The organism is Streptomyces sp. CNH287, from assembly GCF_000424825.1.
On the sequence record NZ_AUKQ01000025.1, the window covers coordinates 1 to 57671 of the forward strand.

At 72.7% G+C, this 57671-nt stretch carries 43 protein-coding genes (1 of these 43 running past the window's edge); 15 read left to right on the forward strand and 28 right to left on the reverse strand.

Annotated elements, in window-relative coordinates; genetic code table 11:
• Positions 1 to 136: 136 nt before the first annotated feature.
• The 3 genes from H299_RS0121965 to H299_RS35540 all read right to left on the reverse strand — a co-directional run bounded on the left by H299_RS0121965 (position 137) and on the right by H299_RS35540 (position 5003).
• Entirely contained in the window at positions 137 to 2104 is a 1968-nt protein-coding gene (locus tag H299_RS0121965; protein WP_027750160.1) for an ATP-dependent DNA helicase, read from the reverse strand.
• Positions 2105 to 2116: 12 nt separating this feature from the next.
• Positions 2117 to 2896, reverse strand: coding sequence for a GNAT family N-acetyltransferase (locus H299_RS35535; RefSeq protein WP_078512933.1), 780 nt, complete (start codon positions 2894 to 2896; stop codon positions 2117 to 2119).
• Between the two features lie 79 nt (positions 2897 to 2975).
• A complete protein-coding gene (locus tag H299_RS35540) occupies positions 2976 to 5003 on the reverse strand; it encodes an IucA/IucC family protein (protein WP_037760021.1) in 2028 nt (675 codons plus the stop codon).
• 274 nt (positions 5004 to 5277) lie between these two features.
• Here H299_RS35540 and H299_RS0121980 point away from each other — a divergent pair, with 274 nt between their 5' ends.
• Positions 5278 to 6459, forward strand: a complete 1182-nt coding sequence (locus tag H299_RS0121980; RefSeq protein ID WP_051262721.1) for a hypothetical protein — start codon at positions 5278 to 5280, stop codon at positions 6457 to 6459.
• 22 nt (positions 6460 to 6481) lie between these two features.
• On the forward strand, positions 6482 to 7720 hold the full coding sequence (locus tag H299_RS0121985; RefSeq protein ID WP_027750162.1) for a hypothetical protein: 1239 nt from the start codon (positions 6482 to 6484) through the stop codon (positions 7718 to 7720).
• 99 nt (positions 7721 to 7819) lie between these two features.
• On the opposite strand, the gene hflX is transcribed toward H299_RS0121985, so the two are convergent.
• From hflX to miaA, 5 genes are all read right to left on the reverse strand, one after another.
• Positions 7820 to 9319 carry a GTPase HflX gene (gene hflX, locus H299_RS0121990; RefSeq protein WP_027750163.1) on the reverse strand — a complete coding sequence of 500 codons (1500 nt, stop codon included), beginning with the start codon at positions 9317 to 9319 and terminating at the stop codon, positions 7820 to 7822.
• 193 nt (positions 9320 to 9512) lie between these two features.
• Positions 9513 to 11639 (reverse strand): HD domain-containing protein, encoded by a 2127-nt coding sequence (locus H299_RS0121995; protein WP_027750164.1) that lies wholly within the window; start codon positions 11637 to 11639, stop codon positions 9513 to 9515.
• 153 nt (positions 11640 to 11792) lie between these two features.
• Entirely contained in the window at positions 11793 to 12698 is a 906-nt protein-coding gene (gene dapF, locus H299_RS0122000) for a diaminopimelate epimerase (protein ID WP_027750165.1), read from the reverse strand.
• 72 nt (positions 12699 to 12770) lie between these two features.
• The gene (locus H299_RS0122005; RefSeq protein ID WP_027750166.1) at positions 12771 to 13229 is read right to left on the reverse strand and encodes a hypothetical protein; all 459 of its coding nucleotides are present in this window, start codon (positions 13227 to 13229) and stop codon (positions 12771 to 12773) included.
• A gap of 107 nt (positions 13230 to 13336) precedes the next feature.
• Positions 13337 to 14263, reverse strand: a complete 927-nt coding sequence (miaA, locus tag H299_RS0122010; protein WP_486587371.1) for a tRNA (adenosine(37)-N6)-dimethylallyltransferase MiaA — start codon at positions 14261 to 14263, stop codon at positions 13337 to 13339.
• Between the two features lie 296 nt (positions 14264 to 14559).
• Between miaA and H299_RS0122015 the strand changes: the two genes are divergently transcribed.
• Positions 14560 to 14772, forward strand: coding sequence for an antitoxin (locus tag H299_RS0122015; RefSeq protein WP_027750168.1), 213 nt, complete (start codon positions 14560 to 14562; stop codon positions 14770 to 14772).
• 84 nt (positions 14773 to 14856) lie between these two features.
• Here H299_RS0122015 and H299_RS0122020 read toward each other — a convergent pair whose 3' ends face one another.
• From H299_RS0122020 to miaB, 3 genes are read right to left on the reverse strand one after another with little or no spacing between them, the layout of a single operon-like run.
• Positions 14857 to 15576, reverse strand: a complete 720-nt coding sequence (locus H299_RS0122020) for a class III extradiol dioxygenase subunit B-like domain-containing protein (RefSeq protein ID WP_027750169.1) — start codon at positions 15574 to 15576, stop codon at positions 14857 to 14859.
• Between the two features lie 59 nt (positions 15577 to 15635).
• A complete protein-coding gene (locus H299_RS35545) occupies positions 15636 to 15914 on the reverse strand; it encodes a hypothetical protein (protein WP_051262722.1) in 279 nt (92 codons plus the stop codon).
• A 33-nt stretch (positions 15915 to 15947) separates the two neighbouring features.
• Positions 15948 to 17432: a tRNA (N6-isopentenyl adenosine(37)-C2)-methylthiotransferase MiaB gene (gene miaB / locus H299_RS0122030; protein WP_027750170.1), complete on the reverse strand. Its 1485-nt coding sequence runs from the start codon at positions 17430 to 17432 to the stop codon at positions 15948 to 15950.
• Positions 17433 to 17510: 78 nt separating this feature from the next.
• Between miaB and H299_RS0122035 the strand changes: the two genes are divergently transcribed.
• The 4 genes from H299_RS0122035 (at position 17511) to H299_RS37695 (ending at position 22636) form a co-directional block, all read left to right on the forward strand.
• A complete protein-coding gene (locus H299_RS0122035; protein WP_027750171.1) occupies positions 17511 to 18521 on the forward strand; it encodes a TAXI family TRAP transporter solute-binding subunit in 1011 nt (336 codons plus the stop codon).
• Between the two features lie 121 nt (positions 18522 to 18642).
• Positions 18643 to 21843: a glycoside hydrolase family 38 N-terminal domain-containing protein gene (locus tag H299_RS35550; RefSeq protein ID WP_051262723.1), complete on the forward strand. Its 3201-nt coding sequence runs from the start codon at positions 18643 to 18645 to the stop codon at positions 21841 to 21843.
• A 251-nt stretch (positions 21844 to 22094) separates the two neighbouring features.
• Complete coding sequence (locus H299_RS37690; RefSeq protein ID WP_027750173.1) at positions 22095 to 22295, forward strand: NAD(P)-dependent oxidoreductase; 201 nt, start codon at positions 22095 to 22097, stop codon at positions 22293 to 22295.
• A gap of 137 nt (positions 22296 to 22432) precedes the next feature.
• A complete protein-coding gene (locus H299_RS37695; protein WP_027750174.1) occupies positions 22433 to 22636 on the forward strand; it encodes a hypothetical protein in 204 nt (67 codons plus the stop codon).
• Between the two features lie 277 nt (positions 22637 to 22913).
• Here H299_RS37695 and H299_RS0122060 read toward each other — a convergent pair whose 3' ends face one another.
• Both H299_RS0122060 and H299_RS0122065 read right to left on the reverse strand, forming a co-directional pair.
• Positions 22914 to 24335 (reverse strand): sensor histidine kinase, encoded by a 1422-nt coding sequence (locus H299_RS0122060; protein WP_027750175.1) that lies wholly within the window; start codon positions 24333 to 24335, stop codon positions 22914 to 22916.
• Positions 24336 to 24356: 21 nt separating this feature from the next.
• Complete coding sequence (locus H299_RS0122065) at positions 24357 to 25070, reverse strand: response regulator transcription factor (protein WP_027750176.1); 714 nt, start codon at positions 25068 to 25070, stop codon at positions 24357 to 24359.
• A 294-nt stretch (positions 25071 to 25364) separates the two neighbouring features.
• Between H299_RS0122065 and H299_RS0122070 the strand changes: the two genes are divergently transcribed.
• The 5 genes from H299_RS0122070 to H299_RS0122090 all read left to right on the forward strand — a co-directional run bounded on the left by H299_RS0122070 (position 25365) and on the right by H299_RS0122090 (position 30431).
• On the forward strand, positions 25365 to 26150 hold the full coding sequence (locus tag H299_RS0122070; protein ID WP_027750177.1) for an amino acid ABC transporter ATP-binding protein: 786 nt from the start codon (positions 25365 to 25367) through the stop codon (positions 26148 to 26150).
• Between the two features lie 49 nt (positions 26151 to 26199).
• Positions 26200 to 27027 carry a glutamate ABC transporter substrate-binding protein gene (locus H299_RS0122075; RefSeq protein WP_027750178.1) on the forward strand — a complete coding sequence of 276 codons (828 nt, stop codon included), beginning with the start codon at positions 26200 to 26202 and terminating at the stop codon, positions 27025 to 27027.
• A 91-nt stretch (positions 27028 to 27118) separates the two neighbouring features.
• The gene (locus H299_RS0122080) at positions 27119 to 27787 is read left to right on the forward strand and encodes an amino acid ABC transporter permease (RefSeq protein ID WP_027750179.1); all 669 of its coding nucleotides are present in this window, start codon (positions 27119 to 27121) and stop codon (positions 27785 to 27787) included.
• The gene (locus tag H299_RS0122085; RefSeq protein ID WP_027750180.1) at positions 27784 to 28680 is read left to right on the forward strand and encodes an amino acid ABC transporter permease; all 897 of its coding nucleotides are present in this window, start codon (positions 27784 to 27786) and stop codon (positions 28678 to 28680) included. The genes H299_RS0122080 and H299_RS0122085 overlap by 4 nt, the downstream gene beginning before the upstream one ends.
• 149 nt (positions 28681 to 28829) lie before the next feature.
• Positions 28830 to 30431, forward strand: a complete 1602-nt coding sequence (locus H299_RS0122090) for an FAD-dependent monooxygenase (protein WP_027750181.1) — start codon at positions 28830 to 28832, stop codon at positions 30429 to 30431.
• Positions 30432 to 30664: 233 nt separating this feature from the next.
• Here the strand turns inward: H299_RS0122090 and recX are convergent, their stop codons facing one another.
• From recX to H299_RS35570, 7 genes are all read right to left on the reverse strand, one after another.
• Positions 30665 to 31300 (reverse strand): recombination regulator RecX, encoded by a 636-nt coding sequence (recX, locus tag H299_RS0122095; RefSeq protein WP_027750182.1) that lies wholly within the window; start codon positions 31298 to 31300, stop codon positions 30665 to 30667.
• Between the two features lie 3 nt (positions 31301 to 31303).
• Positions 31304 to 32485, reverse strand: a complete 1182-nt coding sequence (recA, locus tag H299_RS0122100; protein ID WP_027750183.1) for a recombinase RecA — start codon at positions 32483 to 32485, stop codon at positions 31304 to 31306.
• 176 nt (positions 32486 to 32661) lie between these two features.
• Entirely contained in the window at positions 32662 to 33753 is a 1092-nt protein-coding gene (locus tag H299_RS35560; protein ID WP_051262724.1) for an AI-2E family transporter, read from the reverse strand.
• Between the two features lie 178 nt (positions 33754 to 33931).
• Positions 33932 to 34126 (reverse strand): DUF3046 domain-containing protein, encoded by a 195-nt coding sequence (locus H299_RS0122110; protein ID WP_027750184.1) that lies wholly within the window; start codon positions 34124 to 34126, stop codon positions 33932 to 33934.
• 32 nt (positions 34127 to 34158) lie between these two features.
• Positions 34159 to 34470, reverse strand: coding sequence for an AzlD domain-containing protein (locus H299_RS0122115; RefSeq protein WP_027750185.1), 312 nt, complete (start codon positions 34468 to 34470; stop codon positions 34159 to 34161).
• The gene (locus H299_RS35565) at positions 34467 to 35288 is read right to left on the reverse strand and encodes an AzlC family ABC transporter permease (protein ID WP_051262726.1); all 822 of its coding nucleotides are present in this window, start codon (positions 35286 to 35288) and stop codon (positions 34467 to 34469) included. The genes H299_RS0122115 and H299_RS35565 overlap by 4 nt, the downstream gene beginning before the upstream one ends.
• A 138-nt stretch (positions 35289 to 35426) precedes the next feature.
• A complete protein-coding gene (locus H299_RS35570) occupies positions 35427 to 36302 on the reverse strand; it encodes an AraC family transcriptional regulator (RefSeq protein WP_051262725.1) in 876 nt (291 codons plus the stop codon).
• A gap of 45 nt (positions 36303 to 36347) precedes the next feature.
• Here H299_RS35570 and H299_RS0122130 point away from each other — a divergent pair, with 45 nt between their 5' ends.
• Both H299_RS0122130 and H299_RS0122135 read left to right on the forward strand, forming a co-directional pair.
• The gene (locus H299_RS0122130; protein WP_027750186.1) at positions 36348 to 41072 is read left to right on the forward strand and encodes an Lhr family helicase; all 4725 of its coding nucleotides are present in this window, start codon (positions 36348 to 36350) and stop codon (positions 41070 to 41072) included.
• Between the two features lie 51 nt (positions 41073 to 41123).
• A complete protein-coding gene (locus tag H299_RS0122135; RefSeq protein WP_027750187.1) occupies positions 41124 to 41915 on the forward strand; it encodes a DNA-formamidopyrimidine glycosylase family protein in 792 nt (263 codons plus the stop codon).
• Positions 41916 to 42040: 125 nt separating this feature from the next.
• Here H299_RS0122135 and H299_RS0122140 read toward each other — a convergent pair whose 3' ends face one another.
• The 8 genes from H299_RS0122140 to H299_RS0122175 all read right to left on the reverse strand — a co-directional run bounded on the left by H299_RS0122140 (position 42041) and on the right by H299_RS0122175 (position 56031).
• Entirely contained in the window at positions 42041 to 42433 is a 393-nt protein-coding gene (locus tag H299_RS0122140) for a helix-turn-helix domain-containing protein (protein WP_027750188.1), read from the reverse strand.
• A gap of 159 nt (positions 42434 to 42592) precedes the next feature.
• On the reverse strand, positions 42593 to 43102 hold the full coding sequence (locus H299_RS0122145; protein ID WP_027750189.1) for a CinA family protein: 510 nt from the start codon (positions 43100 to 43102) through the stop codon (positions 42593 to 42595).
• Between the two features lie 71 nt (positions 43103 to 43173).
• The gene (gene pgsA, locus H299_RS0122150) at positions 43174 to 43812 is read right to left on the reverse strand and encodes a CDP-diacylglycerol--glycerol-3-phosphate 3-phosphatidyltransferase (RefSeq protein ID WP_027750190.1); all 639 of its coding nucleotides are present in this window, start codon (positions 43810 to 43812) and stop codon (positions 43174 to 43176) included.
• Complete coding sequence (gene rimO, locus H299_RS0122155; protein ID WP_027750191.1) at positions 43809 to 45380, reverse strand: 30S ribosomal protein S12 methylthiotransferase RimO; 1572 nt, start codon at positions 45378 to 45380, stop codon at positions 43809 to 43811. The genes pgsA and rimO overlap by 4 nt, the downstream gene beginning before the upstream one ends.
• 54 nt (positions 45381 to 45434) lie before the next feature.
• Positions 45435 to 46241: a helix-turn-helix domain-containing protein gene (locus H299_RS0122160; protein WP_027750192.1), complete on the reverse strand. Its 807-nt coding sequence runs from the start codon at positions 46239 to 46241 to the stop codon at positions 45435 to 45437.
• A 189-nt stretch (positions 46242 to 46430) separates the two neighbouring features.
• The gene (locus H299_RS0122165; RefSeq protein WP_027750193.1) at positions 46431 to 49205 is read right to left on the reverse strand and encodes a DNA translocase FtsK; all 2775 of its coding nucleotides are present in this window, start codon (positions 49203 to 49205) and stop codon (positions 46431 to 46433) included.
• 181 nt (positions 49206 to 49386) lie between these two features.
• On the reverse strand, positions 49387 to 50070 hold the full coding sequence (locus H299_RS0122170) for a response regulator (RefSeq protein WP_027750194.1): 684 nt from the start codon (positions 50068 to 50070) through the stop codon (positions 49387 to 49389).
• A 252-nt stretch (positions 50071 to 50322) separates the two neighbouring features.
• The gene (locus H299_RS0122175) at positions 50323 to 56031 is read right to left on the reverse strand and encodes a HAMP domain-containing protein (protein ID WP_037760028.1); all 5709 of its coding nucleotides are present in this window, start codon (positions 56029 to 56031) and stop codon (positions 50323 to 50325) included.
• A 380-nt stretch (positions 56032 to 56411) separates the two neighbouring features.
• Between H299_RS0122175 and H299_RS0122180 the strand changes: the two genes are divergently transcribed.
• On the forward strand, positions 56412 to 57671 hold the start of the coding sequence (locus tag H299_RS0122180) for a SpoIIE family protein phosphatase (RefSeq protein ID WP_027750196.1). The gene runs 1362 nt beyond the window's last position; 1260 of the gene's 2622 nt are visible here — the first part of the coding sequence; its start codon is at positions 56412 to 56414; the stop codon falls past the right edge of the window.

The window sequence follows — 57671 nt, forward strand, 5'->3', positions numbered from 1 at the left end:
CCACGCAAAACGCTCGGCTGGAAAACCCCAGCCGAGCGCCTGCGTGATCTACTGACGACCACGTAGACCGTCAGGTGTTGCGAGGACCCTAAGAACCCGCCGCCGCGGCTCCGGGGCACCACCATGCCTCGCGCCCTCACTCCTCCAGGCGGGCCTTCGCGTCGATGGCGGCCAGCGAACGCCGCACCTGGTTGCGGTCGGTCGTGTACCAGAAGTCGGGCATCGAAGCGCGCAGGAACCCGCCGTAGCGCGCCCGCTCCAGTCGCGGGTCGAGCACGGCGACCACCCCCCGGTCCCCCGAGGCGCGCACGAGGCGGCCGGAGCCCTGGGCCATGAGCAGCGCCGCGTGCGTCGCGGCCACCGCCATGAAGCCGTTCCCTCCCCCCTCCTCGACGGCCTTCTGCCGGGCGCTCATGAGCGGATCGTCCGGCCGGGGGAAGGGAATCCGGTCCATCACCACCAGCTGGCAGCTCGCGCCGGGCACGTCCACCCCCTGCCACAGCGAGAGCGTCCCGAACAGACAGGTGGCCGGGTCCGCGGCGAACCGGCCGATCAGCTCCCCGAGGGTCTCCTCCCCCTGCAACAGGATCGGCATCTCCAGCCGCCCCCGCAGCTCCTCGGCCGCCGCCTGGGCCGCCCGCATGGAGGAGAACAGCCCGAGCGTACGGCCGCCCGCCGCCTCCATCAGCTCGGCCAGCTCATCCATCATGTCGGCGCGCGAAGCGTCCCGTCCCGGGGGTGCGAGGTGCTTGGCCACGTAGAGGATGCCCTGCTTCTGGTACTCGAAGGGGGAACCGGCGTCCAGCCCCTTCCAGCTCGGCAGTTCGTCCTCCTCCCGGCCCTCCGGCGCGAGCCCCAGCGAGGCCCCCACGCCGTTGAAGTCGCCGCCGAGCTTGAGCGTCGCCGAGGTGAGGATCACCGAGCGCTCGGTGAACAGCTTCTCCCTCAGCAGCCCGGAGACGGACAGCGGCGCCACCCGCAGCGAGGCGCCGAACCGGTCGTGCCGCTCGCACCAGATCACGTCGTACTCCGAGGCCTCGACCAGGCGTTCGGCGACATCGTGCACGCTGGTGATGCTGGCCAGGGCCTGCTTGCGGACGGCGTCCTCGTCCTGCACGGACTTGTCCCGGGTGTTGCCGAGCGCGGTCACGCAGCCGCGGGCCGCGTCGCGCAGTGCCATCAGCGCGTACCCCAGGTCCTCCGGCACCGTCTCCAGGCGGCCGGGCAGCGCCAGCTCCATCAGCCCCTCGAAACCCTCCGAGGCCGTCTGGAGCTGATCGGCCGTCTTCTCGTCGATCAGCTTCGCCACCCGGCGCACGGCGCGGCTCACCCCTGCGGGGGTCAGCTCGCCGGTGGCGACGCCGGTGACCCGGGAGACCAGCTCATGGGCTTCGTCCACGATCAGCACTTCGTGCCCCGGCAGCACCGGGGCACCCTCGATGGCGTCGATCGCGAGGAGGGCGTGGTTGGTGACGATCACGTCGGCCAGCTTCGCGCGCTCGCGGGCTGCCTCCGCGAAGCACTCCGGGCCGTAGGCGCACCGGCTGGCGCCGAGGCACTCGCGGGCGGAGACGGACACCTGGGCCCAGGCGCGGTCGGAGACACCCGGCCGCAGGTCGTCCCGGTCGCCCGTCTCCGTCTCGTCCGACCAGTCGCGCAGGCGCAGCAGGTCCTTGCCCAGCTTGCTGGTCGGGGCCGCCGCCTCGAACGGATCGAAGAGGCCGTCCTCTTCGTCCTGCGGCACGCCCTCGTGCAGCCGGTGCAGGCACAGGTAGTTCGACCGCCCCTTGAGCATGGCGAACTCGGGGCGGCGCCGCAGCTGCGGCTGGAGCGCCTCGACCGTACGCGGCAGGTCCCGCTCGACCAGCTGGCGCTGGAGCGCGAGCGTGGCGGTGGCGACCACCACCCGCTCGCCGTGCGCCAGCGCGGGCACCAGGTAGCCCAGCGATTTTCCGGTGCCGGTGCCCGCCTGGATCAGCCGGTGCGTGCCGTCGTCTACGGCCTCGGCGACGGCTTCCGCCATCGCCACCTGACCAGGGCGTTCCGTACCTCCGATCGCGGTGACGGCGGCGTGCAGGAGGTCGGTGAGGGCGGGCTCGCTCATAGCTCCGACACCCTACGCGGCCGGACTGACATCGGCCGCGCCGAGAGGTCCCGGCGCCCGGTCCCAGGGGCCCGTCCGGTGCGCGTCGCCGTGCGCATCGCCCAGGGGTGCGCCCCGTCGGTCGCGCTCGCGGATCATGAGCGCCGCACGCTTGTCCGGCAGGTCCACCTCCGCGGCCAGCCGGAAGCCCGCCGCCCCGAACGCCGCGACCGACCGCATGTTGCGCAGGTCCGGCTCGGCCAGCACCCGCGGGCAGCGGGGGCGGTGTGCCAGGACCAGATCGCCGACCGCCCGCAGCAGCGTGCTGCCGAGCCCGCGCCCGCGGTCGGCGGCGGCGCCGACCAGCAGGTGGACACCGGTGTCGTGGGGCCGAGCGGGGTAGTGGCGGGCGAGCGGGTCGAGGTCCGCGCGGTAGATCTCCCAGTAGCTCATCGGGACGCCGTCCAGGACGCCGAGGCAGGGGACGCTGCGGCCGTCCCCGTCCAGCTGCGCACGCAGGTGGCGCGCGGTCCGCTCCGGTGGTCCGGAGAGTTCCCAGAAGGTGTCCACCGCCGGGTCGTTCATCCAGCGGGTGAGCAGCGGCAGATCGCGGTCCACGCGCACCGGGACGAGCCGGAGCACGCCGGCCGGGGTGGCGCGGGCGGGCCAGGTGGCCGGGCTGTCCAGCGGGTCCGGGTCGGCCCCCGGCGCCGTACGGGGCGCGGCAGGCGTCGGACCGGGGGCGGCCGTACCGCGGGGACGAGCGGGGCCGGACGGCGCCGGGCCGGCCGGTGAAGGGGGATACAACTGCATGTCGGCGCCTCCTGCCGGGGCGTTCGGCCGGTGGGTCCGGCGCTGTCGCCGTCCGGCCGGGAACGCGCGCTGCCGGGTCTCAGACCCGGACCGGGTTCGTCACGGTCACGTACACGGACTGGGTGTCCACCGGCCCCACCAGCTCGTCCATTCCGTGCAGCCGGGTGAGGAGGTTCGCCTTGCACCGCAGTGTCGGCGACTCCAGCAGCAGCGCGGGCAGCGGCGAGACGGGCCCGCCGTCCGCGGTGCGCGCGGCGTCGTCCAGGAAGCCGCGGAGCACGGCCAGCAGCAGCCGCTCGTCCGCGAGCCCCTGGGAACCGAACGCACCGATGAGGCCGAGCACGTTGTTGATGCCCAGGTAGTAGGCGAACCGCTCGTCGGTCACCTCGTCCGCCACGTAGGAGTCGCTGGCGACCCCGGCCCCCGGCAGCCACCGGTCGATCTGCGCGCGGCGGGACTCCCGGAAGTAGTAGCCCTGGTTGTCCCGGTAGCGTCCGCCCGACGGCCAGCCGTCCGCGTCGAGCAGGACCAGGGTGTTCTGCTGGTGCGCCTCCAGCGCGATGCCCGCGTGCGCGTCCAGCCAGAGCATCGGGGCCACCACCGCCTCCAGGTAGCGGCGGAACCACTCGGCGGACACCGAACCCGTCGAGACCCCGCCGCGCAGCGCGAGCCGCCGCACGACCTCGCCCAGCCGCGACCGCAGCTCGCGCCGGGGCGCGCCCGGCCAGGGGCGCGGCGAGGAGAGCGACGCCACGCACACCGCGTCGTGACGGGGGCCGAAGGGGTTGTGCCGGATGACGGTGTCCAGCCCGGGCACCACCGCGCCGTCCAGGTCCACCCCGAGCCAGGCCGGGTCGCGCACGATGTCGAAGCCCGGGCAGGCGGACTGCCAGCGCGCGCCGAGGCCGCCGCGCAGCAGCCGGTGCACCTCGACGCCCCGGAGCAGTTCCTTGCGGAGATTCTCCCGCCGCGAGTTGGTGATCCGCAGCCCCAGCGACAGCTTGAGCATCGCGGGCGCGCCGGGCCGGTGCACCGTACGCACCGACGAGGTCGGGTGCCAGGGGTCGCCGCACGGGCCGAGGTCGTGCAGCAGCCCGGCGTCCAGCAGCTGGGCGACGCTCGGCTCGTACCGCAGCTCACGCGCCTGCCAGGGGTGCAGGGGCAGCAGCGCGCAGCCGGCGGGAAGGCGTTCGGTGACGGCCGGGCCGGCCAGCCGGGCGGCGAGCGCGACCGCGGGCACGGGGCCACCTCGGGCGGCTCCGGACGGCGCCGTCTCGTACCAGGCGGAGTCGGTGGCCAGCACGGACAGGTCGACCGCCAGCCAGTGGAGCGCGAAGGACCCCCGCAGTTCGGGCGAGAAGAACCGGGCCTCGCCGTCCGAGAGCCCCTCCCGGCTCTTGGGGGTGGGGTGGACGGGGTGCCCGAGCAGCAGCGCCTGCTCCGCGTCCAGGAACGGGGCACTCCCGGGCGGAACCTCCGGTGCGGCCCGGCGCTCGGCCAGGAAGGCGGCGGTGCGCCGGACCGAGTCGGCGACGCGCCCGACGAGCGCCGTGCTCTCCGCCGTCGCGCGGGCGCCGCCCGCGCGGTGTGCCGCCTCGCGGCCCAGCAGGGCGGCCAGTGTCACCGCGTCCAGCGGCGCGGCGTCCACCGGCGCCCCGTCCAGCAGCGGGGGGCCGAAGCGGTGCCATCCGGTGGCCGACCAGTGGCGCAGCGGGACGCACAGGGTCGTGCCGGTGGCGGTGAGCGGGATGCGCAGCACGTCGTCGTCCGGTGGGGGAAGGTCGCTCTCGCGGACCCAGCAGCGCAGCAGGTTCTCCACCGCCGCGGCGTCGGCGACGGCGGCGCTGTCGGCCGCCTCCAGCGGGTCGGGCCGGGCCGCGAACGAGGTCGCCCCGTCGGCTTCCCGGTGGCCGCCCGAATCCGGCGGTCCGCCGGTGTCCAGGCCGGCACGGCCGGGCTCGAGGAGGCGGGCCCCCGCGCCCTCCTGCGTCGGGCCGTCGCGCCTCGGCTGGCGCGGGACCCTGGGCTCCTCGCGCCGTACGGGGCGTCTGCGTACCGGGAGCCGTCCGTCGGACGAGGTGCCCTCGGCTCCGGAGCGCGCGTTCACGACTGCTGCCTCCTGTGGTGTCGACTCGGCGCGCCGACCGGCGGGCCGCTCCCCTCTGCCTGTTCCCCGTACGGACCAACGACCGGGACAGCGGCTGATCACGGTTTTCCCCAAGATCGTCAGCCTCGGGGAGCCGGTCCGGGCGATTCGGGGAACCAGGGACCCTGCCTCGCCCGTCCCCCCACTCACCGGGCATAGTGGGGGCCGCCCCGCCCCGGCGAGGTGCATGACAAGAGCCAAAGCAAGCTGATCCATCTCAGGGGGAGTTCATTCCATGTCATCCATAGGCAGTTCTGTGCGCCGCCACCGGCGGGCGCTGGCAGCCGCCGCGGCGGTGGCCGCGTTGGCGGTGACGGCGACCGCGTGCGGGCCGGAGGACGAGGGCGCCGACGCCAAGCCCGGCAGCGAGGCCTCGCAGAAGCCCGCGGACGACCTCAAGAAAGACCTGGGGCTGCCGGACAAACTGCCCAAGGACCTTCCCGACTCCCTCAAGGACCTGGAGAAGTGGAGGGACGGGGGTTGGAAGAACTGGGACCGGGAGGACTGGCTCCGCGAGGCGCAGGACTTCATCAACCCGATCATCGACGACTACTGGGACCAGGACCGGATGGGCGACGCGGAGGAGAACGAACGCGACGTCGACGACTCCGACATCGACCAGGGCGTCACCGACCCCACCCCGCAGCCGGTCGAGGCCGCCGCCGTCGCGACGCCGTACGCCGACAAGGCTCCGCCGGTGGGCAAGATCTTCATGGAGACCCCGAAGGGCTCCATGGTCTGCTCCGGCACGGTCATCAAGGACCCGAAGAACCCGGGCAAGTCGAACCTCGTCGCCACCGCCGGGCACTGCGTCCACGCGGGCAAGGAGGGCGGCTGGTTCCGCAACGTCGTCTTCGTGCCACACTTCAACAGCAAGGGCCTGCCCGCCGCCGAGCTGGAGTCGGCGCCGAAGCAGGACGTCGCCCCGCACGGCCTGTGGTGGGCGAAGCACGCCCGCACCACCGACCACTGGATCGACAGCGGCGCCACCCAGGGCGGCAGCGGCGCTCCGCAGGACTTCGCGGTCCTGAAGGTGCAGCCGGAGGACAAGGGCGCCACGTCGCTCGAGGAAACCGTCGGCGAGTCCGTGAAGCCTGACTTCCAGACGCCCGGCGTGAAGAACATCCCGACGCTGGCCGCCCACGGCTACCCGGCCGCGCCGCCGTTCACCGGCGAGAAGATGTTCACGTGCAAGGACAAGCCGGGCCGGCTCTCCCTGGACACCTCGCAGCCGACGATGTACCGCATCGGCTGCACCATGACCGGCGGTTCCTCCGGCGGCGGCTGGCTCAGCGCGGACGGCAAGGAACTGCTGTCGGTCACCTCGGTCGGCCCCGTCACCGCGACCTGGCTCGCCGGGCCGGCGCTGGGCAAGGAAGCCAAGAGCGTCTACGACGCCGTCAGCGACCTGAGCTGACCCCGAGGAGAGCGCCGAAGACATGTCACCGAGCACACCGAGAACACCCCTGTCACCCCGCGCGAGGCGGCGGCGCCGTCCGGCGGCGGTCGCCACGGCCGTCACCGCGGCACTCGCGCTGGCCCTGACCGCCTGCGGCGGCTCCTCCGACTCCGCCGACGACAAGGACTCCTCCTCGAAGGCGAAACCCGAGGCGTCGAAGGACCAGGGCGCTCCGGACAAGGACGGCGTGGCCGAGAAGCTGCCGGAGGACCTGCCCTCCTCGCTCCAGGACCTGGAGAAGTGGAAGGACGGGGGCTGGAAGAACTGGGACCGGAAGGACTGGCTTCGGGACGCGGCCGACTTCGCCAACCCCTACCTTCCCGACCACTGGAAGCCGGAGCGGATGCAGGCGGCGGAGGGCAACGACCACACGGTCACCGCCGACGTCCGGACCTCCGCCGACACCACCGACCGCGAACCCGCCAAGGTGGCGGCCAAGCAGGTCGAGACGCCGTACACGAACAACGCCGCGCCGGCCGGGAAGATCTTCATGGAGACCCCGAAGGGGCCCATGGTCTGCTCCGGCACGGTGGTGCAGGACCCGGCGAATCCGGGCAAGTCGAACCTGGTGGCCACGGCAGGCCACTGCGTCCACTCCGGCCAGACCGGCGGCTGGTTCCGCAACATCATGTTCGTGCCCGCGTACAACAACAACGGCCTGCCCCAGTCGCAGGTCGAGGGCGCGCAGCAGAGCCAGGTCTACCCGTACGGCCAGTTCTGGGTCGAGTGGGTCCAGACGACCAACTACTGGCTGGAGAAGGGCTCCGAGAGCGGTGGCGGGGGCGCGCAGCAGGACTTCGCGGTCCTGAAGGTGCGGGGGAACGAGAACACAGGGAAGTCGCTCGAGGAGAGCGTCGGCACCGCGGTGAAGATCAACTTCAAGGCACCGTCCGCCGACCGCATCTCGGGCATGAGTGCGTACGGCTACCCGGCGGAGGCTCCCTACGAGGGCGCCAGGATGTTCCAGTGCACCGGGAAACCGGGCCGGTACACCCTGGACCCGACGCAGGAGCCGATGTACCGCATCGGCTGCACGATGACCGGCGGCATGTCCGGCGGCGGGATCTTCGCCGCGGGCAAGGACGGCAAGGCCCAGCTGGTCTCCGTCAACTCGCTGATCAACCGGCCCGACGTCACCTACGCCGCAGGCCCGCGCCTCGGCACGGCGGCCAAGGGTGTCTTCGACGCGATCAGCAAGAAGTACGCGGGCAAGAGCTGACGCTCTTCCGCGCCCGGCACGGCGCGGGAGACGAGAGGGGCCCGCCCTCCCGGAACGCTTCCGTTCCGGGAGGACGGGCCCCCATTCCGTGCGGAGTACTCAACGCCGGCCGGAGGGCACGTATGCCCGCAGCTCCGCCGCCAGTTCCTCGTGCACCCGGGTCTTGAGCAGCGTGCCCTCCTCGGTGTGCTCCTCGGAGAGCACCTCGCCCTCGGCATGGGCGCGCGAGACGAGCCCGCCGCGGGTGTAGGGCACGAGCACCTCCAGCTCGACCGAGGGACGCGGAAGCCGCTCGTCCAAGAGGGCCAGCAGGTCGTCCATGCCCTGACCGGTGCGGGCCGAGACGACCAGCGCCTGCCTCTCCTGCCGCAGCAACCGCTGGAGGGTCAGCGGGTCCGCCGCGTCGGCCTTGTTGACCACGACGATCTCGGGCACCTCGGCGGCACCCACGTCACGGATCACCGCACGCACCGCGGCCAGCTGCTCCTCGGGCGCGGGGTGCGAGCCGTCCACCACGTGCAGGATGAGATCGGAGTCCCCGACCTCCTCCATCGTGGAGCGGAACGCCTCCACCAGGTGGTGCGGGAGATGCCGCACGAAGCCGACGGTGTCCGCCAGCGTGTACAGGCGCCCGCCCGGCGTCTCGGCCTTGCGGACGGTGGGGTCCAAGGTGGCGAACAGCGCGTTCTCCACCAGGACACCGGCGCCGGTGAGGCGGTTGAGCAGCGAGGACTTGCCCGCGTTGGTGTATCCGGCGATCGCGACCGAGGGCACCTTGTGGCGCTTGCGGTCCTGGCGCTGGATGTCGCGGCTGGTCTTCATCTCCGCGATCTCTCGGCGCATCTTCGCCATCTTCTCGCGGATGCGCCGACGATCCGTCTCGATCTTGGTCTCACCGGGACCACGCGTGGCCATGCCACCGCCGCCCGCGGCGCCGCCTCCGCCGCCGCCCATCTGCCGCGACAGCGACTGGCCCCAGCCGCGCAGCCTCGGCAGCATGTACTGCATCTGCGCCAGCGCCACCTGCGCCTTGCCCTCACGGGACTTGGCGTGCTGCGCGAAGATGTCCAGGATCAGCGCGGTGCGGTCGACCACCTTGACCTTGACGACGTCCTCGAGGTGGATCAGCTGCCCCGGGCTCAGCTCACCGTCGCACACGACGGTGTCGGCGCCGGACTCGAGCACGATGTCGCGCAGCTCCCGGGCCTTGCCGGAGCCGATGTAGGTGGCCGGATCGGCCTTGTCCCGACGCTGGATGACGCCGTCGAGGACCTCGGCGCCCGCGGTCTCAGCCAGTGCCGCCAGCTCCGCGAGGGAGTTGTCGGCGTCCTGCGCCGTGCCCGTCGTCCACACGCCGACGAGGACCACACGCTCCAGCCGGAGCTGGCGGTACTCGACCTCGGTGACGTCCTCCAGCTCGGTGGAGAGACCGGCGACGCGGCGCAGGGCGGCGCGGTCCGAACGGTCGTGCTGCTCGCCGTCGCGCGCGCCGTCGATGTCGTCACTCCAAGCAACGTCCTCTTCCATCAGGGCGTCGGCTCGGCGGTTCGTCTCGGCTACGCGCTGGCCGTTGTACGGAAGGGAAGAAGAGGAGGTCATTGGATCCTTACTCGAGAGAGACAGAGGTGCTGCCCGGGGAACGCCCGGCATGACGGGATGATTCCCCGCGAAGCGGGAGCGGACTCGCCGTCGAGGGAGATAGTGGCACGGCCTCGGCGGTGCGTCACCCGGATTTGCGGCGCCGTACGGTGCGCGCGGGCAGCTGCAGCAGGAGCGGGAGGGCCGCCGTGCCTCAGTTCGCCGAGAGGTGCCGGGCGGCACGGGTGACGTCGTAGACGCCGGGCACCCGGAGCATGGCGCGCATCAGCGCGGGCAGCCCCGTCGCGTCGGGCAGCTGGAGCGTGTACGTGTGGCGGACGCGCTGCTCCCTGGGCGGTTCGACGTCGGCGGAGACCACGGCGGCACCCTGCGCGGCGATGGTCTCGGTGAGGTCGGCGAGCAGCTGCGGGCGGCCGAACGCCTCCGCGAGGAGGGTGACCCGGCAGCCTGCCGCGTGCTCCCGCCAGCGGACGGACACCGAGCGGCGGCCGGCGGCCCTCATCCGGACCGCGGAGTGGCAGCTGTCCCGGTGCACCGTGACGGCGCCGCCCCGTACAGGGAAGCCGGTGACGGAGTCGGGGGGCACGGGCGTGCAGCAGCGGGCGAGCCGCACGGGTACACCCGGCCGCGCGGTGACCACCGAGGCGCTCTCCGCCGCGGCGGGGCTTTCGGCACCGTCGGCGCCCTCTGCACCACCGCCCCTCGGGGGCGCGGCCGGCGCGGCGGCGGACGGCACGGCGGCGGACGGCACGGCGGCGGACGGCGCGGGCGGGTGCGCCGCGAGCCACTTGCGGATGGCGATCCGGGCGGCGGGCGTACGCGCGTGGTCGAGCCACTCCGGTGCGGGGGCGTAGGTGGCCGCAGCCGTGGCGGGGGCGAGGAAGAGCTGCACCGTGTCCGCGTCGCGCAGGACGGTGCTCAAGGAGGTGAGCCGCCCGTTCACCCGGGCGCCGATACACCGGTGCGCGGCCTCGCCGTGCCGGGCGTAGGCGGCGTCCACACAGCTGGCCCCCGCCGGGAGGGGCAGGGCGGCACGCTCGGCGCCGGGCACGGTGTCCGTGGCGTAGACGGTGATCTCGCGGTCCTGCGCCAGCTCGTCCCGCAGCTCGCTCCAGAAGGTGTCCGGGTCCGAGGTGTGGCTCTGCCACTCCAGGAGCCGGGAGAGCCAGCCGGGGCGGGTGGGATCGGCGCGCTCGCCCTCCGGCACGGCCTCTCCCTGCCCGACCGCCGGTGCGGTGTGCGGGTCGCCCAGCGCGATCACGCCCGCCTCGGCGACCTGGTGCATCTGCCGGGTCCGCACCAGCACCTCGGCCACCCGCCCGCCGGTGTCGGCGAACGCCGTGTGCAGCGACTGGTACAGGTTGAACTTGGGCGCCGCGATGAAGTCCTTGAACTCGGACATCACCGGGACGAAGCAGGTGTGCAGCTCGCCGAGGGCGGCGTAGCAGTCCGCGTCCTCCTCCACGAGGATCAGCAGCCGGCCGAAGTCGCACGGCCCCAGCTCGCCCCGTTTGCGCCCCAGCCGGTGCACGGACACCAGGTGCCGGGGCCGGATGAGGACCTGGGCGTCGATCTCCGCCTCGCGCAGTACGGCGCGCACGGATGCGGCGACCTGGGTGAGCGGGTCGGGGCGGGTGGCGTGCTCGCGGATGAGCCGCTGGGTGCGCGCGTGCTCGTCCGGCCGCAGGATCGCGAAGGCCAGGTCCTCCAGCTCCCGTTTGAGCGCCTGGACCCCGAGCCGCTCGGCGAGCGGGATGAGCACGTCGCGGGTGACCTGCGCGATGCGTGCCTGCTTCTCGGGGCGCATGACCTTGAGCGTGCGCATGTTGTGCAGGCGGTCGGCGAGCTTGATGGACATCACGCGGACGTCGCTGCCGGTGGCGACGAGCATCTTGCGGAAGGTCTCGGGCTCGGCCGCGGCGCCGTAGTCCACCTTCTCCAGCTTGGTGACGCCGTCGACGAGATGGCACACGGCGGCGCCGAACTCCGCGCGCACCTGGTCGAGGGTGACCTCGGTGTCCTCGACCGTGTCGTGCAGGAGGGAGGCGGTGAGCGTAGTGGGCTCGGCGCCCAGCTGGGCGAGGATGAGCGTCACCGCGAGCGGGTGCGTGATGTACGGCTCGCCGCTCTTGCGCACCTGGCCCCGGTGCGAGGACTCGGCGAGGAGGTAAGCGCGGCGCAGGGCGTCCAGGTCGGCCCCAGGGTGATGGGCCCGGTGCGCCTGGGCCACATGCTCGATGGCATCCGGCAGGCCGTCGCGCGGCCCGGGCCGGAGCAGGGCGGCCCGGCTGAGCTTCCGAAGGTTGTGCACCGCACCCATGGGCACCTCCCGCTCGTGGTCACCCCGAGTCCCCGGGACTTTGATGCTACCGAGCCCATCACGACCAGCTGACCGGCTCTTGCCGACCGTGAGATGGATCACCCGATCGAGGGACGTTTACCGGAACGGACGCCCGGTGCGGCAGGAGCCGGGTCAGTCGTCCGCGAGCGGCAGCTGAGCCGGGTCGAGTACGCCCTCCGCGACGATGACAGCGGGTCCGGTCATCTCGATCCGGCCCTCGGTGTCCTCGGTGATGACCAGCCGCCCGCCCGGCACGTCCACGGTGTAGGTGACCGGGGTGCCGTCGGCGGCCGGGTCCGCGCCGTCCCGCCGGGCGGCGGCCACCATCACGGCGCAGGCGCCCGTACCGCAGGAACGGGTCTCGCCCGAGCCGCGCTCGTGCACCCGCAGGGCGACGTGCCGCGGCCCCCGGTCCACGACGAACTCGACGTTGACCCCGTCCGGGTAGGCGGCGGCGGGCGCCACGACGGGAGCGTCCAGGAGCCGCCCGGCGTCCGCGAGGTCACCGACAAAGGCGACCGCGTGCGGATTGCCCATGCTCACGTGCCGCGCGGGCCAGCTACGCCCGTCCACCGTCACGGTCACCTCGTCGGCCAGGAGCTGCGCCCGGCCCATGGCCACGGTGACCTCACCGGCCTCCGCGCCGTCCGCGCCGCCCCCGGAGAGCCGCACGCGCCGTGTCCCGGCGCGGGTGGCCACGGCGAACTCCCCCGGCTTCACCAGCCCCGCGCGCTCCAGGTAGCGGGCGAAGACCCGGACGCCGTTCCCGCACATCTCCGCGACGCTGCCGTCGCTGTTGCGGTAGTCCATGAACCACTCGGCCTCGGCGGCCATGGCCCGCGCCTCGGGGTCCGCGGCGGACCGCACGACGCGCAGCAGCCCGTCGCCCCCGATCCCTGCCCGGCGGTCGCACAGCCGGGCCACGGCGCCCGGCGACACCCGCAGGACGCCCTGCGGGTCGGGGAGGATCACGAAGTCGTTCTCGGTGCCGTGGCCCTTGAGGAACGGCACGGGCGGGGCGGGGTGCTCGCTGGTCACACCCCCGATCCTACGGGAGCGCGCCCGGGCGGGCGGCGCCGTGCGCCGGGCTCGACCGGGACCGGACAGGCCCTAGCTCAGCCGGGCGACGCGCCATATGGCCAGTGCCGCGAGCGTGGTCACGACGACCGTGTAGAGCAGGACCATCCGCCAGTCCGCCCGCTGCCCGGTGCCGGGGGACGGCAGACCGGGCCACGTATGACCCACCCGCCGGGCGGCCATCACACTCCAGCCCGCCGCGCAGCCGCAGATCAGCAGTCCGAGCATGGAGACGACCGCCCCGGAGCGGCCACCAGGCTCGAAGGCGAGCGGGAAGGCGAACATCAGGGAGCCGAGCGCGCCGAGGATCACGATGGGCACGAGCTGCCACAGCCGCAGGCGGCGCTGGGGACGCAACTCGTACGTCTCGACGAGGGGCTCGTCGCCCTCCGCCCCGTCGGCGCCCTCCAGGCCGCCGACCCGGTCCAGGTCGTCCGCGCTGCGGAGGTAGTCGAGCCGGGGCTCTTCGTCGTCGCGAGGGCTGGCCTCCATCGCCACCCACCCTCCCCACTCCGGCTGCTCGGCTCGAACGATGGTTGATGATGGCACGACGCGAGAGCACGCCAGGACGCTCAAGACGTCCCGATGCCATCACGTGATCAGGCTGTGACCGCTCGTTCGAGCAACGTCAGCGCACGATCCGTGAGTTCCCCCCGGTCGGCGGCGGCCCCGCTGAGCCAGTGCACCCGCGGATCGCGGCGGAACCAGGAGTCCTGGCGCCGGGCGAAGCGCTTGGTGGCCCGTACGGTCTCGGCTCGCGCCGCCGCCTCGGTGCACTCACCGGCGAGCGCGGTGAGCACCTGCTGGTAGCCCAGCGCGCGGGAGGCCGTACGGCCCTCGCGCAGCCCCGCCGACTCCAGCGCGCGGACCTCGTCGACCAAGCCGGCCGCCCACATCCGGTCGACGCGCTCGGCGATCCGCTCGTGCAGCTCCGGCCGGCCGACGTCGACGCCGATCTGGAGGGTCGGGTACACCGACTCGTGCCCCGGCAGGTTCGCGGTGAAGGGGCGGCCGGTGATCTCGATCACCTCCAGGGCGCGGACGACCCGGCGTCCGTTGCTGGGGAGGATGGCGCGGGCGGCGGGCGGGTCGGTGCGCGCGAGCCGGTCGTGCAGCCAGCCGGGGCCGCGTTCGGCCAGCTCGTCCTCGAGCCTGGTCCGCACCGCCGGGTCCGTCCCGGGGAACTCCATGACGTCGATCGCCCCGCGCACGTAGAGCCCCGAGCCGCCGACGAGCACCGGGGTGCGGCCGACGGCGAGCAACCGGTCGATCTCCTCGCGGGCGAGCCGCTGGTACTCGGCGACGCTGGCGGCGACGGTGACGTCCCAGATGTCCAGGAGGCGGTGCGGGACTCCGCGGCGCTCGCGCGGCGGGAGCTTGGCGGTGCCGATGTCCATCCCCCGGTAGAGCTGCATGGAGTCGGCGTTGATGACCTCACCGCCCAGGTGCCGGGCAAGGGCGACGCCCAGATCCGACTTGCCGGCCGCCGTCGGGCCGACGACTGCGATGACCTGGGGTGCGGGCATGGGGGTTCTCACCCCGCAAGTCTCCCAAATCTCACCGGCCGTTCCGCACCGCGCGGAAGATTGGCGCGGACTCACGCGTCACCGAGTGTGAGGGTGCGGTTCCGCTTGCGGGCCGGGCATCCGAAGGCGCTCGGCCGGGCGCTCGCGGCAGCGGCGGAAGTTCACTCGAGCGGGTATCGTCGGAGATTGATATAGGCGTTTTTGTCATATTTCATCGGACCTGCCCGGCCCGGAAGCCGGCGGGACCGGCACCGGCAAGACGCCCGCACCAAGCGCCACAACGGAAGGTGACCGCCATGGGCTTCATGGACAAGGTCAAGGGCATGCTCGGCCAGCACAGCGACAAGGCCGACAAGGGCATGGACAAGGCATCGGACACCCTGGACTCCAGGACCGGCGGCAAGCACTCGGACAAGATCCAGTCAGGGACCGACAAGGCCAAGGACGCCATGCACCGCTCGGGCGGCGAGCACCGCGGCGGCCACCGCGGCGGAGGCGGCGCCGCCTGAACCACGCGGCACGAGCCGCGTCCTGGGCACCCCGCGGCCGGGGTGCCCAGGACGCGGACTCAGGGCAAGTACTCAGGTCAGGACTCAGGACCAGCTGGCGACCAGGTAGCCGACGCCGTACGGCGCCCCGTCGTACAGGAGGCGTCCGCCCAGCGCGGCGCCCTCGCCCGCGCCCGCGAGGACCTGCCAGGGCGCCCGCCCGGCCGCCTGGAGGTCGTACGCCAGCTCCGCGTCCAGGGCGAGCAGCCCGGACAGATCGGCCGCACCGAGCGCGGAGGCGGCGGCAGCGTCGAAGCGAGCCGCCCGCTCGTCGAAGTAGCCCGGCGCCTTCAAGGTGCGGCAGGCGCTGCCGTCCCCCATCACCAGCAGGGCCACCCGCGGCGCACCGGCGGCCACCTCCCGGCCCAGGGCCGCGCAGCGGTCGCGGGAGAGCGGTTCGCCCACCCCCAGCCCCTCGACCGGGGCGGAGCCCCAGTCCGCGCGCGCGAGCAGCCAGGCGCCGACAGCCAGGGACGACGGCAGTTCACGTGCGCCGTCCGGCGCGTGGCCGCCGCCCGGCCCGAGGGTCACCTCGAGGTCCGCACCGAAGCCGCGGAAGGAGCCGGACGCCCCCTGCGGGTGGGGGCCGCGGCCCGGCTGCTCGGCGGGACCGACGACGACCAAGCGGTCCGCACGCGCGGCGGCGAGTACGCCGATGGCGTCGAAGCACGCCGCGCGGGCGTCGTCCATCTCGTGGGCCGCCCCGGCCGCCACCTCGGGGACCAGCAGCGGCGGACAGGGGCATACGGCGGCGGCGACAAGCATGGCCGGCAGCTTAGACGAAGCGGCAGGCGGTGTACTCCCCCGCGCCCCGCGTCCGCCGACTACTTCGCCGCCGAATCCCACTCCAGTTCGCACACCCGGAAGTAGTACGGATACGAGCGGCCGAAGGCGCCGTCACCGACCAGCAGCCAGCCGTCCGCTGTGCGGTAGAGGCGCTTCCGCTTCGGGGAGGCCGGATGCCGGGGCTGGTAGTAGCGGATGTGGTGGCGCATGCGCTCCTCGGCCTCCTCACGGGTCCCGTCGACCTCGTCCAGGATGTCGACCAGTTCGGGCACGTTGCCCCCGAGATCCTTGTGTACCAGCAGTCCCCAGCGGGCCATCCGCCGTCCCCCCTCGTATCGCCTCGAGCTGTCTCAGCGGGCCGCGCAGCCGCCGGTCGCCGCGGGCAGCGGCGCGGGTGCGCCCACCGTCGGCAGCCCCAGCATGACGCCGGACCGCCCCTGGTCGGGGGCGGCGTTCCGCGCCTCCCAGGCGTCCCCGGAGCGGGTGCGGCGTACGGCGCGCGCGGGAGCCTCGGCGAGCAGGTGGTGCGGGGCGGCGTAGCTGATCTCGACGGTGGCCAGGTCCCCGGGGCGCACGGCTTCCTGCGGGCGCGCGAAGTGCACCAGCCGGTTGTCGGGCGCCCGCCCGGAGAGCCGCCGCGTGGCGCCGTCCTTGCGGCCCTCGCCCTCGGCGACCATGACCTCCAGGGTGCGGCCGACCTGCTTCCTGTTCTCCTCCCAGGAGATCTCCTCCTGGAGGGCGACCAGTCGCTCGTACCGCTCCTGCACGACCGCCTTGGGCAGCTGCCCGGCCATCTCGGCGGCCGGGGTGCCGGGCCGCTTGCTGTACTGGAAGGTGAACGCCTGCGCGAAGCGCGCCTCGCGCACCACGTGCAGCGTCTCCTGGAAGTCCTCCTCGGTCTCGCCGGGGAAGCCCACGATGATGTCGGTGGAGATCGCGGCGTCCGGCATCGCCTCCCGCACGCTCCCGATGATGCCCAGGAAGCGCTCCTGGCGGTACGAGCGGCGCATCGCCTTGAGCACCCGGGAGGAGCCCGACTGCAACGGCATGTGCAGCTGCGGCATGACGTTCGGCGTCTCGGCCATCGCCGCGATCACGTCGTCCGTGAAGTCGCGGGGATGCGGCGAGGTGAAGCGGACGCGCTCCAGCCCGTCGATGCGGCCGCAGGCGCGCAGCAGCTTGCCGAACGCCTCGCGGTCGCCGATGTCGCTGCCGTAGGCGTTGACGTTCTGCCCGAGCAGGGTGATCTCGCTGACGCCCTCGGCGACCAGCGCCTCCACCTCGGCGAGGATGTCGCCCGGCCGCCGGTCCTTCTCCTTGCCGCGCAGCTGCGGGACGATGCAGAAGGTGCAGGTGTTGTTGCACCCGACGGAGACCGACACCCAGGCGGCGTACGCGCTCTCGCGGCGCGTGGGCAGGGTGGAGGGGAACGCCTCCAGCGACTCGGCGATCTCGACCTGCGCCTCCTGCTGGAGGCGGGCGCGCTCCAGCAGCACCGGCAGCTTGCCGACATTGTGCGTGCCGAAGACGACGTCGACCCAGGGCGCCTTCCGCACGATCGTCTCGCGGTCTTTCTGCGCCAGGCAGCCGCCGACGGCGATCTGCATGCCCGGATCGGCCGCCTTGCGAGGCGCGAGCTGGCCCAGGTTGCCGTACAGCCGGTTGTCGGCGTTCTCCCGCACGGCGCAGGTGTTGAACACCACGACGTCGGCTCCGTCGCCGCCCTCGGGCGCCCGTACGTAGCCGGCGTCCTCCAGCAGGCCCGCCATTCGTTCGCTGTCGTGGACATTCATCTGGCAGCCGAAAGTCCGCAGCTCATATGTCTTCGCAGTCATCTCAGTCGACCAGGGTACGTGCTCTCCCCCGCCCCCTGCAGATGACTTCCGGATCGTGGTGCTGGCAGGATCACCGGCATGCTCAGCCTCCGGGTACGCGACGGCGCGGCGCGGCGCGGCGTGCCCCGGGGATGGCGCGCCGCGGGCGCGGTGGCCGTCGTGCTCGGGCTGCTGCTGTGGTGGCTCCTGCCCGAGGGCGGGCGGACCCCGGCGGGGAAGGTCACCTTCGCCACCGGCGCCCCGACGGGGGTGTACGCGCGCTACGGCACGCTGCTCCAGCAGCGGCTGGCCCGCGACGCGCCGCGACTGCGGATGGAACTGGCGGCCAGCCAAGGCTCGGTGCAGAACATCGACATGGTCATCTCCGGCCGGGCGGACTTCACCATCGCGCAGTCGGACGCGGTCGCGGCCTATCTGAAGGCGGGCGGCGAGGGTGCGGAGCGGCTCTCCGCGTGCGCCCGGCTGTACGACGACTACATGCAGCTGATCGTGCCCGCCGGTTCACCGGTGCGCAGCGCGAAGGACCTCAAGGGACTGCGGGTCGGGCTGGGCTCGGAGCGCTCCGGGGTGAGCCTGGTCGCGGGGCGGCTGCTCCAGGCGGCCGGGCTGGACCGGGACGCGGACATCGAGGAGGTCCCGGCGGGCATCGACAGGCTGCCGGGGCTGCTGGAGCGCGGCGAGCTGGACGCGTTCTTCTGGTCGGGCGGGCTGCCGACTACGGCCGTCGAGCGGCTCGCGGAGCGGACCGGCATCCGGCTGGTGCAGCTCGGTGACCTGATGCCCCGGCTGCACGCCACCGAGCCCGAGGCCCGCTACTACCGGGCCGCGGTGATGCCCGCGGACGCGTACCCCACGGTGCAGCAGGGCGAACCGGTCAACACGGTCGCGGTGGCGAACCTGCTGGTCACCACGGACCGCACCGATCCGGCGGTGGCCGAGGCGCTGACCCGCTCGCTGATCAACAGTCGGGACCAGATCGGCAACGAGGTGCACGCGGCGCAGAAGGTGGACCTGCGGACCGCGATCTACACCGACCCGCTGCCGCTGCACAAGGGCGCCGCCCGCTACTACCAGGCGGTGAAGCCCTGACCACGACAGGGGGCAGACGGCTGGTCGGCCCCGGTGATACGGATGCCTCGGGAGCGTTCCCGGCCACCGGGCGGGCCGTCCCCCTTCCGGTCCCCGTCGCCTCACCGTAGGAGCCGCCGAGATGCACGACGACCGCAGCATTGTCGAAGCCCGACTGCGCCGCGTCCTGGACGAGCGGGTGCGTCCCGCGGTGCACGGTTCCCCGCTGCCGCTGACCGTGCGGCGCTGGGACGCGCCCGGCGAGCCGGTGCCCGTCGCCGAGGGGCTCGCCGCCCCGTACGCCGCGGCGGCCGCCGGGCAGGAGTGGGGTCCGGCGTGGGGGACGACCTGGTTCCACGTCACCGGGCGGGTGCCCGCCTCGTGGGCGGGCCGGACGGTGGAGGCGGTCCTCGATCTGGGCTTCGACCTCGACATGCCGGGCTTCCAGTGCGAGGGGCTGGTCCATCGCGCCGACGGCACGGTGGTCAAGGCGCTCAACCCGCGCAACTCCTGGGTGCGGCTGGGTGCCCCGGCCGCCGGGGGCGAGGAGGTGGAGCTGTACGTGGAGGCGGCGGCCAACCCGGTGCTCAACTTCCCGCAGACGCCCACCTGGGAGGGCGACCGGCTCACGGCCGGGGACCGGCCCCTCTACCGGCTGCGCCGCATGGACCTCGCGGTGTTCGAGACACAGGTGTGGGAACTGGTACAGGACCTGGAGGTCACCGGTGACCTGATGCGCGCGCTGCCGCTGGAGGACGCGCGCCGCTGGGAACTGCTGCGGGCCGTCGAACGCGCGCTGGACGCGCTCGACCTGGGCGACGTACCGGGCTCCGCCGCGTCCGCCCGAGCCTGCCTGGCCGAGGTGCTGGCCACCCCCGCGCGCGCCTCCGCGCACCGGATCAGCGCGGTGGGGCACGCCCACATCGACTCCGCCTGGCTGTGGCCGCTGCGGGAGACGGTGCGCAAGGTGGCCCGTACGACCGCCAACGTGGTGGCCCTGATGGACGAGCACCCGGAGTTCGTCTTCGCCATGTCGCAGGCGCAGCAGCTCGCCTGGCTCAAGGAGCACCGGCCCGAGCTGTATGCCAGGGTGCGGCAGAAGGTGGCGGACGGGCGGTTCGTGCCGGTCGGCGGCATGTGGGTGGAGTCGGACACCAACATGGTCGGCGGCGAGGCCATGGCCCGGCAGTTCCTGTACGGCAAGAAGTTCTTCCTGGAGGAGTTCGGCATCGACACCGAGGAGGTGTGGCTGCCGGACTCCTTCGGTTACACCGCCGCCATGCCGCAGCTGGTGAAGCTGGCGGGCGCCCGGTGGTTCCTCACCCAGAAGATCTCCTGGAGCCAGACGAACAAGTTCCCCCATCACACCTTCTGGTGGGAGGGCATCGACGGCACCCGGGTCTTCACGCACTTCCCGCCCGTCGACACCTACAACGCGACCCTCAGCGGGGAGGAGCTGGCCCACGCGGCCCGCAACTACCGGGAGAAGGGCGGCGGCTCGCGCTCGCTGGCGCCGTTCGGGCACGGCGACGGCGGCGGCGGGCCGACCCGCGAGATGCTGGCGCGGGCGCGGCGGCTGCGCGCCCTGGAGGGTTCGCCGCGGGTGATGGTGGAACGCCCCGGCGCCTTCTTCGAGGCGGCGCACGCCGAGTATCCGGACGCGCCGGTGTGGGCGGGCGAGCTGTACCTGGAACTGCACCGCGGCACCTACACCTCGCAGGCGAAGACGAAGCAGGGCAACCGGCACAGCGAGTCGCTGCTGCGCGAGGCGGAGCTGTGGGCGGCCACCGCGGCGGTACGCAGCGCGAACGACGGCGGGCGGCCGTACGGGTATCCGTACGAGCGGCTGGAGCGGCTGTGGAAGACGGTGCTGCTCCACCAGTTCCACGACATCCTGCCGGGCTCCTCGATCGCCTGGGTGCACCGCGAGGCGCGCGAGACCTACGCCCGGGTGCGCACGGAACTGGAGGAGGTCATCGGCACCGCGCAGCGGGCGCTGGCGGGCGGCGGGGACGGCGCAGCCGCCGGGAGCGGCGGCACCGACATGGTGTTCAACGGCGCTCCGCACGCGCGCGGCGGCGTGCCGGCGCACGGGGCGGCGCCCCGTACCCCCGCCGGCGGCCCAGTGACCGCGACGGAGCGGGACGGCGGCGGCTGGGTGCTGGAGAACGGCCTGCTGCGGGTGGGGATCGACGTGCGGGGCCTGGTGGTGTCCGCGTACGACCTCGACGGGGCGCGCGAGGCGGTCGCCCCGGGGCTGGCGGCCAACCTCCTCCAGGTGCACCCGGACTTCCCGAACATGTGGGACGCCTGGGACGTCGACGCCTTCTACCGGCACAACGTGACCGACCTGACGGCCGCCGACGAGGTGTCGCTCAGCGAGAGCACGGGGGGCGCCGGGGACGCGGGGGGCGCCGTCACGGTGCGGGTGGCCCGTGCTTTCGGCCGCTCCAGCGTGGTGCAGCTGCTGACGCTGCGGGCGGGCGCGCGAGCGCTGGAGATCGACACCGAGGTGGACTGGCAGGAGACCGAGAAGTTCCTCAAGGCCGCCTTCCCGCTGGATGTGAAGGCCGACCGGTCGGCCTCCGAGACGCAGTTCGGCCACGTCTTCCGCGCCACGCACACCAACACCTCGTGGGACGCGGCGAAGTTCGAGATCTGTGCGCACCGCTGGGTCCACGTCGAGGAGCCGGGCTGGGGGGTGGCCCTCGTCAACGACTCGACCTACGGGCACGACGTCACGCGCGACGTCCGGGACGACGGCGGCCAGACCACCACCGTGCGGCTCTCCCTGCTGCGCGCGCCGCGCTACCCGGACCCGGAGACCGACCAGGGTGTCCACCGGCTGCGCTACGCCCTGGTGCCGGGCGCCACGGTGGGCGACGCGGTCCGCGAGGGCCACTGGATCAACCTGCCGGAGCGCACCGTACGGGGCACCGGGGCACCGGTGGCGCCACTGGTCGCGGTCAGCGGCGACCAGGTGGTGGTCGAGGCGGTCAAGCTGGCGGAGGACCGCGGCGGCGACGTCGTCGTGCGCCTGTACGAGTCCTGCGGCGGGCGGGCCCGTACGACGGTGACGGCCGGATTCCCCCTGGGGACGGCGGTCGTGACGGACCTGCTGGAACGGCCGCTAACCGGTACCGGGGAGCAGGAGGGCACCGGCGAGCGGCACGGGGACGACGGCGGCCGTGTCGGGTCGGCCGTGGTGCGCGGACCTTCGGCGGACGGGGCTCTGGAGGTCACGCTCCGGCCGTTCCAGATCCTCACGCTGCGGCTGTCGCCCGCGGCCACGCGCCCGGAGAGCGGCGGAGGGACCGGTGGGGGAAGGGCCGAGCCCGGCTGAGCCGGTGGGGTCGTCCGCGCGGGCGGACTGAGCAGCCGTGCTGATGCCGGACACCGCAGCCCGGCGGAAGCCGCCGTTGCGCAGCTCGTGTTCGGCACGGGGCCGCACGCCTGCCCCGCTGCCTGGCTCGCCCGGGCGCAGTCGGACGACCTGCTGGCGGCCCTGGCCCCCTGCCGTCCGGTCGTGGTCCGGGCCCGCGCGGACGCACGGCAGGACGGAGGGGCGACGGACGACGTGACGGGGACGGGTGCATGCGGCACGGCACGGTGAACCCGGCACCGCTCGACGACGCGGCGGGGGCCGTAATGCGCGCGGTGAACGTCGACGGCACCGCCCGGTTGCTGACAGCCGTCGGCGCCCGGCCGCTGGTGTGGACCAGCAGCGCCGGCGCCTACGACCCCCGCACCGGCCGCCGTACGGTGCGCGAGGACTACCCGGTGGCCGGCAGCTGAACGCGTACGGCCGTACGAAGGGGGCGGGTGAGCGCCTCGCGCGGGCGGCCGGTGCCGTGGTGCTCCGCCCCCGCGCCGTGTACGGACGCGGTGATCCACACCTGGTCCCGTGCCTGCCCGCCCGGGTAAGGGCGGGGATGCTGCTGCTGCCAAGGCAGGACGTGCGGCTGAGCCTCACGGCGGTGGAGAACCTCGCCGACGCCGCGCTGGCGGCCACCGGCCGGCCGCCGGGGGCGTACAACGTCGCGGACGGGAGCCTGTACAGACGGGACCGCGCCGCGCGCGCCGTACTGCGCTCCCACGCAGGCGGGCACGCCTGGTGCCCCTGCCCCGCCTCGTAGCACGGGCGGTCGCCCGCGCGGCGGAGGCGTACGTGCGGGGCGCCGGACGGGGCGCCGGACGCGCTCAGCCGCTACGCGGTGGACCAGCGGGCGCGCGGCGTGGTCCTGCACGTGTCGAAGGCGCGGGCCCGGGGCTGGGAACCGCTCCGGAACCTGGCGGACTACACGGCCTGCCGACGCCGCAGGCGCGTCCGCCACCAGCCCGCCCGGCCTACCCGTCCCCCCTTGCCGCCCCGCGCCACCCGGCGGCCCCACCGCGCCGGAGCCCTGAGCACCGTCACGGCACCCCCAGCACTCCCGGCGCCCCAGGCACCGCAGGCTCGCTGCGCGGCAGCGTGAGCGTGACACGCAGCCCGTGCGGCTCGTTCGGGCCGAAGGCGAGCCGCGCACCGCCCGCGCCCAGCAGCGCCCGGGTGATCGACAGCCCGAGGCCCGATCCGGAGACGTTCTGGTGCCGGCTGCTGCGCCAGAAGCGGTCGCCGACGCGCGAGAGCTCATCCTCGGTCAGCCCCGGCCCGCCGTCGGCGACCTCGACCGTGGCCTCCTCACCCTGGGCGGCCACGGCGACGGTGACCGCCTCACCGGCGGGGGTGAACTTGACGGCGTTGTCGACGACCGCATCCAGCGCGCTGGAGACGGCGACCGGATCGACCCACCCCGTCACCGCGGGCGGCCCCGTGTACTCCAGTGCCACCCCCGCGCGCTCCGCGACCGGCCCCCAGGCCGCCACCCGCTCGATGGCGAGCGCTGCGATGTCCGTGAGCCGCAGATCGGCCGCGCTGTGCTCGGCCAGCGCGAGGTCCAGCAGGTCGTCCAGCACCTGGGCCAGCCGCTTCCCCTCGGCCCGTACGGAGGCGACCTCCGCGCTGTCCTCCGGGAGTTCGAGCCCCAGCAGCTCGATGCGCAGGAGCAGCGCGGCGAGCGGATTGCGCAGCTGGTGTGAGGCGTCGGCGACGAACGCGCGCTGCTGTTCCAGCACCTCCTCCACATGGTCGGCCATCTCGTTGAAGGAGCGTGCGAGCCGCCGCAGCTCCGGCGGCCCTCCCGAGGCGGCCACCCGGGACTTCAGCTCGCCGGTGGCGATCTCGTGCGTGGCACGGTCCAGCGTGCGCACCGGGCGCAGCACCCAGCGGGTCAGCAGCAGGGCCGCGGCGACGGCGAGCAGCATCGCGGCGCCCTCGCCCGCGGCGAGCGGCAGCCAGCCCTGGAGGATGCGGGAGCGCAGCGCGCCGGTGGGCGAGTCGGTGAAGACGACGGCGGCCACGTCGCCGTCCCGGATGACCGGTGAGGCGACCGCGATCCGGCCGCGCTGCCAGGGCCACACCTGTGCCGGGTCGTGGCTGCGCCGTCCGGCGAGCGCCTCCTGGAACGTCTTCGCGCCCGCGCCCGCGGGAGGTATGCGCCAGCCCTCCGGGGCGATGGCCATCGCCTGGCCATCGCGGTAGAAGACGCCCACCCGGACACCGTACAGATCGTGGTAGCGGCGCAGTTCGCGGCGGAGCGTGCTGAGGCGCTCGCCCTGCTCGGTGCGTGCCGTAACGAACTGGGCGAGCGAGGCGAAGCGCGCCGTGTCGTCGATCCTGTCGACCACGACCCGTTGCTGCTCGGCGGCGGCCAGGCTCGCGGCGAGCGGGAATCCGAGCGCGAGCAGCACCCCGGCGAACAGCAGGATCAGCAGCGGCAGGAGTCGGGAGCGCACCTCGGGCGACCAGCGCCGCGGCTACGGGGCCGGCGCGACGAGGCGGTAGCCGACGCCGCGTACGGTCTCGATGAGCGTGGCGAGTCCGATTTTGGCGCGGAGCGAGGCCACATGGACCTCAAGGGTGCGCCCGGTGCCCTCCCAGCTCGTGCGCCAGACCTCGCTGATGATCTGCTCCCGCCGGAAGACGACACCGGGCCGCTGCGCGAGCAGTGCCAGCAGGTCGAACTCCTTGCGGGTCAGCGCCACCGGCCGGCCGCCCACGCTCACCTGCCGGGTGGGCAGCTCGACGGCGAGGGCGCCCAGCCGCAGGGTGTCCCCGGCCGCCACGCCGCCGGCGCTCTCCTCGGCGGCGTGCTCCTCGGCGGTGCTGCGGCGGCTGACCGCGTGGATGCGGGCGAGCAGCTCCCCGGTGTCGTACGGCTTGACGACGTAGTCGTCGGCCCCCAGGTTGAGGCCGTGGATGCGCGACCGGACGTCGGCACGCGCGGTCACCATGATCACGGGGGTGGCGGTCATCCGGCGGATGCGCCCGCAGATCTCGAAGCCGTCCTGCCCCGGCAGCCCCAGGTCGAGCAGCACGACGCCGAAGGGCGGCGCCCCGTCGCCCGGCAGCAGCCGCTTGAGGGCGGTCTCGCCGTCGTGCGCGTGGACGACGGTGAAACCGTGGCGGGCCAGTACGGCGGAGAGCGCCGCGGCGACGTGGTCGTCGTCCTCGACCAGCAGCAGCCTCATACGGAGCCCTCCCTTCCCGTCTTTCGGACCGGCCGTCCGCTGTGTACGGTCCGTCGTGTACAGCCTGGCCTGTGCATCCACGCGGATGGGCGCAGACGAGTCAAGACCTCATGGTCACCCACCGGTATCCGTTATGCAGCCGGTACGCCTCCGACATGCCGCCCCCTGCCCGCTTCACCGAGTGTGCCGGGCTGCTACCGGATCGTTATGCTCAATTTCCCCTCAGATGTGATGACGCTGGTGGCGACGGCTCACTAAGGTCCTCGCAACCGACGAGGACGGAGCTACAGGCCGATGAGCAAAGTATCGGTGACCAAGGACGCCCCACCGCCGGGATCGGCTCCGAGCGGCCTGGTCGTCCTGGACAACGTGAACAAGCACTTCGGTGCGCTGCATGTCCTCCAGGACATCGACCTGACCATCGCGCGCGGGGAAGTTGTCGTCGTCATCGGGCCCTCCGGGTCCGGCAAGTCCACGCTGTGCCGCACCATCAACCGGCTGGAGCCCATCGACTCCGGGTACATCGCCGTCGACGGCAAGCCGCTGCCCGAGGAGGGCAAGGAGCTGGCGAAGCTGCGTGCGGACGTCGGCATGGTGTTCCAGTCGTTCAACCTCTTCGCGCACAAGACGGTGCTGCAGAACGTCACGCTCGGCCAGCTCAAGGTCCGCAAGACCGACAAGCAGGCAGCGGACGCGAACGCGCGCAAGCTGCTCGACCGCGTCGGCGTCGGCAACCAGGCCGACAAGTACCCGGCGCAGCTCTCGGGCGGCCAGCAGCAGCGGGTGGCCATCGCCCGCGCGCTGGCCATGGACCCCAAGGTGATGCTGTTCGACGAGCCGACCTCGGCGCTCGACCCCGAGATGATCAATGAGGTCCTCGAGGTCATGCAGCAGCTCGCGCGGGACGGCATGACCATGGTCGTCGTCACCCACGAGATGGGGTTCGCCCGGTCCGCCGCCAATCGGGTGGTCTTCATGGCGGACGGCCGGATTGTCGAGGAAGCTACGCCGGACCAGTTCTTCAGCAATCCGCGCAGTGACCGTGCGAAGGACTTCCTGTCGAAGATCCTGCACCACTGAGCGCCCGGCTCCAGGACCACGTACCAAACCGATCGTAGGGATGCGCATCATGAACTTCCGCAAGGCCAGCATGGCGGCCGCCGCCACTCTCGCCCTCTCGCTCGCCGCGACCGCGTGCGGAGGCAGCGACAGCGGTGACGACGAGGGTCTCACCATCGGCATCAAGTACGACCAGCCGGGGCTGGGCCTGAAGACCCCCGACGGCAAGTACGAGGGCTTCGACGTCGACGTCGCCCGGTACATCGCCAAGGAGATGGGGGTGAAGGAAGACGACATCACCTGGAAGGAAGCTCCCAGCGCCGACCGCGAGAACCTGATCTCCAACGGTGACGTGGACTTCATCGCCGCCACCTACTCCATCACGCCGGAGCGCAAGGAGAAGGTCAGCTTCGCCGGCCCGTACCTGATGGCGCACCAGGACCTGCTCGTCCGCAAGGACGACAACTCGATCAGCACCGAGAAGGACCTCAACACCAGCGACCTGAAGCTGTGTTCGGTCACCGGCTCCACCTCGGCGCAGAACGTCAAGAAGGACTTCGCGCCGAAGTCGGACCTCCAGGAGTACGGCGGGTACTCGGAGTGCCTGACCGGCCTGGAGAACAAGGCCGTTGACGCGCTGACCACGGACGACTCCATCCTGGCCGGCTACGCCTCGCAGAAGGAGCACCAGGGCAAGTTCAAGCTGACCGGCCTCAGCCTCAGCGACGAGCCCTACGGCGTCGGCATCAAGAAGGGCGACACCAAGCTCCAGAAGGAGATCAACGACGCCATCACCAAGATGGTCGAGGACGGTTCCTGGAAGAAGGCGGCCGAGAAGCACTTCGGCCCCGCCGACTACAAGTACGACGACGCTCCGAAGATCACCGAGACCAGCTGACATCTGCTGACAGCTGAGGGCAGGGTGGCGCGCCGTCTGAGGCAGGCGGCGCGCCACGCCATCCGACGAAGAAGCGAGAGCGCGGGAGAGAGTGTTCGACTTTCTTGATCAGTACGACTTGTGGGACGCCTTCTGGGTGACGATCAAACTCACCCTCTACTCAGCGATAGGTTCGCTGATCTGGGGCACCGTCCTGGCGGCCATGCGCGTCAGTCCGGTCCCGGTGATGCGCGCCTTCGGAACCACCTACATCAACACCGTGCGGAACACTCCGCTGACGGTCATCATCGTGGCCACCTCCCTGGGGCTGTACCAGACCATGGGGATCGAACTGGGGGGCGGTGACTCGAAGGAGATCGGTTTCAGGCTGGCGGTGCTCGGCCTGATCGCCTATCACGCCTGCTTCGTCTGCGAGTCGCTGCGCTCGGGCATCAACACGGTGCCGGTCGGCCAGGCCGAGGCGGCACGGGCGCTGGGGCTGAGCTTCTTCCAGGTGCTCACCCTGATCGTGCTGCCGCAGGCGTTCCGTTCGGTCGTCGCGCCGCTGGCCAACGTGCTGATCGCGCTGACGAAGAACACCACCGTGGCCGCGGCCATCGGGGTCAGCGAGGCGGCGGCACTGATGCAGACCATGGTCGAGAATGAGAGCGACGTGATCTTCCTCGTCTTCGCCGTGTTCGCCTTCGGCTTCATCGTCCTCACCCTTCCGGCCGGGCTGCTGCTCGGCTGGGTCAGCAAGCGCGTGGCGGTGAAGCGATGAGCGACCTCTCCGTTCTCTACGACGCGCCCGGTCCCCGTGCCAAAGTCCGCAACTGGCTCTACACCGCCCTCTTCGTCGCCGTCTTCGGACTGGTCCTGTGGTGGGTGCTGTCCGCGATGGCGGACAAGGACCAGCTGACCGCGGACAAGTGGCGCCCGTTCGTCGACGACTCACGGGTGTGGACCACCTATCTGCTGCCCGGTCTGGTGGAGACGCTCAAGGCGGCGGCGCTGTCCATCGTCATCGCGCTCCCGCTGGGCGCCGTGCTGGGCATAGGGCGCCTCTCCGACCACCGCTGGGTGAGCGTCCCCGCCGGTGCCGTCGTGGAGTTCTTCCGCTCCATCCCCGTGCTGCTGATGATGGTCTTCGCCAACCAGCTGTACGCGCAGAACACCGATCTCGACCCGGAGATCCGCCCGCTGTACGCCGTGGTGACCGGGCTCGTGCTCTACAACGCCTCCGTGATCGCCGAGATCGTACGGGCGGGCATCCTCTCGCTGCCGCTGGGCCAGTCGGACGCGGCGAAGGCGATCGGCATGCGCAAGTGGCAGATCATGTGCTTCGTGCTGCTGCCGCAGGCGGTCACGGCGATGCTGCCCGCACTGGTGAGCCAGCTCGTCGTGATCGTGAAGGACACGGCGCTGGGCGGCGCGATGCTGGGCTTCGGCGAGCTCCTCAACCAGCACCGCGAGATCACCGCCAACTACGGGGCGAACACCATCGCCACGTTCACCGTGATCGCGGTGATCTTCATCCTCCTGAACCTGCTGCTGACCACCTTCGCCAGTTGGCTGGAGGGCTTCATCCGGCGCGGGAAGAAGTCCACCGGTGCGGTGGTCCACGCCGGGGCGACCGAGGATCTCGGGTTCGAGGAGCCACTGGGCAAGCGCTGAGCAACACCTGTCGTACGCTGCCCGTTCGCCCGTCGCTTGACGGGGGGACGGGCAGTGGGTTGCATACGAGCTGTGATCGCGTACCGGGCTTGTTCCGCACCAACTTCCAGCTCTCGTAGGGACCATGCGAAGTGCGAGGTCCCCCTGTCGTGGACCCGGTGATCATCGTCGGTGCGGGTCCCGTCGGCCTGGCACTGGCGCTGGCGCTTGCACGCCATTCCGTACCCTCCGTCGTACTGGACGGCCAGGACGGCACGGTCGTGCGGCGTGCGGCGCGTACCTGCGTGCTGCGCCCGGAGACGGCGGCGGCGCTGCCCCCGGTGGACGGCGTACGGTGGCGCGGCTGGCGCACCCAGCGGCGGCACCAGCCCGTGCAGCGGCTGGAGCTGGACGCGGAGACCTCGCCGTTCCACGTCACGCAGCACGAACTGGTCCGCGGGCTGCGCGCCGCCCTCGCGGACGAGAAGCTGGTCCGCCTGGCCGCCTGCAGCCACCTGGACCAGCTGGAACAGGACAGGGACGGCGTCAGCGCGCACACCCGAGGCGCCGCGGGTACCTGGTGGCGGGGCAGCTACCTGGTGGGCTGCGACGGCGCGCGGTCCACGGTGCGCAAACTGCTCAAGGTGCGCTTCGCCGGGCGGACCGCCGTGGAACGGCACGCGGTCGCCGCCGTACGCACGCGGCTGCCCTGGCCGGAGGAGGCGCTGCTGCACCGCGCTCCGGGGGGACGGAGGGCGGAGGAGGTGACGGCACGGCCGCTGCCGCGCGGCATATGGCGCCTGGACTGGCTGCTGCCTCCCCGCGGCGAGCAGGTCACTCCCGAGCAGTTGCGCGCACGCGTCCACGACACGCTCAAGGAGTGGTACCGGGCCGGCGGCGACGGCGCCGCGCCTCCCTCCTACGAACTCCTGGACACGGGAGTGCACCTCTCCCACCAGCGGCTCGCACGGCGCTGGCGGCTGGGGCGCGCCTTCCTGGCGGGCGACGCAGCCCATCTGGTCGGCGCCCTGGGGCTGCAGGCCACCGACGAAGGGCTCCAGGACACGGCGAACCTCGCCTGGAAGCTGGCGCTGGCCTGGCATCACGGGCACGACGCCGCCGGGGCGCTGCTGGACAGCTACGAGGCGGAACGCCGCACCGCGCTCGGGTCCCGGCTGCGCGCCGTCGATCAGGCACTTCCGCTGGTACGGCGCGAGGGCGGGGTGCGCGCGCTGCTGCCGGGCGGCGGAGCTCGGGCTCCGCTGGCGCTGCTGACGGACGGGCACCTGGGGCGGGGGCTGCTGGGGGCGCCGCCCGCCTACGAGCGCTCGCCGCTGACCCCGCCGCGCGGTGGCGTGACCACGGTGCCCGTGGGAACCGCGCCGGGTGCGGCCGTGCGGGACGTGCCGGTGACCGCGCTGGACGGGACACGCGGTCGCCTACGGGAGCGGCTGGGCGGCGTCGGCGGCGAACTGCTGGTGCTGCTGGTCGCGCCCGGCACCGGAATCTGGGACAGCCGCCACTGGCTGTCGGCCGGGCTCATGCCCACGCTCGCCGCGGCCGTGGAGACGCTGCCGCTGCGCACGGAGCTGCTGGTCGCCGAGGGCTACCCGGGGGCGGCGGCCCACACCGTACTGGTCATCCGGCCGGACGGGTGCCTGGTGGCCGCGCTGCCGGGGCTGCGGCCCAAGGAGCTGCGGCTGTGCGCGGAGAGCGTGCGTGGCGGGACCGCGGAACAGGCGGGCCCGGCACGCCGGGCGCCCCGGGACTGACCGTGGGGCCCGTACTGCCTGAGCCGTCTTGAGGCAGTTCGGGCCCAGGCACCCGGCACTCGGCTCCGGTCCCTCGGGGGGGGGCGCCCGTGGCGTCGAGCACCAGGCCGCGGGCACCCGGGCACCCGGGCACCTGAGCTTGTGTGCTGGTGCCACGGCGCTGGGGTGCCACAGTGCCGTGCCGTGCTGTGCTTGTGCTCTGCTGTCACGGCGCCGTGGCGACGGCTTCGGGCTCAGCTGTCCGGAAGGTACTCCTCCAGCAGTTCCGGGTCCTCGCCCTCCTCCTCCAGCGCCTGCCGGACGACCCGGAGGGCGAGTCCCTCGGAGTACCCTTTGCGGGCCAGCATCCCGGCCAGCCTGCGGAGCCGCCGGTCCCGGTCCAGCCCTCGGGTGGTACGCAGCTTCCGCTCCACCAGCGCCCGTGCCGTCTCCGCCTCGCGCTCGGCGTCGAGCTGACCGACCGCCTGGTCGATGACCTCGGACTCCACGCCCTTGGTCCGCAGTTCGCGAGCGAGCGCACGGCGGGCGAGTCCCCGACTGTGGTGGCGGGACTCCACCCAGGCGTCGGCGAAGGCCGCGTCGTCGATCAGCCCGACGTCCTGGAAGCGGGCCAGCACCTCCTCCGCGACATCCGCCGGTATATCCCGCTTGGCCAGCGCATCCGCGAGCTGCTGCCGGGTGCGCGGGGTCCCGGTGAGCAGCCGCAAGCAGATCGCCCGGGCCCGCTCAGCCGGGTCCGCTTCCCGGTCCGCTTCTCTCGGCTTGCGCGGTGGTCCGGCCGCGGCCCTCGACGAGGCCGGACCACCGCCGTCTTCGCGCTCCCTGCCGGGCAGGTCTTCCTCTCCCGGCCAGTCGCTGCGGCGGGTCATGCGCTAGCTCTTGGCGGCGGTGGCCCTGGCGGTCTTGGCCTTCGCCGCCGGTGCGGGCACCGTCTTCGCCTCCGGTGTCTTCGCCTCCGCTGTCTTCGAGTCCGGCGTCTTCGCCTCGGCCGCCTTCGCGTCCGCTCCCTTGGCTGCCGCCTTGGCGTCCGGCGCGGGCTCGGCGTCGGGCGCCGCCGGCTTGACGCCGATACCCAGCTTGTCCTTGATCTTCTTCTCGATCTCGTTGGCGAGGTCAGGGTTGTCCCGGAGGAAGTTGCGGGAGTTCTCCTTGCCCTGCCCCAGCTGGTCGCCCTCGTAGGTGTACCAGGCGCCGGACTTGCGGATGAAGCCGTGCTCGACGCCCATGTCGATCAGACCGCCCTCGCGGCTGATGCCCTGGCCGTAGAGGATGTCGAACTCGGCCTGCTTGAAGGGCGGCGCGACCTTGTTCTTGACGACCTTGACGCGGGTGCGGTTGCCGACCGCCTCCGTGCCGTCCTTGAGCGTCTCGATACGGCGGATGTCGAGCCGCACCGAGGCGTAGAACTTGAGCGCCTTGCCACCGGTCGTGGTCTCCGGGGAGCCGAACATCACTCCGATCTTCTCCCGGAGCTGGTTGATGAAGATCGCGGTGGTCTTGGAGTAGCTGAGCGCCCCGGCGATCTTCCGCAGCGCCTGGCTCATCAGCCGGGCCTGCAGGCCGACGTGGGAGTCGCCCATCTCGCCCTCGATCTCCGCGCGCGGCACCAGGGCGGCGACGGAGTCGATGACGATCAGGTCCAGGGCCCCGGAGCGGACCAGCATGTCGACGATCTCGAGCGCCTGCTCGCCGCTGTCCGGCTGGGAGAGGATCAGCGAGTCCACGTCCACGCCGAGGTTCCGCGCGTACTCGGGGTCGAGCGCGTGCTCGGCGTCCACGAAGGCGACCGTGCCGCCGCGCCGCTGCGCGTTGGCCACCGCGTGCAGCGTGAGGGTCGTCTTGCCGGAGGACTCCGGCCCGAACACCTCCACCACACGGCCACGCGGCAGCCCACCGACACCGAGCGCCACGTCGAGCGCGGTCGAGCCGGTGGGGATCACCTCGATCGGTTCGTTCGGCCGCTCGCCGAGCCGCATCACGGCGCCCTTGCCGAACTGCCGTTCAATCTGGGCGAGAGCGGCGTCGAGCGCCTTCTCGCGGTCGGTTCCTGCCATGGGTGCCACCCGGTTACTTGCTTGAGTCGATCGCTTCACGTCCAAGACGCTAGCGCCTGCCACTGACAATCGGCCCGGACTTCACTCCGCGGTGCTCCGACCCCTCCATAAGAATGGCTGTTCGATTTTTATGTCAAGCGACCCGCGCTGGCTGTGGACAACCGAAAAGGCCCAGCTCAAGGGCGCTTCCGGGGCCGCCGCACCCGCCCTGACCGGCGCGTCTGCCCCTGTGCCCGCGGGTCCGTGACGTCGTACCGCTTCACGTACGCGCCGAGAAACGCCTGCAACGTCGCCGTAGCCGGAACCGCGATCAGCGCACCGACCACTCCCAGCAGCGCGGTGCCGCCGACCACGGAGCCGAAGGCGACCGCCGGATGGATGTCCACCGTCCGCGCGGTGATCCTCGGCTGCAACAGGTAGTTCTCGAACTGCTGGTAGAGCACCACGAAACAGAGCACCCACAGCGCCGACCACGGGTCCTCGGTGAAGGCGAGCAGCATCGGCAGCCCGCCCGCCAGGTACGTGCCGACCGTCGGGACGAACTGCGAGACCACCCCCACCCAGCTCGCCAGCGCCGGCGCGTAGGGCACCCCGAGCACCTGGAGGAAGACGTAGTGGGCCAGGCCGGAGACGAGCGCCATGAGCGCCCGGGAGTAGAGGTAGCCGCCGGTCTTGACCACCGCGATCTCCCAGGCACGCAGCACCTCGGCCTGCCGGGCCGGTGGCAGCACGGAGCACAGCGTGCGGCGCAGTCGGGGACCGTCGGCGGCGAGGTAGAAGGCGAAGAGGAGGACTGTGAGCAGTTGGAAGACGCCGCCCAGCACGGTGGCGGACAGGCCCCACACGCTGCCCGCGCTCTCCTGGAGGTACCCCCGGACCCAGTCCGAGTGCAGCACTCCCTCCTGGAGCCTGCCCGCGCTCAGCTCCGTGCCGAAGCTGTGGTTGATCCAGCGCACGACGTCGTCCACGTAGGACGGCAGGTTCTCGAGGATCCGGGTGACCTGCTCGGCCAGTACGGACCCCAGCGCCGCGAAGAAGCCGACGGCCGCCACCAGCACCCCGAGGAGGACCAGTCCGGTGGCGAGCCCGCGCCGCAGACCGCGCGCCGCCAGCCAGTCGACGGCGGGTTCCATCGCCAGCGCGAGGAAGAACGCGATCAGGACGTTCAGCAGGAGCCCCGTCAGTCGGCCGAACGCCCAGTTCGCCAGCTGGAAGCACCCCAGCAGGACGAAGACGAGCGCCATCGCGCGCGGCAGCCACGGGGGCATTCCGCCGCCCCGTCCGGGGGGCCGTCCGGCGGGCCGCTCCGGCGGCGGCGGGGCAGCACGGTCCGCGTCGTCCGCACCCGGGCCGTCCGCGCCGAGCGCGCCCTCCCCACCCGGTTCACGCGCTGCCAGGGACACATGCCGGATTATGACTCAAAGCGAACAGAAGACTCGGCACGGCTCACCTCTTGTCGGGTGGGACCTCCATCGCGGCGCACACCACCCGCCAGACATCCTTGGCCGCCCAGCCCGCGTCGAGCGCCTCCCGGACCGTGCGGCCGCCCAACCCGGACATCACGTGGTCGCGGGCGAAGGTGTCGGCGTAGCCCTCGCCGAAGTGGTCCGCCATCCGACGCCAGAAATCCGTCAACCGCATGCGGCCAGTATCGCGCGCCGCGACCGGACCCCTCACAGCGCCCGCACACCGGCCGTCGTCAGCACGGCGGCCGCGATGACGGCAAGGAACGGCGCGCGCAGCAGGAGCGCCGCCGTCGCCGCCGCGAGTCCGGCCGCGCGAGCGTCGAGCAGCAGCTCGCCGCCGTCGCCGAAGGTCTGCTGCGCGGTGAGCGCCGCGAGCAGCGCGACCGGCAGCAGCGCGGCCAGCCGCCGGACCCAGGGCCGCTCCAGCACGCTCGGCGGCACGCTCAGGCCGAGCAGCTTCACCAGGTAGCAGCCCGCAGCCGTGGCGCCGATCGCGAGCCAGACCGCCGTCCCGCTCACTCGCCGGCCCCCCGCCCGGCCCGCTCGTCGCTCCCCGCAGCTCCATGCCTCTTTCCTGCGCCGCCCGCCTGGTCCGGATCGTCTCCCTCGCCCGCCCCGTACGCCGCGGCGGAGCGGAGCGCGCGTCCGTGCAGCAGCAGTACGGCGGGCGCCGCGAGCGCCGCGACCAGCACCGGCACGCCGGCGGGCAGCAGCGGCAGGAAGGCCAGGCCCAGGGCTGCCGCCAGCCCCGCGGTCAGCCGCTCCACGACCGTGCGCAGCATCGGCGCGAGCAGGGCCAGAAAGACCGCGGGCGCTGCCGCGTCCAGCCCCCAGGCGGCGGTGTCCCCCAGCTTCGAGGCGCCGACGGCGCCGAGCAGTGTGGTGAGGTTCCACAGCACGTAGAGCGTGGCGCCGGTGACGGTGAAACCGATCCGGGCGGCACGCCTGTCGGTCTGCGCCAGGGCCACCACCGCGGTCTCGTCGATCACCCAGTGCGCGGCGAGCGGACGGAGCGCGCGGGGCAGGCGCAGGAGAGAGGACAGCCGAAGCCCGTAGAAGGCGTTCCGGGTGCCCAGGAAGAAGGCGCCCGCCGCGGCGGTGAACGGGCCGCCACCCGCCGCGATCGCACCGACCAGCGCGAACTGGGAGGCTCCGGTGAAGACGAGAAGGCTCAGCGCGCACGTCTGCGGCAGGCTGAGCCCCGCTCCGGCGGACGTCACGCCGAACGCGAAGCCGGACACGCCGACGGCCACCCCCACCCCGAGCGCGTCCCGTACGACGGCGCGGTCGGGGCGGCCGGGCGGCGCGGGGGAAGCGGTCGGCGCGGGGGCGGACAGCGCACCGTCCGGGGCGTGCGGCCTGGGCGCGGGCGGCGTGGGTTCACTGCTTTCTGGCACGCGCGCCACGCTATGCGGCACCGTCCTCCGGGTTCTTGTACGTTCTTGCGCACCCGCGGGTGGCCGCGCCCGCGCGCTTCAGCTCACCGGGCTCTCGCCGCGCTCCTCCGGCCGCCGGTCGGCCTCGGCTCGGCCGCCGGTCCGCTCGCGGCGGTAGGCCCCCGGCGGCACCCCGACGATCCGGCTGAAGTGCCTGCTCAGGTGCGACTGATCGGTGAAGCCGACGGCGGTCGCCGTCTCGGCGGGCGGGATACCCGCCTCCAGCAGCCTACGGGCCCGCCGCACCCGCGTGTTGGTGAGCCAGGCGTGCGGAGGCAGGCCGTAGCGCTCCCGGAAGGCACGCAGCAGCGAGAACGGGCTGGTGCCCAGTTCCCGGGCCAGCTCTTCCAGGGTCGGCGGCTGGAGCAGCCGCTGCTCCAGGAGCGCGCGGGCGCGTACGGCGTTGCGCGCCCCCGCGGTGCGCACCGTACGCTCCGGCAGCGGGCCGCCGTAGCGCGCCAGCAGCCGGGCGACGGCCACGCGCAGCAGGCTGTCGGCGGCCAGCGCGTCACCCTCCTCCGCGGCCTGATGCACTCCGGCTATCAGGCGCGCCGCCCCCGCGTCGTACACGACGCTGCGGGTGAATCCGGCGGAGCCGCGCAGCGCGGCCGTCTCCGCGGCGATCTCGGCGACGGTGTGCGCGGCGGGGTAGAGCGTGACGTAGGCCCAGCCCTCCGGGGCGCCGGCGCGCGCCGTGTGCGCCACCTCCGGGTTGATCATGACGACGCCGCCCGCGCCCACCCGCTCGGTGCCGTGCGGAAGGCCGATCTCCTCCACCCCGGCGACAATCGCGCCGAAGACGTAGCCGTCGTGCGTGTGGCGCGGGAAGGTGTGCCCGACGTAGCGGGCCCGCAGCAGGTCGAGGCCGGGCAGCTGCTCGTACCGCCAGTGCCGTGCCCACTCCCCGGTCGCCATGGGTCCATTCTCGGCGTTGTCGGTGCCGGGGTGCACGATGGGGGCATGGCAGAGGATGAGGGCGCCGCGGTGCTGGACATGTTCTCCCCCGCGACGCGTGCGTGGTTCACGGGCGCCTTCCGCGCGCCTACCTCCGCGCAGGTGGGCGCCTGGCGGGCGCTCGCGGAGGAGAGCGACGCCCTGGTCGTCGCGCCGACGGGCTCCGGCAAGACGCTCGCCGCGTTCCTCGCCTCGCTGGACCGCCTCGCCTCCGCCCCGCCCCCCGCCGACCCGCTGTCCCGCTGCCGGGTACTCTACGTGTCGCCGATGAAGGCGCTGGGCGCGGACGTGGAGCGGAATCTGCGCAGCCCGCTGACCGGTATCCGCCAGGAGTCGGTGCGGCTGGGGCTGCCCGAGCCGGACGTGCGGGTCGCCATCCGCTCGGGGGACACCCCGGCCGGTGAGCGGCGCTCGATCGCGCGCCGCCCGCCGGACATCCTGATCACCACCCCCGAGTCGCTCTTCCTGATGCTGACCTCCGCCGCCAGAGACGCCCTGGCGGGTGTGGAGACGGTCATCCTGGACGAGGTGCACGCGGTCGCGGGGACGAAGCGCGGCGCGCATCTGGCGCTCTCCCTGGAGCGGCTGGACGCGCTGCTTTCGCGTCCGGCCCGCCGGATCGGGCTGTCGGCGACGGTACGTCCGGTGGACGAGGTGGCGCGCTTCCTCTCCCCGCAGCGGAAGGCGACCGTCGTGCAGCCGCCCTCGGGCAAGGAGTTCGACCTCTCGGTGGTCGTGCCGGTGGAGGACATGGGCGAGCTGGGCGGCTCCCCCGCCCGTGACTCCGAGAGCGCCGGGCAGCCGGGCGGGAAGCCGTCGATCTGGCCGTCGGTGGAGGAGCGGATCGCCGATCTGGTGCAGGCCCACCGCTCCACGATCGTCTTCGCCAACTCCCGCCGCCTCGCCGAGCGCCTGTGCAACAGACTCAACGAGATCGCGTACGAGCGGGCGACGGGCGAGCCGCTCCCGGAGCACCACTCCCCCGCCGAGCTGATGGCCGAGTCGGGCGCCGCCAAGGGCGCGCCCCCGGTGCTGGCCCGCGCCCATCACGGCTCGGTCTCCAAGGAGCAGCGCCTCCAGGTGGAGGAGGACCTCAAGGCGGGCCGGCTGCCGTCCGTGGTGGCGACCTCCAGCCTCGAGCTCGGCATCGACATGGGCGCGGTGGATCTCGTCATCCAGGTCGAGTCACCGCCCTCGGTCGCCTCCGGGCTGCAGCGGGTGGGCCGTGCCGGGCACCAGGTCGGCGCCGTCTCGGCCGGGGTCGTCTTCCCCAAGTACCGCGGGGATCTGGTGCAGGCCGCCGTGGTCACCGAGCGGATGCGGGAGGGCGCGATCGAGTCCCTGCGCATCCCGGCCAATCCGCTGGACGTCCTCGCGCAGCAGCTCGTGGCCATGACCGCCATGGACACCTGGGACGTCGAGGAGCTGCTCACCCTCGTCCGCCGCGCCGCCCCCTTCGCCGCGCTGCCGGAGTCGGCGTACTCGGCGGTGCTCGACATGCTGGCGGGCCGCTACCCCTCGGACGCCTTCGCCGAGCTGCGGCCCCGCGTCGTGTGGGACCGCGTCGCGCAGACGGTCACCGCGCGGCCGGGTGCGCAGCGGCTGGCGGTCACCTCCGGGGGCACCATCCCCGACCGCGGCCTGTTCGGCGTCTTCCTCGCGGGCGCCGACGCCAAGTCCGGTGCCCGCCGGGTCGGCGAGCTGGACGAGGAGATGGTGTACGAGTCGCGGGTCGGCGACGTCTTCACCCTGGGCACGACCTCCTGGCGGATCGAGGACATCACGCGGGACCGCGTGCTGGTCACCCCGGCCCCCGGCGTGCCGGGAAGGCTGCCCTTCTGGAAGGGCGACCAGCTGGGCCGGCCGCTTGAGCTGGGGCGGGCGCTGGGCGCGTTCGTGCGGGAGATCGGGGGTCTCGCGCCGGAGGCCGCCCGCGCCCGCCTCGCCGCGGCGGGGCTGGACGAGCTGGCCGTGCGCAACGTCCTGGCCTATCTGGACGAGCAGCGGGCGGCCTGCGGGCACGTACCGGACGACCGGACGATCGTGGTCGAGCGCTTCCGGGACGAGCTGGGTGACTGGCGGGTGGTCGTCCACTCACCTTTCGGTGCCCAGGTGCACGCGCCCTGGGCGCTGGCCCTGGGTGCCCGGCTGACGGAGCGCTACGGCATGGACGCGCAGGTCATGCATGCCGACGACGGCATCGTGCTGCGGCTCCCCGACGCGGGTACGGCCAACTTCGGCCTGGACTTCGACCCGGGCGGCGGCAGCGCGCCAGACGGTGCGCCCCTGGGCACCCTCACCGAGCCGACCGGCGGCGACGCCTCCTACGACGACGAGCAGGCGCCGGTCGGCATCGCCGACGTGCTGTTCGACAAGGGCGAGGTCGACGGCATCGTCACCGACCAGGTGGGCGGCTCAGCGCTGTTCGCCGCCCGCTTCCGCGAGTGCGCCGCGCGCGCCCTGCTCCTCCCGCGGCGCTCCCCCGGCAAGCGCACGCCGCTGTGGCAGCAGCGCCAGCGCGCCGCCCAACTGCTCCAGGTGACCAGCGAGTTCGGTTCCTTCCCCATCATCCTGGAGGCCGTACGGGAATGCCTCCAGGACGTCTTCGACGTCCCCGGCCTGACGGAGCTGATGGGCGACATCGAGTCGCGCCGGGTGCGCCTGGTGGAGGTGACCACGACGGAGCCCTCCCCCTTCGCCCGCTCCCTGCTGTTCGGCTACGTCGCGCAGTACCTGTACGAGGGCGACTCGCCGCTGGCCGAGCGCCGTGCCGCCGCGCTCTCCCTTGACTCCCGGCTGCTGGCGGAGCTGCTGGGCCAGGCCGAGCTGCGCGAGCTGCTGGACCCGGAGGTGCTGGCCCAGCTGGAGAGCGAACTCCAGTGGCGCACCGAGGACCGCCGTGTCAAGGACGCCGAGGGCGTCGCCGACCTGCTGCGGATACTGGGCCCGCTGACGGACGCGGAGCTGGCCGAGCGCGGCGCGCAGGCGGGATGGGCGCGAGAGCTGGCGGACTCCCGGCGTGCCCTGCGCGTGCGCATCGCCGCCGCGGACCACTGGGCGGCGGTGGAGGACGCCGGCCGGCTGCGCGACGCGCTGGGCGCCGCGTTGCCCGTCGGGGTGCCGGAGGCCTTCACCGAGCCCGTGCCGGACCCGCTCGGCGACCTCCTCGCCCGGTACGCCCGTACGCACGGCCCGTTCACCTCGGCCGACGCCGCCCAGCGCTTCGGCCTGGGCACTGCCGTGGCGGACGGCGCGCTGCACCGGCTCGCGGCCTCGGGCCGGCTGGTGCAGGGCGAGTTCCATCCTTCGGGGATCAGCCAGGAGTGGTGCGACGCGAGCGTGCTGCGCAGGCTGCGGCGGCGTTCGCTGGCCGCGCTGCGCCAGGAGCTGGAGCCCGTCCCACCGACGGCGCTGGCCGCGTTCCTGCCCCGCTGGCAGCACGTGGACACCGGCAGTCTGACCGGGCTCGACGGCCTGGTGCGCGCGGTCGAGCAGTTGCAGGGAGCGCCCGTGCCCGCCTCCGCGCTGGAGAAGCTGGTACTTCCCGGCCGGGTCCGGCACTACACCCCGGAGCTGCTCGACCAGCTCACCGTCTCCGGAGAGGTGGTCTGGGCCGGGGCCGGGGCGCTACCGGGCAAGGACGGCTGGGTGTCGCTGCACCTGGCCGACGCGGCACCCCTGCTGCTGGCGCCCCCGCTCCCGCTGGAGATCTCACCGCTGCACCAGTCGGTCCTGGACGCCCTGCGCGGCGGATACGGCCTCTTCTTCCGCCAGATCGCCGACCACGTGCGCGCCGTGCACCCCGAGTGCACCGAACCGCAGCTCGCCGACGCCGTCTGGGAGCTGGCGTGGACGGGCCGGCTGACCAACGACACGGTGGCACCGCTGCGGGCACTGCTGGGCTCGGGCCGCACCGCCGGCTCCACCGCCCACCGGGCCAGGCGCGCGGTGCCACGCGGCCGGTACGGCTCGCTGACCGGCGCCGCCCGCCCCACCGCCGGCCGGAACGGCCCGCCCACCGTGGCCGGCCGCTGGTCCCTGCTGCCCCTCCCGGAGCCCGACCCGACCCACCGCGCGCACGCGCTCGCCCGTACGCTGCTCGACCGGCACGGCGTGGTCACGCGCGGCGCGGTCGTGGCCGAGGGGGTGGCGGGCGGGTTCGCCGCCGCGTACCGGGTGCTGGCCGTGTTCGAGGAGAGCGGCAAGGCCCGGCGCGGCTATGTGGTCGAGGGGCTCGGCGCGGCGCAGTTCGCCATGGACGGCGCCGTGGACCGGCTCCGTGCCGTGAGCCAGGCGCGCGAGCGCGAGGCGCCCGCGTATCCCGGCGGGGAGAGCGGGGCGGCCCGTCCGCTCCTCCTGGCGGCAGCCGATCCGGCGAACGCCTACGGCGCCGCGCTGCCCTGGCCCGAGCCGCCCGCGGGGGCCACACACAAGCCGGGCCGCAAGGCGGGGTCCCTGGTCGTCCTGGTCGAAGGCGAGCTGGTGCTCTATCTGGAGCGCGGCGGCAAGACGCTGCTGGCCTGGCCCGTCGGCGACGCGACCGGGCCGGAGGGCGCGGGCCTGCTGCGGGCCGCCGCCGAGGCCCTCGGCCGGGCGGCGCGCGCCGGGACGCTGGGCACCCTCACGGTGGAGCGGGTCAACGGGGCCCCGGCCCTCTCCTCCCCGTTCGGCGCCGAACTGGAGGCAGCGGGCTTCCACGCCACACCGCGCGGGCTGCGCGCCCGGGCCTGACCCCGGGCAACCAGGGCCGGTCCCCGGGCCGTGTGCCGCATCATGGAGTGCATGCCAGAAGGAGACACCGTGTGGCGCACGGCCCACCGGCTGCACGAGGCGCTGGGAGGCGCGGTGCTGACCCGCAGTGACCTGCGGGTGCCGAAGTTCGCCACGGCCGACCTCACCGGGCGCCGCGTTCTCGGTGTCGTGCCGCGCGGCAAACACCTCCTCGCCCGCGTCGAGGGTGAGCTGACGCTCCACTCCCATCTGGGCATGGAGGGAGCCTGGCGGGTGTACGCCGCGGACGAGCGGCGCCGGGGCGGCCCCGCCCACCAGGTGCGCGCCGTGCTCGGCACCGAGGCGCACACGGCCGTCGGCGTCCGCCTGCGCGTGGTCGAACTGCTCCGCACCTCCGACGAGGAGCGGGTCGTCGGACATCTGGGCCCCGACCTCCTGGGCGGCGACTGGGACCCGGCCGAGGCCGTGCGCAGGCTGCTCGCGGACCCGGCCCGTCCGCTGGGCGAGGCGCTGCTGGACCAGCGCAATCTCGCCGGCATCGGCAACGTCTACCGCTCCGAGCTGTGCTTCCTGGCCCAGGTGCCGCCCTGGCTGCCCGTCGGCCAAGCTCCCGCACCCGACCGGCTGGTCGCGCTGGCCCGACGGCTGCTGGAGGCCAACAAGGCCCGTACCGGGCGCAGCACCACGGGCGAACGGCACCGCGACCGGCTGCTGTGGGTGTACGGGCGCGGACGCCGCCCCTGCCTGCGCTGCGGCACCGCCGTCCGCGCCGCCGAACTGGGCCCACCGGGCGAGCAGCGCCTTACGTACTGGTGTCCGCGCTGCCAGCGCACCGGCGACTGAGGGCCGCCCACCCGCGGGGGGAGCACGGGGGAGGTCGCGCAGCGCGAGACCCCGCCCGGCGTCATGCCGGAAGGGGTCTCTCGCACTGCGTGCTCGGCTCGGCCGGAGCCGCGAAGCGCTCCCGCTCAGGCGGCGACGACGTTCACCGCTTCGCTGGGCGCCTTGATCGTGACGCGCTCCTCCGGCACTCCTGTGACCGAGGTCACGGAGGTCATCCGCTCGATCGGATTCAGCATCGGACGCATCGGCCCCGGCACGGTGTCACTCGCCGCGGACTCGGCCAGCTCGGCGAGCGCCAGCTCGTCACTGACCTCGCGCATGACCTCCGACATCCGCACTTCCAGCGCGTCACAGATCGACGAGAGAAGCTCCGAGGAGGCTTCCTTCTGGCCGCGCTCGACCTCGGACAGATAGCCGAGCGACACTCGTGCGGACGAAGAGACTTCGCGCAGGGTACGCCCCTGGCGTTGGCGCTGCCGACGCAGCACGTCACCCAACAGGCGACGGAGCAGAATCATCGGTGCTCCTCCCTCTACAACGCGCGGCGTCTTCTGCGTGCCCCAATACTGCGTGGTCTGCGGCCGGGCCGACGGCCCAGGGGCCGGGCGACCCGCATCCTTCATGCTCCACCGTACAGCCTCAGCCAGTAGCCGTGCGGGGAGCGATGTCGTGTTCACTCAGGGCTGCAAACATCCATTCTCCCCATGCTGTTCCGTATCATTTGCCCGCGCATTGCCGAGGAGTTCGCCCCGCAGCAAGTCCAGCGCGGCTCGGACCGTCTCTTCCCGGATGCCCGCCCGGTCGCCGTTCAACCGCAGTCCGCGCACCCGTACCTGGTGAACGGCGGGGCCGACGACCGCGGTGAACACCGTCCCCACCGGTCGGCCGTCCTGCGGCTCGGGCCCGGCCACTCCCGTCGTAGCGACGCCCCAGTCGGCGCCCAGCGCCTCGCGCACGCCCCCCGCCATCTGGCGCGCCACCTCGGCGTCCACCGCGCCCCGCTCTGCCAGCAGTGCGCCGTCCACCCCGAGCAGTTCCGCTTTGAGCGGTGTCGCGTAGGCGGTCACCGAGCCGCGGAAGGCCCGCGAGGCGCCCGGCACGGCGGTCAGCCGGGCCGCCACCAGGCCGCCGGTCAGCGACTCCGCGACGGCGAGGGTCTCCCCCCGGCCGACCAGCAGGTCCAGCACGCGCGCGGCGGTCTCACCAGCGGCGGTACCGCCGCTGGCAGGCTCGTCGGGGGCGCCGCCGGCCGCTGCGCTCACGGCCGCCCCGCCGCGCGGCTCGCCCGCCGCAGGACGACGGCCTGCCGTACGTAGTCCAGCCCCGTGCCCAGGGTCAGCAGCACCGCGATGCCCATCACCCACCAGCGCACCGAGGCCAGCGGCCCGGTGAGTGCCAGGACGTACATGCCCACCGCGATGCCCTGGGCGAGCGTCTTCATCTTGCCGCCCCGGCTGGCCGGGATCACCCCGTGCCGGATCACCCAGAAGCGCATCAGCGTGATCCCCAGCTCGCGCGCGAGGATCACCCCGGTGACCCACCAGTCGAGGTCGCCCAGGGCGGAGAGGCAGATCAGCGCGGAGCCCATGATCGCCTTGTCCGCGATCGGGTCCGCCAGCTTCCCGAAGTCGGTGATGAGGTTGTTGCGCCGCGCCAGCTCGCCGTCGAACAGATCGGTGATCATGGCGATGGTGAAGGCCGCCCAGGCGAAGGAGCGCCAGGCGGGGTCGTGCCCGCCGTCCGCCAGCATGAGCAGCACGAAGCACGGCACCAGCAGCAGCCGCACCATCGTGAGGATGTTGGCGATGTTCCACAGGCTCGCCTGCGGCACGGCGGCGGGGGCCTTGGACTTGGCCACCGGACCGCCACCGGCCGCAGAGGCCGGCACTCCGGTCATCTGGCCGCCTCCTCGCTCCCGGTCCCGAACGGCGCGGCGACGAGGTCCACTCCCTCGGCCCCCAGCACCCTCGCCTCGACGATACTTCCGACGGCCAGGCCCGTGGAGTACGCGCCGGTCAGCAGCACCTGCCCGTCCGTCTCGGGAGCCTGGTGGGCGCCCCGGCCCAGCGGCCCCTCGTCGTCGCCCGCAGCACCGGCGTCCCCGTCAGCACCCTCAGCCCCGGCGGCCCCGGCCGACTCGACCAGCACCCGCACCACCTCGCCGATCCGCTCCTCCGCCCGCTGGGCCGTCAGCTCGTCGGCGAGCCGGGACATCCGCTCCAGGCGCTCGGCCACCACCTCGGGCGCGTTCTTCCGGTCGTGCCCGGCCGCCTCCGTGCCCTCCTCGTCCGAGTAGCCGAAGACGCCGATCGCGTCCAGCCGCGCCGCGCTGAGGAAGCGCTCCAGCTCGGCCACGTCCTCCTCGGTCTCGCCGGGGAAGCCCACGATGAAGTTCGACCGGACGCCCGCGTGCGGTGCCTTCACCCGGATCGACTCGAGCAGCCCGAGGAAGCTGTCCGTGTCGCCGAAGCGTCGCATGGCACGCAGCACACCCGGCGCGGAGTGCTGGAAGGACAGGTCGAAGTAGGGCGCCACCTTGTCCGTGCCCGTCAGCACCTCGATGAGCCCCGGCCGCATCTCGGCGGGCTGGAGGTAGCTGACGCGCACCCGCTCGATCCCGTCGACCGCCGCCAGCTCCGGCAGCAGCGTCTCGAGCAGCCGGACGTCGCCCAGGTCCTTGCCGTACGAGGTGTTGTTCTCGGACACCAGCATGATCTCGGAGACGCCCTGCTCCGCCAGCCAGCGGGTCTCCCCCAGGACGTCGGAGGGGCGCCGGGAGATGAAAGAGCCGCGGAAGGAGGGGATGGCACAGAACGTGCACCGGCGGTCGCAGCCCGACGCGAGCTTGACGGAGGCGACGGGGCTGCTGCCCAGGCGCCGCCGCAGCGGCGCCCTGGGGCCGGAGACGGGGGCAACGCCCTCGGGCAGGTCGGCGGGGGCCGCCGCGCCGGTGACGGGCGCGTCCGTGCCCGCCTCCTCGCCCGCCGCTGCGCCCCCGTGCCCCGGAAGCGCCACGGCGACGCCTGCGTCCTGCCGTGCGGCCGGGCTGACCGGGAGCAGCTTGCGGCGGTCGCGGGGGGTGTGCGGCGCGTGGACGCCGCCGGAGAGGATGGTGCGCAGCCGGTCGGAGATGTGCGCGTAGTCGTCGAAGCCCAGCACGCCGTCCGCCTCGGGCAGCGCCTCGGCCAGCTCCTTGCCGTACCGTTCCGCCATGCATCCGACGGCCACCACGGCCTGGGTTCTGCCGTGGCCCTTCAGGTCGTTGGCCTCGAGCAGCGCGTCGACGGAGTCCTTCTTGGCGGCCTCGACGAACCCGCAGGTGTTGACGACGGCGACGTCGGCGGCGGCGGCATCCTCGACGAGGTCCCAGCCGTCCGCCGAGAGACGGCCGGCGAGCTCCTCGGAGTCCACCTCGTTACGGGCACATCCGAGCGTGACAAGGGCGACGGTACGCGGTTCGGGCATGGGCTCAGCCTACGTTGTCCCACGCCGCCGCTCCGCCGTGCGCTTCGGGGAATGTCAGCCCTGCTCCGGATCACCGCGCGTGTAGCTGACCCGCTCCACGTTGCCGACCTCGCCCAGCCGCTTGACCTCCTTGCCGTTGACCCAGAGCTTGACGAAACCGGCGTTGCCCAGCACCAGGTCGAGCCGCTTGTCGTCGGTGAACGTCTTCGTCGCGCCCTCCGTGAGCTGACCCTCGAAGACCAGCTTGCCGCGGTGGTCGACGGCGGAGACCCAGCTGGGGCCGCCGTCCGCCTCCATACGGACCGTGACCTTGTCGGCGGGGACCCCGGCGACAGCGCTCTCGGAAGGGTCCGGCTTGGGATCGGCGGGCTTGGAGGACTCGGGCGCGGGCTTCTTGGAGGCAGGTGCTTCGGACGCGGCATCCTCGGCGACCTGCCGGCCGGAATCGTCGTCCTCGCCGCTGAAGAGGGTGAAACCGACGAACCCCGTGACGGCGACGATGGCGGCGACCATGGCCGCCGTCCAGTTCGGCCGGCGCGGCTCGGGGCGGATGCGCTCGGCCTCGAACAGAGTGGCCGCCGGGGTGGGCTCGGGGCGCCCGCCGTGCTCGGCGTCGAACTGCTCGACCAGGGCGTCACCGTCGAGCCCGACGGCGCGCGCCAGCGTACGGATGTGGCCGCGGGCGTAGACGTCACCGCCGCAGCGCGAGAAGTCGTCCTCCTCGATGCCGTGCACGATCGGGATACGCACGCGGGTCGAGGTACTGACCTCGTCGACGGTCAGGTGGGCGTCGATCCGGGCCTTCTGGAGAGCTCGACCGACCGTGGGCCGGTCCTCTTCGGGGGAGTTGCCGATGGACACGGGAGCGCCTTTCGAGCGTGTAGCCACCTGCTGGAGGTTCAGTCTAGGGGGGTCGCAAAAGGGTGGGGCAACCGGGCGGACGGACTTTGTCCGCCATCAGGATTGCCATACCGACTGACAGTGGGACATTCGCGCGTCCGCCTCCTCAAGTTGACGTGACGACAGGCAGAACGGTTGCCCGATTCATCCTTACGGCTCAGTCTCCCCCCGGATGACGGCGAGCACGCCATCCATTTCGTCCGGTTTGACCAGCACGTCCCGCGCCTTGGAACCCTCACTCGGACCCACCACCCCGCGCGACTCCATCAGGTCCATCAGGCGGCCCGCCTTCGCGAAGCCGACCCGCAGCTTGCGCTGGAGCATGGAGGTGGAGCCGAACTGGGTCGAGACCACCAGCTCAGCCGCCTGGCACAGCAGGTCCAGGTCGTCGCCGATCTCCTCGTCGATCTCCTTCGTCCGCGTCTGGCCGACCGTGACGTCCTGCCGGAAGACCGGCGCCATCTGCGCCTTGCAGTGCTCGACCACCCCGCCGACCTCGTCCTCGGTGACATAGGCCCCCTGCATGCGGATCGGCTTGTTCGCGCCCATGGGCAGGAAGAGGCCGTCCCCCTTGCCGATCAGCTTCTCGGCACCGGGCTGGTCCAGGATGACCCGGCTGTCGGCCAGGGAGGAGGTGGAGAAGGCCAGCCGGGAGGGCACATTGGCCTTGATCAGCCCGGTGACCACGTCGACGGACGGCCGCTGCGTCGCCAGGACCAGGTGGATGCCGGCGGCCCGGGCCAGCTGGGTGATCCGCACGATCGCGTCCTCGACGTCACGCGGGGCCACCATCATCAGATCCGCCAGCTCGTCCACGATGACCAGCAGATACGGGTACGGCGACAGCTCGCGCTCACTGCCCTCGGGGGCCTGGGCCTTGCCGCTGCGCACGGCGGCGTTGAAGTCGTCGATGTGCCGGTAGCCGTACGCGGCGAGGTCGTCGTACCGCAGGTCCATCTCGCGGACGACCCACTGGAGTGCCTCGGCGGCCCGCTTCGGGTTGGTGATGATCGGCGTGATCAGGTGCGGGATGCCCTCGTAGGCGGTGAGCTCCACCCGCTTGGGGTCGACCAGCACCATCCGCACGTCCTCCGGGGTGGCGCGGGCCATCACCGAGGTGATCAGGCAGTTGATGCAGGACGACTTGCCCGAGCCGGTCGCGCCGGCGACCAGCAGGTGCGGCATCTTCGTCAGGTCGGCAGAGACGTAGCCGCCCTCGACGTCCTTGCCGAGCGCGACCAGCAGCGGATGCTCGTCCCCGCTGGCCTCGGCGGAGCGCAGTACGTCGCCGAGGTTGACCATCTCGCGATCGCTGTTGGGGATCTCGATGCCGACGGCCGACTTCCCCGGGATGGGGCTGATGATCCGGATGTCGGGGCTGGCCACGGCGTAGGCGATGTTCTTGGCCAGCGCGGTGATCTTCTCGACCTTCACGGCGGGGCCCAGCTCGACCTCGTACCGCGTCACGGTGGGGCCGCGGGTGAAACCGGTGACCGTGGCGTCCACCTTGAACTCACTGAAGACCGTGGTCAGCGAGGCGACCACCTGATCGTTGGCGGCACTGCGGGTACGCCCCGGGCCGCCGCGCGCCAGCAGGTCGAGAGTGGGCAGCGAGTAGGTGATGTCACCGGCGAGCTGAAGCTGCTCGGCACGGGGCGGCAGCGGCTCGGCGGGCGAGGTGGCCGGACTCTTGGTGAGGTCCGGCACGGAGGTCGGAGTCCGCTCGGTCAGCTCCTCCTGGCTGCGCGCGGGAGGCACCGCGGCGCCGCCGGAGTCCTCGTGCCGCCGCCGCTCCGCAGCCACGCCGCTGGTGAGGTCGGCGACCAGCGGGGAAGGCTGCACCCCGTGCAGCACCGCGCCGTCCAGCGAGGCGGCGGCAGCCGCCGCCACGTCCACCGCGTCCGGCTCGCGCCGGCCCGGCGAACCCTCTTGGGCACCCGCGGCGTCGAGCGGCAGCGGCTGCGCGCCGGAACGGGGCCGTCGGCGCCGACGGCTCGCCAGGGCCTCCCGCTCCGCGCGCTCGGCGTCGTCGCCGTCGGAGCCGGGGCCGTAGTCCTTGCGCATGCGGTGCCGGCGCGCCGGGTACGCGGGCTCCGCACCGTCCTCGTCCTCCCCCTCGTAGCCGTAGCCGTCGTACCGGTCGGCGGGGAGCGGCGGGGAGACCACCCCGAGGCGTACGAGCAGGCCCCTCAGCCGCGCCGGGATGGCGTTCACCGGTGTCGCGGTGACGACGAGCAGACCGAACACGGTCAGCAGCACCAGCAGCGGCACGGCCAGCACCTCGCCGACCGTGAACTTCAGCGGCGCGGAGACGCCCCAGCCGATGAGCCCGCCCGCATCGCGTATCGGCTCGGTGCCCTCGCCCCGGCCCGGGGCGCCGCACGCGAGGTGGACCAGGCCCAGGGCGCCGATCACCAGGGCCGAGAGGCCGACGACGATACGGCCGTTGGCCTCCGGTTTCTCCGGGTGCAGGATCAGCCGCACCGACATCCCGCCGAACAGCACCGGGACCAGCAGGTCGAGCCGGCCGAAGGCGCCGGTCACCAGCATCTCGACCAGTTCCCCCACCGGCCCGCGCAGGTTGGACCAGGTCCCCGCAGCGACGATCAGCGCCAGCGCCAGGAGCAGCAGCGCGATGCCGTCCTTGCGGTGTGCCGGGTCGAGCCCTCGCGCGCCCCTGCCTATCCCGCGGAACAGCGCGCCGAGCGCGTGCGCCGTACCGAGCCAGCAGGCGCGGACCACGCGGTAGACGACGTTCGTCGGTGAGGGGGCGGGCTTGGGCGCGGGCTTGCCCACCGCCTTCTTCGCGGGGGCCTTCTTCGCCGGTGCCTTCTTGGGCGCCGCCTTCTTGGCCGGGGCCTTCTTGGCCACGGCCTTCTTCGCGGGCGCCTTCTTGGCCGCCTTGCCGGGCGTACGTGAGGCCATGACGCCGAGATTACAGAAGTTGCTTCCACGGGGCACGGACGAGTCGCGGGATGGCCGTGGGATGGCCGTACGCCGAGGTGTCGGTGATGCCCCCTCAGCGGTCGGCAGAGCCGCCACGGCGAGGGGACGAAGGCGGGCCGACGGCAGCGCGCGGACGGTCAGGCGGCCAGGCGCCGCGTCACTAGCTCTGCGAGGGAAGCTGCGCGGCCGAGCCGTCCGCGCCCGGCTCGAGCGCGTCAAGTGCCCTGCGCAGCCCCGTGAGTTTGCGCTCCAGGTGAGCGGCGGTGGCCATCGCCGCGGCGTCGGCCGACTCGTCGAGGTGCTTGGACAGCGCCTCGGCCTGCTCCTCCACCGCCGCGAGCCGGGCGGAGAGTTCGGCGAGGAGGCCGGCGGGCTCGCGCTCGCCGGCCGCCGCCTCCGCCTGCCTGGTGCCCTCCAGTTGCAGCCGCAGCAGCGCCGCCTGCTCCCGCAGCTGGACGTTCTTCATGTACAACTCGACGAAGACGGACACCTTGGCGCGCAGCACCCAGGGGTCGAACGGCTTGGAGATGTAGTCCACCGCGCCCGCCGCGTAGCCGCGGAAGGTGTGGTGCGGGCCGTGGTTGATGGCCGTGAGGAAGATGATGGGGATGTCGCGTGTCCGCTCGCGGCGCTTGATGTGCGCGGCGGTCTCGAAGCCGTCCATACCCGGCATCTGCACATCCAGCAGAATGACCGCGAAATCATCCGTCAACAGCGCCTTGAGCGCTTCCTCCCCTGACGATGCCCGCACCAGTGTCTGATCGAGCGCCGAGAGGATCGCCTCCAGCGCCAGCAGATTCTCCGGCCGGTCATCGACCAGGAGGATCTTGGCCTTCTGCACCATGGCCCGTCCTCCTCGCCCCGGCGGCCCACCGGACGCCGCCCCTGGGAGCGGCTCCGGAACGCCGCCGCCCGTCCTTGTGCCGGTCATGGTAGCCGCACCGGACGGCTCGCCACACCCTGTCACCGAGATGTCACCGTGCACACAGAAAAAACGGCTCAGGACACCGGATCGTTCCCGGTATCCTACGTTTTCACACGTACCCGACCACCGTCTGTCGCCGGGCCCGCTCCGTGTGCACCCCACCGTTTCACATCAACGTGCCTCCATCCACTGTCCCATGACGGACAGCAGGTGATCCGTGTCCACAGGTTTGGCGACGTAGTCGGAGGCGCCGGACTCGATGCTCTTCTCCCGGTCGCCCTTCATCGCCTTGGCCGTCAGCGCGATGATCGGCAGTCCCGCGAACTGCGGCATCCGGCGGATCGCCGCCGTGGTGGCGTACCCGTCCATCTCCGGCATCATGATGTCCATCAGCACGACGGCGGCATCGTCGTGCTGCTCCAGCACCTCGATGCCCTCCCGGCCGTTCTCCGCGTAGAGCACCTGCAGCCCGTTCTGCTCGAGCACGCTGGTGAGCGCGAAGACGTTGCGGATGTCGTCGTCCACAATGAGCACCTTCTGCCCGCTGAAGTGCGCGCGGGGGCCCGGACGCACCAGGTCCTGGCCGTTGTTGCGCCACTCCTCGGCCTCCTGCGGCCAGGTGACCGCCTGCTCCGGCGCTCCGGACTCCGCACCCTCTCCGCCGTCGGTCCTCCCCTGCTCCCGCGGTTCGGAGGCGCCCCGCTCGGATGCCTGCGGGGACCGCTGCCCCGGCTTCCGGCCCGCCGCCGCGGCACGTTCGCGGCGACGCCGTACCAGGGAGCTGGCCGCCCGGCCCGCGTCCGCCGAGGCCGCTTCGAGCGCGGCCGGACCGGACAGCTCGGGTTCACCGGCGCCCTGCGGGCGCGCGCCGGGTGCGGACGCGCCGGCCGTGTCCGCGGACGTGCCGCTCGCCAGTTCCGGCAACGCTCCAGCCGCCGGTCCGGTGAGGGCGTCGGCGCCGGCCGACCCGCCGGCCGCCGCGGCCAGGGAGCCGATGTCGAGCGGCAGGTAGCCCTGCGGCGGCAGCTCGACGGGCTGCAGGGGCAGATAGAGGGTGAAGGTGGAGCCGCGCCCCGGCTCGCTGGAGGCGTGGATCTCCCCGCCGAGGAGGCGGGCGATCTCCCTGCTGATGGACAGGCCCAGGCCGGTGCCGCCGTACTTGCGGCTGGTCGTGCCGTCCGCCTGCTTGAACGCCTCGAAGATCACCCGCATCTTGCTCGCCGCGATGCCGATGCCGGTGTCGGTGACCGAGAAGGCGATCAGGTCGGCGTCCGCGTCCCGCAGGGAACCGTGCTCCAGCATCTGCTCCCGGATGTAGTCGGGGGCCGTGCCGCCCGCGGACCGGATGACCAGCTCCACGGCGCCCGTGTCGGTGAACTTCACCGCGTTCGCCAGCAGGTTGCGCAGGACCTGGAGCAGCCGCTGCTCGTCGGTGTGCAGGGTCGCGGGCAGTTCCGGCGAGACCCGGACCGAGAAGTCCAGGCCCTTCTCCGCCGTGAGCGGCCGGAACGTGGCCTCCACGTAGTCGACGAGCTGGACCAGCGCGATCCGCGTCGGGCTGACGTCCATCTTGCCCGCCTCGACCTTGGACAGGTCGAGGATGTCGTTGATCAGCTGGAGCAGGTCGGAACCGGCGCCGTGGATGGTCTCGGCGAACTCCACCTGCTTCGGCGAGAGATTGCCCTCCGCGTTGTCGGCGAGCAGCTTGGCCAGGATGAGCAGTGAGTTGAGCGGCGTGCGCAGCTCGTGCGACATGTTCGCCAGGAACTCGGACTTGTAGCGCATGGACACCGAGAGCTGCTCCGCGCGCTCCTCCAGGACCTGCCGGGCCTCCTCGATCTCACGGTTCTTGATCTCGATGTCGCTGTTGGTCTGGGCGAGCTGCTCGGCCTTGACCTCCAGCTGCGCGTTGGACTCCTGAAGGGCCCGCTGCCGGTTCTCCAGCTCTCCCGAACGCTCCTTGAGCTGCTCGGTCAGCTCCTGCGACTGGCGCAGCAGCACCTCGGTCTTGGTGTTGACGCTGATGGTGTTGACGCTGGTCGCGATGACCTCGGCGATCTGGGTGAGGAAGTCCTTCTGGATCTGGGTGAACGGCTGGAACGCCGCCAGTTCGACCACGCCGAGCACGGTGCCCTCGAAGATCACCGGCAGCACGATGACATGCGCGGGCGGCGCCTCGCCCAGACCGGAGGAGATCTTGAGATAACCCGGCGGCGCGTTCTCCACCAGGATCATGCGCTTCTCCTCCGCCGCGGTGCCGATCAGCGACTCACCGGGCCCGAAGGTGGCGGGCATGCTGCCCAGAGCGTAGCCGTACCGGCCGACGAGCCGCAGCTCGTACGAGGTGTCACCGCCGTCGCCCGCGCCGATGATCTCGCCGATCTCCCCGACGTCCGTACCCTCCGTACCTCCGTTGTCCGCACGGACCGGTGCGGCGACGAAGAACGCGCCGTGCTGGGCGGCCATGACCGGGGCCAGCTCGCTCATGATCAGCCCGGCCACGTCCTTGAGGTCCCGGCGGCCCTGCATCAGCGCGGAGACGCGGGCGAGGTTGCCCTTGAGCCAGTCCTGGTCGTTGTTGGCCATGGTGGTCTCGCGCAGGTTCGTGATCATGGAGTTGATGCGGTCCTGGAGATCGAGGATCTCCCCCGCCGCGTCCACGTCGATGTGCACGTTGTGATCGCCGCGGGTGACCGCCTGGGCCACCGTGGTGATCGCGCGCACCTGGCGGGTCAGGTTGCCCGCCATCTCGTTCACCGACTCCGTCAGGTCCTTCCAGGTGCCGGCCACGTCACGGACGCGCGCCTGGCCGCCCAGGATGCCTTCCGTACCGACCTCGCGGGCGACGCGCGTCACCTGCTCGGCGAACGAGGACAGCTGGTCCACCATCGTGTTGATGGTGGTCTTCAGCTCGAGGATCTCGCCGTTCGCCTCGATGTCGATCTTCTGGGTCAGGTCGCCCTTGGCGATGGCCGTGGTGACACTGGCGATGTTGCGGACCTGGCCGGTCAGGTTCGACGCCATCGAGTTCACGGACTCGGTGAGGTCCTTCCAGGTGCCGGCGACCCCCGCCACCCGCGCCTGCCCGCCGAGCACTCCGTCGGTGCCCACCTCACGGGCCACCCGGGTGACCTGCTCCGCGAACGACGACAGCGTCATCACCATCTTGTTCACCGTGTCGGCGAGCTGGGCCACCTCGCCGCTGGCCTCCACCGTGACCTTCTTGGTCAGGTCGCCGTTCGCGACCGCCCCCGCGACCTGCGAGATGTTGCGGACCTGCCCCGTGAGGTTGTTCGCCATCAGGTTGACGTTGTCGGTCAGGTCCTTCCAGATACCGGAGACGTCCCGCACCCTGGCCTGGCCGCCGAGCTGTCCGTCGGTGCCCACCTCACGGGCCACGCGCGTCACCTGCTCCGCGAACGACGACAGCTGGTCCACCATCGTGTTGACGGTGGTGACCAGAGCCAGGATCTCGCCCTTCGCGTCGACGGTGATCTTCTTCGACAGATCGCCCTGCGCGACCGCCGTGGTCACCTCGGCGATGTTGCGCACCTGCGAGGTCAGGTTGTTGGCCATGAAGTTGACCGACTGGGTGAGGTCCTTCCAGGTGCCCGCGACACCCTTGACCTCGGCCTGGCCACCCAGGATGCCCTCGGTGCCGACCTCGCGCGCCACCCGGGTGACCTGCTCGGCGAAGGACGAGAGCTGGTCGACCATCGTGTTGATGGTCGTCTTCAGCTCCAGGATCTCCCCTCGCGCGTCCACCCCGATCTTCTGCGAAAGGTCACCCCGCGCGACCGCCGTGGCGACCTGCGAGATGTTGCGCACCTGATCGGTGAGATTGCCCGCCATGCCGTTGACGGAGTCGGTCAGCTCCCGCCAGACGCCGGCGACCCCGGGCACCTGGGCCTGGCCCCCCAGCCGCCCCTCGGTGCCGACCTCCGTGGCCATGCGCGTGACCTGGTCCGCGAAGGCGGAGAGCTGGTCGACCATCGTGTTGATCGTGTTCTTGAGTTCGAGGATCTCCCCTCGCGCGTCGACCTCGATCTTCTGCGAGAGGTCACCCCGCGCGACCGCCGTGGTCACCTGCGCGATCTGCCGCACCTGGTCGGTGAGGTTTCCGGCCATGGAGTTGACCGAATCGGTCAGGTCCTTCCAGGTGCCCGCCGCGCCCGGCACCTCCGCCTGACCGCCCAGCCGGCCTTCCGTACCGACGTCCCGGGCCATGCGCGTGACCTGCTCGGCGAAGGCGGAGAGCTGGTCGACCATCGTGTTGACGGTGTTCTTCAGCTGGAGCATCTCACCGGAGACGTCCACGGTGACCTTCTGCGACAGATCACCGTTCGCCACCGCCGTCGTCACCTGCGCGATGTTGCGGACCTGTCCGGTGAGGTTGCGGAAGGCCGTGTTGACCGAATCGGTCAGGTCCTTCCAGGTGCCCGCCGCGCCCGGCACCTCCGCCTGACCGCCCAGCTCGCCCTCGACGCCGATCTCCCGGGCCACCCGGGTGACCTCGTCGCCGAAGGAGCCCAGCTGGTCGACCATCTTGTTGACGGTGTTCTTCAGCTCCTGCATCTCACCGGAGACGTCGACAGTGACCTTCTGCGACAGATCACCGTTCGCCACCGCCGTCGTCACCTGCGCGATGTCCCGCACCTGCGCCGTGAGGTTGCGGAAGGCCGTGTTGACCGAATCGGTCAGGTCCTTCCAGATCCCCGCGGCGCCCGGCACCTGCGCCTGGCCGCCGAGGACGCCCTCCGTGCCGACCTCGCTCGCCGCGCGGGTGACCTCGTCCGCGAACGTGCGCAGCGTCTCGGTCATCGCGTTGATCGTCTCGGCGAGCTGGGCGACCTCGCCCCGGGCCGTCACCGTGATCTTCTGCGACAGGTCGCCGCTGGCGACCGCCGTGGTGACCTGGGCGATCTCCCGCACCTGTGAGGTCAGGTTGCCCGCCATCAGGTTGACCGAGTCGGTGAGGTCCTTCCACACCCCCGCGACGCCCTGCACCCGCGCCTGACCGCCGAGCGCACCCTCGGTGCCCACCTCACGTGCGACGCGGGTGACCTCCGACTGGAAGGAGGAGAGCTGGTCGACCATGGTGTTGACGGTGTTCTTCAGTTCGAGCATCTCGCCCGAGACGTGCACCGTGACCTTCCGCGACAGGTCGCCCTTGGCCACCGCCGTGGTCACCAGCGCGATGTCGCGCACCTGCGCGGTCAGCCGGGAGGCCATCGTGTTGACCGAGTCGGTCAGGTCCTTCCACGAGCCGGACATGCCGCGCAGCTTCGCCTGCCCGCCGAGCTTGCCCTCGGTGCCCACCTCGCTCGCGACCCGGGTGACCTCGTCGGTGAACGAGGAGAGCTGGTCGACGAGCCCGTTGACCGTACGGCCGACCTTGAGGAACTCCCCGCGCAGCGGGTGCGCCGTGCCGTCCGTGCCCTGGGCTCGCAGGTCCATCCGCTGCTCGAGGTCGCCGTCGGCCACCGCGGAGAGCACCCGGCCGACCTCGGAGACGGGCCGGACCAAGTCCTCGACCAGCGCGTTCGACCCGTCGATCGCCGCCGCCCAGGACCCCTCGCAAGCGCCCGTCTCCAGCCGCTCGGTGAGCTTGCCGTCCCTGCCGACGACGCGGCGCACGCGCGCCAGCTCGCTGGTCAGGTGCAGATTGCGGTCCGCCACCTCGTTGAAGACCGCCGCGATCTCCGCCATCGGTCCCTCACCGGTGACGGTCAGGCGTTTGCGGAAGTTGCCGTCCCGCATGGACGACAGCGCGGTCAACAGCCTGTTGACCGACGCGGCGTCGACTTCGATCGTCCCGTTCTTCCGGGAGCGTCCGCCTTTCGCGCGCGTGTTCGTACGCGCCGCTGCGCCAGACTCCACCGTGTCCCTCCCGTAGGGTCGACCGCCTTGTACGGGCCGTACTTCGAACTCTGCCCCAGTGTTTCACCCTGCCGGAACCAGGCGATAACAGTTCGGCAGCATGGCACACCAGGCTCCCATCCGGTCGCGTAGCGAAAACACCGGTAACCGGCACCCGCGCTCCCCGCGAACGTAAGTAACCTGGCATGCGGCTGTCCATTCACCCCGGTACGCCGGGACGGGGCGGTGGTGCGAGGACAATGGCAAGGGAGGGGCTCCGGGGAATGCAGGAGCAGAGCGCCGAGCGGGCACCGGCGGTTACGGTCGGCGCCCAGCGCACACCCGTACGCCCTCGTACTCCCGTGGCTGCGGGCGGCGAACAGACATTCTTGGGGAGACCAGTGATCACCGCACGGGCCGCGGCCACCTTCGAACCGGTCGGGCGCTCGGTGGCGACCGCCCGCGGCTTCGTACGCGACACCCTCCAGGGCTGGGGGCTGGGCGACATCGTGGACGACGCCGTGGTCCTCACCAGCGAGCTGGTCACCAACGCCGTCGTACACGCGGGCACCGCCGCGGACGTGCTCTGCCTCCGCGACAGCGACGGCGTCCGGATCGAGGTCGCCGACCGCTATCCCGAGCGCGAGCTGCCGCTGCACAACGCGGGCCAGGCGCCCAGCAGCCCGGACCGGGAGGGCGGGCGCGGGCTGCTGCTCTGCGCCGCCCTCGCCACCCGCTGGGGCGTGGAGTACACCGCCTCGGACAAGCGGGTGTGGTTCCAGCTCGACCTGCCCGACCGCCCCGTGGGGACCCGCTCCGCCGGCCCGGCGGTGCCCGACGCCGCGCTGCCGGTCGCCGCGGCCCGGGTGCACGTCGCCGTCGTCCAGGTGGACCGCGGCGGCGCCGTCGCCGCGTGGAACGACGACGCGCAGGCCCTCTTCGGCTACGCACCGGAGCAGGTCGTCGGCAAGCGGCTGACCGACTTCGCCGCCTGGCCGCACACCCCCGGCACCGGCACCGGCATCGCCGAGGCCCTCCAGCTCTCCCGCTGGGAGGGCTCGTACGGCGTACGCGGCGAGGACGGCCGGACCGTCCCCGTCTACGCCTCGCACCTGCGCGTCCGCGACCACGCGGGCGAGCCTTCCACCGTCTGCCTGCTCGTCCCCGACCACGAGCGGGCCGTACTCCAGTCCCCGCCGCGCGGACCGGCACCGGACGCGGCGAGCGGCTACGACGGCCACGAGCACGCCAACGCGGACCCCTTCGAGGTCTTCATCGGTTCACCCACCCCCGACGACCTGGACGGACTGCTCCAGCGCACGGTCGAGCGCGCCCGCGACATGCTGGATGGCGACGCCGCCTACCTCCTGCTGGCCACCGACGACGAGACGGAGCTGGAGGTCCGCGCCTCCACCGGCCTGCCCGCCGCCCGCCAGCGGTTCGCGCGGGTCCCCGTCGAGCTGAGCAGCGGGCGCTACGGCTCGGCCCGGATGCCCTCGGTCCACGAGGACCTGAACGTGGTGCCCGGCGCCGTGCCGCTGCTGGCGGAGACGGGCATGCGCTCGGTGGTAACCGTGCCGCTGAAAGTCGAGGGCCGCCTCACCGGCTCCCTCGGGGTGGCCACCGAGGCACCGGCCCGCTACACCAACGAGGAAGCCCTG

Excerpts from the sequence above, each read along its gene's own strand:
- H299_RS0121965 (WP_027750160.1), bottom strand. The coding sequence starts at position 2,104 with ATGAGCGAGCCCGCCCTCACCGACCTCCTGCACGCCGCCGTCACCGCG.
- H299_RS35535 (WP_078512933.1), bottom strand. The coding sequence starts at position 2,896 with ATGCAGTTGTATCCCCCTTCACCGGCCGGCCCGGCGCCGTCCGGCCCC.
- H299_RS0121980 (WP_051262721.1), top strand. The coding sequence starts at position 5,278 with ATGTCATCCATAGGCAGTTCTGTGCGCCGCCACCGGCGGGCGCTGGCA.
- H299_RS0121985 (WP_027750162.1), top strand. The coding sequence starts at position 6,482 with ATGTCACCGAGCACACCGAGAACACCCCTGTCACCCCGCGCGAGGCGG.
- hflX (WP_027750163.1), bottom strand. The coding sequence starts at position 9,319 with ATGACCTCCTCTTCTTCCCTTCCGTACAACGGCCAGCGCGTAGCCGAG.
- H299_RS0121995 (WP_027750164.1), bottom strand. The coding sequence starts at position 11,639 with ATGGGTGCGGTGCACAACCTTCGGAAGCTCAGCCGGGCCGCCCTGCTC.
- H299_RS0122005 (WP_027750166.1), bottom strand. The coding sequence starts at position 13,229 with ATGGAGGCCAGCCCTCGCGACGACGAAGAGCCCCGGCTCGACTACCTC.
- miaA (WP_486587371.1), bottom strand. The coding sequence starts at position 14,263 with ATGCCCGCACCCCAGGTCATCGCAGTCGTCGGCCCGACGGCGGCCGGC.
- H299_RS0122015 (WP_027750168.1), top strand. The coding sequence starts at position 14,560 with ATGGGCTTCATGGACAAGGTCAAGGGCATGCTCGGCCAGCACAGCGAC.
- H299_RS0122020 (WP_027750169.1), bottom strand. The coding sequence starts at position 15,576 with ATGCTTGTCGCCGCCGCCGTATGCCCCTGTCCGCCGCTGCTGGTCCCC.
- H299_RS35545 (WP_051262722.1), bottom strand. The coding sequence starts at position 15,914 with ATGGCCCGCTGGGGACTGCTGGTACACAAGGATCTCGGGGGCAACGTG.
- miaB (WP_027750170.1), bottom strand. The coding sequence starts at position 17,432 with ATGACTGCGAAGACATATGAGCTGCGGACTTTCGGCTGCCAGATGAAT.
- H299_RS0122035 (WP_027750171.1), top strand. The coding sequence starts at position 17,511 with ATGCTCAGCCTCCGGGTACGCGACGGCGCGGCGCGGCGCGGCGTGCCC.
- H299_RS35550 (WP_051262723.1), top strand. The coding sequence starts at position 18,643 with ATGCACGACGACCGCAGCATTGTCGAAGCCCGACTGCGCCGCGTCCTG.
- H299_RS37690 (WP_027750173.1), top strand. The coding sequence starts at position 22,095 with ATGCGGCACGGCACGGTGAACCCGGCACCGCTCGACGACGCGGCGGGG.
- H299_RS37695 (WP_027750174.1), top strand. The coding sequence starts at position 22,433 with ATGCTGCTGCTGCCAAGGCAGGACGTGCGGCTGAGCCTCACGGCGGTG.
- H299_RS0122065 (WP_027750176.1), bottom strand. The coding sequence starts at position 25,070 with ATGAGGCTGCTGCTGGTCGAGGACGACGACCACGTCGCCGCGGCGCTC.
- H299_RS0122070 (WP_027750177.1), top strand. The coding sequence starts at position 25,365 with ATGAGCAAAGTATCGGTGACCAAGGACGCCCCACCGCCGGGATCGGCT.
- H299_RS0122075 (WP_027750178.1), top strand. The coding sequence starts at position 26,200 with ATGAACTTCCGCAAGGCCAGCATGGCGGCCGCCGCCACTCTCGCCCTC.
- H299_RS0122085 (WP_027750180.1), top strand. The coding sequence starts at position 27,784 with ATGAGCGACCTCTCCGTTCTCTACGACGCGCCCGGTCCCCGTGCCAAA.
- recX (WP_027750182.1), bottom strand. The coding sequence starts at position 31,300 with ATGACCCGCCGCAGCGACTGGCCGGGAGAGGAAGACCTGCCCGGCAGG.
- recA (WP_027750183.1), bottom strand. The coding sequence starts at position 32,485 with ATGGCAGGAACCGACCGCGAGAAGGCGCTCGACGCCGCTCTCGCCCAG.
- H299_RS35560 (WP_051262724.1), bottom strand. The coding sequence starts at position 33,753 with ATGCCCCCGTGGCTGCCGCGCGCGATGGCGCTCGTCTTCGTCCTGCTG.
- H299_RS0122110 (WP_027750184.1), bottom strand. The coding sequence starts at position 34,126 with ATGCGGTTGACGGATTTCTGGCGTCGGATGGCGGACCACTTCGGCGAG.
- H299_RS35570 (WP_051262725.1), bottom strand. The coding sequence starts at position 36,302 with ATGGCGACCGGGGAGTGGGCACGGCACTGGCGGTACGAGCAGCTGCCC.
- H299_RS0122130 (WP_027750186.1), top strand. The coding sequence starts at position 36,348 with ATGGCAGAGGATGAGGGCGCCGCGGTGCTGGACATGTTCTCCCCCGCG.
- H299_RS0122135 (WP_027750187.1), top strand. The coding sequence starts at position 41,124 with ATGCCAGAAGGAGACACCGTGTGGCGCACGGCCCACCGGCTGCACGAG.
- H299_RS0122140 (WP_027750188.1), bottom strand. The coding sequence starts at position 42,433 with ATGATTCTGCTCCGTCGCCTGTTGGGTGACGTGCTGCGTCGGCAGCGC.
- pgsA (WP_027750190.1), bottom strand. The coding sequence starts at position 43,812 with ATGACCGGAGTGCCGGCCTCTGCGGCCGGTGGCGGTCCGGTGGCCAAG.
- rimO (WP_027750191.1), bottom strand. The coding sequence starts at position 45,380 with ATGCCCGAACCGCGTACCGTCGCCCTTGTCACGCTCGGATGTGCCCGT.
- H299_RS0122165 (WP_027750193.1), bottom strand. The coding sequence starts at position 49,205 with ATGGCCTCACGTACGCCCGGCAAGGCGGCCAAGAAGGCGCCCGCGAAG.
- H299_RS0122170 (WP_027750194.1), bottom strand. The coding sequence starts at position 50,070 with ATGGTGCAGAAGGCCAAGATCCTCCTGGTCGATGACCGGCCGGAGAAT.